General features: G+C 43.2%; 45 protein-coding genes and 5 pseudogenes (2 of these 50 running past the window's edge). 22 read left to right on the top strand and 28 right to left on the bottom strand.

Annotated features, from left to right (window positions below; genetic code table 11):
* Positions 1-1,014: the 3' portion of a 1-deoxy-D-xylulose-5-phosphate synthase gene (gene dxs / locus J5O05_RS13625; RefSeq protein ID WP_208842541.1), read on the top strand. It extends 843 nt beyond the left edge of the window; only the last 1,014 of its 1,857 coding nucleotides appear in the window; the start codon falls outside the window, past its left edge; the stop codon is at positions 1,012-1,014.
* 143 nt (positions 1,015-1,157) lie between these two features.
* On the top strand, positions 1,158-1,469 hold the full coding sequence (locus tag J5O05_RS13620; protein ID WP_208842539.1) for an Mpo1-like protein: 312 nt from the start codon (positions 1,158-1,160) through the stop codon (positions 1,467-1,469).
* A gap of 21 nt (positions 1,470-1,490) precedes the next feature.
* Here J5O05_RS13620 and J5O05_RS13615 read toward each other — a convergent pair whose 3' ends face one another.
* From J5O05_RS13615 to J5O05_RS13550, 14 genes and pseudogenes are all read right to left on the bottom strand, one after another.
* Entirely contained in the window at positions 1,491-4,610 is a 3,120-nt protein-coding gene (locus J5O05_RS13615; RefSeq protein ID WP_208842537.1) for a ligand-binding sensor domain-containing protein, read from the bottom strand.
* Positions 4,611-4,617: 7 nt separating this feature from the next.
* Entirely contained in the window at positions 4,618-5,100 is a 483-nt protein-coding gene (locus J5O05_RS13610; RefSeq protein WP_208842535.1) for a phosphatidylglycerophosphatase A family protein, read from the bottom strand.
* Between the two features lie 11 nt (positions 5,101-5,111).
* The gene (gene thiL / locus J5O05_RS13605; RefSeq protein ID WP_208842533.1) at positions 5,112-6,080 is read right to left on the bottom strand and encodes a thiamine-phosphate kinase; all 969 of its coding nucleotides are present in this window, start codon (positions 6,078-6,080) and stop codon (positions 5,112-5,114) included.
* A gap of 35 nt (positions 6,081-6,115) precedes the next feature.
* Positions 6,116-6,547 carry a transcription antitermination factor NusB gene (nusB, locus tag J5O05_RS13600; protein WP_208842531.1) on the bottom strand — a complete coding sequence of 144 codons (432 nt, stop codon included), beginning with the start codon at positions 6,545-6,547 and terminating at the stop codon, positions 6,116-6,118.
* 19 nt (positions 6,548-6,566) lie between these two features.
* The gene (gene ribH / locus J5O05_RS13595; protein WP_208842529.1) at positions 6,567-7,031 is read right to left on the bottom strand and encodes a 6,7-dimethyl-8-ribityllumazine synthase; all 465 of its coding nucleotides are present in this window, start codon (positions 7,029-7,031) and stop codon (positions 6,567-6,569) included.
* A 143-nt stretch (positions 7,032-7,174) separates the two neighbouring features.
* Positions 7,175-8,300: pseudogene (ribBA, locus tag J5O05_RS13590) on the bottom strand (bifunctional 3,4-dihydroxy-2-butanone-4-phosphate synthase/GTP cyclohydrolase II).
* A 37-nt stretch (positions 8,301-8,337) separates the two neighbouring features.
* Complete coding sequence (locus tag J5O05_RS13585; protein WP_208842528.1) at positions 8,338-8,994, bottom strand: riboflavin synthase; 657 nt, start codon at positions 8,992-8,994, stop codon at positions 8,338-8,340.
* A gap of 2 nt (positions 8,995-8,996) precedes the next feature.
* Positions 8,997-10,080 (bottom strand): annotated as a pseudogene (ribD, locus tag J5O05_RS13580) (bifunctional diaminohydroxyphosphoribosylaminopyrimidine deaminase/5-amino-6-(5-phosphoribosylamino)uracil reductase RibD).
* A gap of 34 nt (positions 10,081-10,114) precedes the next feature.
* Positions 10,115-10,567 (bottom strand): transcriptional regulator NrdR, encoded by a 453-nt coding sequence (gene nrdR / locus J5O05_RS13575; RefSeq protein WP_208842526.1) that lies wholly within the window; start codon positions 10,565-10,567, stop codon positions 10,115-10,117.
* 81 nt (positions 10,568-10,648) lie between these two features.
* Entirely contained in the window at positions 10,649-11,905 is a 1,257-nt protein-coding gene (gene glyA, locus J5O05_RS13570) for a serine hydroxymethyltransferase (RefSeq protein WP_208842524.1), read from the bottom strand.
* 258 nt (positions 11,906-12,163) lie between these two features.
* Positions 12,164-13,453, bottom strand: a complete 1,290-nt coding sequence (thrC, locus tag J5O05_RS13565) for a threonine synthase (RefSeq protein WP_208842522.1) — start codon at positions 13,451-13,453, stop codon at positions 12,164-12,166.
* Positions 13,454-13,597: 144 nt separating this feature from the next.
* Positions 13,598-14,386: pseudogene (thrB, locus tag J5O05_RS13560) on the bottom strand (homoserine kinase); the annotation flags it as partial.
* 18 nt (positions 14,387-14,404) lie between these two features.
* Positions 14,405-16,822: a bifunctional aspartate kinase/homoserine dehydrogenase I gene (gene thrA, locus J5O05_RS13555; RefSeq protein ID WP_208842520.1), complete on the bottom strand. Its 2,418-nt coding sequence runs from the start codon at positions 16,820-16,822 to the stop codon at positions 14,405-14,407.
* Between the two features lie 233 nt (positions 16,823-17,055).
* Complete coding sequence (locus J5O05_RS13550) at positions 17,056-17,421, bottom strand: response regulator (RefSeq protein WP_208842518.1); 366 nt, start codon at positions 17,419-17,421, stop codon at positions 17,056-17,058.
* Between the two features lie 265 nt (positions 17,422-17,686).
* On the opposite strand from J5O05_RS13550, the pseudogene J5O05_RS13545 reads away from it, so the two are divergent.
* Positions 17,687-19,451: pseudogene (locus J5O05_RS13545) on the top strand (sensor histidine kinase).
* Positions 19,452-19,560: 109 nt separating this feature from the next.
* On the opposite strand, the gene J5O05_RS13540 reads toward J5O05_RS13545, so the two are convergent.
* Positions 19,561-20,871, bottom strand: coding sequence for a M20 metallopeptidase family protein (locus tag J5O05_RS13540; protein ID WP_208842516.1), 1,311 nt, complete (start codon positions 20,869-20,871; stop codon positions 19,561-19,563).
* A gap of 120 nt (positions 20,872-20,991) precedes the next feature.
* A complete protein-coding gene (gene dapE, locus J5O05_RS13535; protein ID WP_208842514.1) occupies positions 20,992-22,167 on the bottom strand; it encodes a succinyl-diaminopimelate desuccinylase in 1,176 nt (391 codons plus the stop codon).
* A gap of 248 nt (positions 22,168-22,415) precedes the next feature.
* On the opposite strand from dapE, the gene J5O05_RS13530 reads away from it, so the two are divergent.
* Positions 22,416-23,069, top strand: coding sequence for an OmpW/AlkL family protein (locus J5O05_RS13530; protein WP_208842513.1), 654 nt, complete (start codon positions 22,416-22,418; stop codon positions 23,067-23,069).
* Between the two features lie 112 nt (positions 23,070-23,181).
* Here the strand turns inward: J5O05_RS13530 and J5O05_RS13525 are convergent, their stop codons facing one another.
* Positions 23,182-23,712, bottom strand: coding sequence for a thioesterase family protein (locus J5O05_RS13525; protein WP_208842511.1), 531 nt, complete (start codon positions 23,710-23,712; stop codon positions 23,182-23,184).
* Positions 23,713-23,947: 235 nt separating this feature from the next.
* On the opposite strand from J5O05_RS13525, the gene J5O05_RS13520 reads away from it, so the two are divergent.
* Positions 23,948-24,430 (top strand): hypothetical protein, encoded by a 483-nt coding sequence (locus J5O05_RS13520; RefSeq protein ID WP_208842509.1) that lies wholly within the window; start codon positions 23,948-23,950, stop codon positions 24,428-24,430.
* Between the two features lie 25 nt (positions 24,431-24,455).
* Here J5O05_RS13520 and tyrR read toward each other — a convergent pair whose 3' ends face one another.
* The gene (gene tyrR, locus J5O05_RS13515) at positions 24,456-26,012 is read right to left on the bottom strand and encodes a transcriptional regulator TyrR (protein WP_208842507.1); all 1,557 of its coding nucleotides are present in this window, start codon (positions 26,010-26,012) and stop codon (positions 24,456-24,458) included.
* A 688-nt stretch (positions 26,013-26,700) separates the two neighbouring features.
* Here tyrR and J5O05_RS13510 point away from each other — a divergent pair.
* From J5O05_RS13510 to J5O05_RS13490, 5 genes are all read left to right on the top strand, one after another.
* Positions 26,701-28,134 carry a peptide MFS transporter gene (locus J5O05_RS13510; RefSeq protein WP_208842506.1) on the top strand — a complete coding sequence of 478 codons (1,434 nt, stop codon included), beginning with the start codon at positions 26,701-26,703 and terminating at the stop codon, positions 28,132-28,134.
* A 400-nt stretch (positions 28,135-28,534) separates the two neighbouring features.
* Positions 28,535-29,581 (top strand): 4-hydroxyphenylpyruvate dioxygenase, encoded by a 1,047-nt coding sequence (gene hppD / locus J5O05_RS13505; RefSeq protein ID WP_208842504.1) that lies wholly within the window; start codon positions 28,535-28,537, stop codon positions 29,579-29,581.
* Positions 29,582-29,704: 123 nt separating this feature from the next.
* The gene (fahA, locus tag J5O05_RS13500) at positions 29,705-31,012 is read left to right on the top strand and encodes a fumarylacetoacetase (RefSeq protein WP_208842502.1); all 1,308 of its coding nucleotides are present in this window, start codon (positions 29,705-29,707) and stop codon (positions 31,010-31,012) included.
* A gap of 225 nt (positions 31,013-31,237) precedes the next feature.
* Positions 31,238-32,353, top strand: coding sequence for a M23 family metallopeptidase (locus tag J5O05_RS13495; protein WP_244369629.1), 1,116 nt, complete (start codon positions 31,238-31,240; stop codon positions 32,351-32,353).
* Positions 32,343-32,735, top strand: coding sequence for a bactofilin family protein (locus J5O05_RS13490; RefSeq protein WP_208842500.1), 393 nt, complete (start codon positions 32,343-32,345; stop codon positions 32,733-32,735). The genes J5O05_RS13495 and J5O05_RS13490 overlap by 11 nt, the downstream gene beginning before the upstream one ends.
* A gap of 57 nt (positions 32,736-32,792) precedes the next feature.
* On the opposite strand, the gene J5O05_RS13485 is transcribed toward J5O05_RS13490, so the two are convergent.
* Entirely contained in the window at positions 32,793-33,233 is a 441-nt protein-coding gene (locus tag J5O05_RS13485; RefSeq protein ID WP_208842499.1) for a hotdog fold domain-containing protein, read from the bottom strand.
* Positions 33,234-33,419: 186 nt separating this feature from the next.
* Here J5O05_RS13485 and J5O05_RS13480 point away from each other — a divergent pair, with 186 nt between their 5' ends.
* From J5O05_RS13480 to J5O05_RS13465, 4 genes are all read left to right on the top strand, one after another.
* Positions 33,420-34,604, top strand: coding sequence for a multidrug effflux MFS transporter (locus J5O05_RS13480; protein WP_208842497.1), 1,185 nt, complete (start codon positions 33,420-33,422; stop codon positions 34,602-34,604).
* Between the two features lie 275 nt (positions 34,605-34,879).
* Entirely contained in the window at positions 34,880-36,718 is a 1,839-nt protein-coding gene (locus J5O05_RS13475) for a S8 family serine peptidase (protein WP_208842495.1), read from the top strand.
* 128 nt (positions 36,719-36,846) lie between these two features.
* On the top strand, positions 36,847-37,479 hold the full coding sequence (locus J5O05_RS13470; protein ID WP_208844531.1) for a LysE family translocator: 633 nt from the start codon (positions 36,847-36,849) through the stop codon (positions 37,477-37,479).
* A 5-nt stretch (positions 37,480-37,484) separates the two neighbouring features.
* Positions 37,485-37,946, top strand: a complete 462-nt coding sequence (locus J5O05_RS13465; RefSeq protein WP_208842494.1) for a methylglyoxal synthase — start codon at positions 37,485-37,487, stop codon at positions 37,944-37,946.
* 42 nt (positions 37,947-37,988) lie between these two features.
* On the opposite strand, the gene J5O05_RS13460 is transcribed toward J5O05_RS13465, so the two are convergent.
* Positions 37,989-38,693, bottom strand: coding sequence for a tRNA1(Val) (adenine(37)-N6)-methyltransferase (locus tag J5O05_RS13460; RefSeq protein WP_208842493.1), 705 nt, complete (start codon positions 38,691-38,693; stop codon positions 37,989-37,991).
* A 68-nt stretch (positions 38,694-38,761) separates the two neighbouring features.
* Here J5O05_RS13460 and srmB point away from each other — a divergent pair, with 68 nt between their 5' ends.
* The 5 genes and pseudogenes from srmB to J5O05_RS13435 all read left to right on the top strand — a co-directional run bounded on the left by srmB (position 38,762) and on the right by J5O05_RS13435 (position 46,171).
* Positions 38,762-39,988, top strand: coding sequence for an ATP-dependent RNA helicase SrmB (gene srmB / locus J5O05_RS13455; protein WP_208842491.1), 1,227 nt, complete (start codon positions 38,762-38,764; stop codon positions 39,986-39,988).
* 130 nt (positions 39,989-40,118) lie between these two features.
* Positions 40,119-41,168 carry a glutathione synthase gene (gene gshB, locus J5O05_RS13450; protein ID WP_208842490.1) on the top strand — a complete coding sequence of 350 codons (1,050 nt, stop codon included), beginning with the start codon at positions 40,119-40,121 and terminating at the stop codon, positions 41,166-41,168.
* A pseudogene (locus tag J5O05_RS13445) lies at positions 41,149-43,136 on the top strand (flavohemoglobin expression-modulating QEGLA motif protein). The gene gshB and the pseudogene J5O05_RS13445 overlap by 20 nt, the downstream one beginning before the upstream one ends.
* Positions 43,137-43,585: 449 nt before the next feature.
* The gene (locus J5O05_RS13440; RefSeq protein ID WP_208842488.1) at positions 43,586-45,322 is read left to right on the top strand and encodes an alpha/beta hydrolase family protein; all 1,737 of its coding nucleotides are present in this window, start codon (positions 43,586-43,588) and stop codon (positions 45,320-45,322) included.
* Positions 45,323-45,373: 51 nt separating this feature from the next.
* Positions 45,374-46,171: a hypothetical protein gene (locus tag J5O05_RS13435; protein ID WP_208842486.1), complete on the top strand. Its 798-nt coding sequence runs from the start codon at positions 45,374-45,376 to the stop codon at positions 46,169-46,171.
* A gap of 126 nt (positions 46,172-46,297) precedes the next feature.
* Here J5O05_RS13435 and J5O05_RS13430 read toward each other — a convergent pair whose 3' ends face one another.
* The 3 genes from J5O05_RS13430 to J5O05_RS13420 form a co-directional block, all read right to left on the bottom strand.
* A complete protein-coding gene (locus J5O05_RS13430; RefSeq protein WP_208842485.1) occupies positions 46,298-47,470 on the bottom strand; it encodes an MFS transporter in 1,173 nt (390 codons plus the stop codon).
* A 70-nt stretch (positions 47,471-47,540) separates the two neighbouring features.
* Positions 47,541-48,320, bottom strand: coding sequence for a peroxide stress protein YaaA (gene yaaA / locus J5O05_RS13425; RefSeq protein WP_208842483.1), 780 nt, complete (start codon positions 48,318-48,320; stop codon positions 47,541-47,543).
* Between the two features lie 44 nt (positions 48,321-48,364).
* Positions 48,365-48,598, bottom strand: coding sequence for a hypothetical protein (locus J5O05_RS13420; RefSeq protein ID WP_208842481.1), 234 nt, complete (start codon positions 48,596-48,598; stop codon positions 48,365-48,367).
* On the opposite strand from J5O05_RS13420, the gene tal reads away from it, so the two are divergent.
* Entirely contained in the window at positions 48,597-49,547 is a 951-nt protein-coding gene (gene tal / locus J5O05_RS13415; RefSeq protein ID WP_208842479.1) for a transaldolase, read from the top strand. The two genes, J5O05_RS13420 and tal, sit on opposite strands and share 2 nt — an antisense overlap.
* Before the next feature lie 380 nt (positions 49,548-49,927).
* Positions 49,928-50,116 carry a DUF3545 family protein gene (locus J5O05_RS13410; protein WP_208842477.1) on the top strand — a complete coding sequence of 63 codons (189 nt, stop codon included), beginning with the start codon at positions 49,928-49,930 and terminating at the stop codon, positions 50,114-50,116.
* 290 nt (positions 50,117-50,406) lie between these two features.
* On the opposite strand, the gene J5O05_RS13405 is transcribed toward J5O05_RS13410, so the two are convergent.
* From J5O05_RS13405 to J5O05_RS13385, 5 genes are all read right to left on the bottom strand, one after another.
* Positions 50,407-50,877 (bottom strand): GNAT family N-acetyltransferase, encoded by a 471-nt coding sequence (locus J5O05_RS13405; protein ID WP_244369623.1) that lies wholly within the window; start codon positions 50,875-50,877, stop codon positions 50,407-50,409.
* Positions 50,878-50,977: 100 nt separating this feature from the next.
* Positions 50,978-51,814 (bottom strand): CPBP family intramembrane glutamic endopeptidase, encoded by an 837-nt coding sequence (locus tag J5O05_RS13400; protein WP_208842476.1) that lies wholly within the window; start codon positions 51,812-51,814, stop codon positions 50,978-50,980.
* A gap of 163 nt (positions 51,815-51,977) precedes the next feature.
* Entirely contained in the window at positions 51,978-53,747 is a 1,770-nt protein-coding gene (gene phaC, locus J5O05_RS13395) for a class I poly(R)-hydroxyalkanoic acid synthase (RefSeq protein ID WP_208842474.1), read from the bottom strand.
* Positions 53,748-53,843: 96 nt separating this feature from the next.
* On the bottom strand, positions 53,844-54,188 hold the full coding sequence (locus tag J5O05_RS13390; RefSeq protein ID WP_208842473.1) for a phasin family protein: 345 nt from the start codon (positions 54,186-54,188) through the stop codon (positions 53,844-53,846).
* Between the two features lie 95 nt (positions 54,189-54,283).
* The gene (locus J5O05_RS13385) at positions 54,284-55,033 is read right to left on the bottom strand and encodes an SDR family oxidoreductase (protein ID WP_208842471.1); all 750 of its coding nucleotides are present in this window, start codon (positions 55,031-55,033) and stop codon (positions 54,284-54,286) included.
* Between the two features lie 538 nt (positions 55,034-55,571).
* Between J5O05_RS13385 and J5O05_RS13380 the strand changes: the two genes are divergently transcribed.
* Positions 55,572-57,671: the 5' portion of a serine hydrolase gene (locus J5O05_RS13380; protein WP_208842469.1), read on the top strand. The gene runs 276 nt beyond the window's last position; only the first 2,100 of its 2,376 coding nucleotides appear in the window; it begins with the start codon at positions 55,572-55,574; its stop codon lies off the right edge, out of view.

Below are 57,671 nucleotides of genomic sequence, written 5' to 3'. Positions count from 1 at the left end.
ACGCAAAAAGGTAAAGGCTATAAACCAGCAGAAGCCGATCCTATCGGTTACCACGGCGTTCCTAAATTTGACCCGACGTTAGAAAGCTTGCCTAAATCAAAACCTGGCGCTCCAACCTTTTCTAAAGTTTTCGGTGATTGGCTTTGTGACATGGCCACTGAAGACAAACGTTTAATGGCCATCACACCTGCAATGCGTGAAGGTTCAGGAATGGTTCGTTTCTCAAAAGAGCATCCGTCACAATATTTTGATGTTGCGATTGCTGAGCAACATGCCGTTACATTGGGTGCTGGTTTTGCCTGTGAAGGCTTAAAGCCTGTTGTTGCAATTTACTCGAGTTTCTTACAACGCGCTTACGACCAACTGATCCATGATGTTGCATTACAAAATCTACCTGTATTGTTTGCAATTGACCGCGCCGGAATCGTCGGAGCAGATGGTGAAACGCACCAAGGTGCTTACGACTTGAGTTTCATGCGCTGCATTCCAAATATGGTGATTATGGCGCCTAGCGATACAAATGAATGCAGGCAAATGCTTTACACAGGTTACCACTGTGGCAAACCTGCGGCGGTTCGATACCCACGCGGTAGTGCGGGTACAGCGGAAATCCAGCAATCTATGACGAAGTTGCCAATTGGCAAAGCCAACGTTATTCGTTCAGGTAAAAACGTTGCGATATTAAACTTTGGTACACTTCTAGGCTATGCAAAACCTGTTGCCGATGAACTGGATGCGACATTAGTAGACATGCGTTTTGTTAAGCCTCTCGATACGGAGTTACTCGACGAATTAGTTTTGAGTCATGACCGCTTTATCACATTAGAAGATAACGCTATTACCGGTGGTGCTGGCAGTGCAGTCAGTGAATATTTCGCGTTGAAAGGCTATACGAAACCAGTGAAACACATTGGTATCCCAGATGAGTTTATCAAACACGGAACGCAAGAAGAAATGTACGCGGAGCTTGGTCTTGATTCAGATGGAATTCTAGCCCAAATCAAATCGCTTTAAAAAGGAGCCTTCGGAGCTCTTTTTTATTTTCTACATCTGTATATCCATCCCACTTAGCTAAATCAACGCTTAATTATTGGCTTGCTTCAGTAACATTATTGCCATAGGGTAAAGAATATTCATTCGGTGTGGCAATAATTACAATGCAAAAGAAACAGTTCGAATCGTTTTCCAGCTTTTATCCTTATTACCTTGCAGAACACAGCAACCCAACCTGCAGAAAACTCCATTATATTGGGAGTTCCTGTGTGCTTCTCTTAGTGATATGCGCATTGATATTCAATAATTATTACTTATTGGCATACACCCCTATAGCAGGTTACGGATTCGCTTGGATAGGACATTTCTTTTTTGAAAACAACAAACCCGCCACCTTTAAACATCCTTTATATTCATTTTGGGGCGACTGGGTGATGTATGGCGCGTGGATAAAAAGCCTGATTAAACGAGTTTAAAGAAGTAAAGATGCGTCAATTCTAACGCATCCAAACTTGAACCTCGGCAAGTCCATTGCTTTGCAACGATTGAAGCTGCTCATCAATATTGATCGATTGCTCGAACTCAAAGGCATCCAATTGATTATCAAAGATGATCGTGGCCGCACCGTCTCCTCCTCGACGTTTTACTTGGTGTAGCGCAATATCAGCCAAGTTCACAGAAGATTCCCAGCCAATAACCTGACCACCTAACAATGGCAACGGATAGAACGACCAACCGAGTGAGACAGTCAGTTTAATTTGTTGCCCATTTGGCAAACTAAATTCGTGGTCAGCAATCGCTTTACATAACTCACTAACATATTGTTGGATAGCTGGCCGTTTGAAATCTCGAAGTAAAAGTAAAAACTCATCGCCACTCCAACGCGCGACATAGTCTGAACCCTGAGTTCGCGTATTCAGTAACGTAGCCAATTGTTGTAAGCAACTGTCACCGCCAATCGTCCCAAACGCATCATTGATTTTACTGAACTTATCGATATTTAAGATCATCAATACCAGAGACTTGTCTTGCTGCTGCAGAGAGTGCGCGTTACGTTGATAATGTTCTACATCTTTTGGTAATTGATCAAACAAGAAGCGGCGGCTGCGAAGCCCCGTAAGTTCATCTGTGTGACTCACGAGTTTCAGCTGCGTATTTACTTGATTCAATTTTTCATTCGCTTTCCTAAGCTCTGTCGTACGTTCAGCCACTAAGTTCTCCAAAGCCTGCTGTTTCCTTCGTTCCTGCGTTCTGAAAACCCAGAACACCAAATAAAATAAGAAAATGAATCCGCTCGTGATGAGTAGTCGAAAATACACTGTTTCATCAAAACGACGTGGAACTTTAATCAACAATGTTCTTTGTACCGCATTACGCCAATCTTGTCCTTGACGCTTCACTTCTAAAGTAAAGAGATACTCCCCTGGCGACAGGTTGGTGTAAATTGCTTCTCGTCTGCTTTGAACCTTGCGCCAATCGGTATCCAATCCAGATAAGCGATAACGGAATTCAACGCTATTTGGTGCGTAATAATCAATTGCGGTATAGCGCAGCGTTATATCTCGTTCACTGGTCTTGAGTGTGATAGATTCCCTCAACACATCACTAAATAACGTTCTGTCAGGCGTTTCAATACTCTCCATCTGTACATTAAGATTGTCTTTGCCAAACAACTTCACGTTTTTAGGGATTTCTACAACACCTTGCAAACTTGGATACCAAAAGGCGGTTTGCGTTTCTACGACTGAATCATGACCTATACCAGAGCAACATTGGCTCGGACGTCCATCCAATTGCTTGTCGAATGAACTAATCACTTGCTCAATCTGCAAGTTAACAATTGGACCTGTAAATTGATCTAATGGCATACGGTACAGACCTTTCATCGTACTAACCCAAATACGATTGATGGACTTATCGTAGTGTAATGAAAAAATTGAACCGTATGGCAAACCTTGGGACGCGTCTAGCTGAGTCCACTCGCCATTTTCACTTTTATAAAATAAACCGTCATTTAATGACCCGACCAATGTCGCTACACCATCAATATGCAATACACTGGTCACATATGCGTTGTCTAACGTTGTTTGGCCACCGATTTTTTCGATACCTCTATCGTTATAACGATACGCCCCTTTATTTGTACCGATAAATCCATAGCGAGGATAGTCAATCACATAGGTAATGAATTTGCTGCCAAGAAATGCGTTGTAAGTAAACGGTGTGATCCCTGAGTAGTCGAGTCGATATAACCCTCGCCCTGTGCCTAGCCACAACCCGCCTTTATTGGATGGGCTTATCGAAAAAACGGGATTTTGTCTCAGTTCACGATAGCCAAGTGTTGAAAGTTGTTTATTTTCATACAACATGACGCCCCTATCGGTGCCTAGATACAATCTATCACCAACAAACTCTAAATCGTGGATTGAAGAACGTTTTAGTACCTCTTGTGGAATTTCCTCAACGTAATTCTCATCTTTATCTAAATACCCAAGCCCATTGCTGCCTGCTATCCACAGCCGTCCATCGGGGCCTTGAGTAATCGCCATCACGGCTTGAGCTTCAGCAGCTACCGACGCGTGACGCTCAACTTTTCCGGCATGCGCAAGCCAAAGCCCTTCACTGAAACTCGCAAACCAAACATTGCCATCATGATCTCTGAATATATCTGAAAACCAGATGCTTTGATCGAGTTGAACAGGTTCAACCCACTGCCATTGCCTATCGCTGTCACGATAGAGTAGACGACCATACGTAGAGATCCAAAGACCGCCATCAGGGTCACTGACAAACTTATAAACAGCAGCATTACCACCGACTGGAAATTGATACGGTCTTAGCTCATCGTCGATATCAAGAAAATAAGCCCCTAACTCTGAGGCAAGTAGCAGGTTTCCTTCAATCCAGCTGAGATCATGAATAATCGTTTGCGCCAATCGGTCCGGAAGCGACACTTTAGCACTTAGTTCCAAACGCAATGCATCGGAAGGCGCAGATGTCGAATCACTAAGACGAAGCAAATGGCGCTCATTAACAAGCCAGATGCCTTTTGGCGACCAAGCAATTTTACTTACTGAGCCGACGATTTGATTTATTGAATTGAGTGTTGGAACATCTGAAAGTGCATTGGGATCTTGGCGATTGATCTGAGGTTCTGTGAGTATAAATAAGCCATTAGCCGCAACCCATATGCGCCCTCGCTCATCTTCTAGAATGTCTTTTACTGGTCCGTTAATACGAAAAGGCACCGTTTCGAATGAACGTGGATTTAGCCTCACTAAGCCATTACGCGTACCAATCCAAATAAACCCATTACTATCTAGGAGCAGTTTATTGATGCCGTTGCTTGGTAAGAAATCAACATTTTGCGTGTTGAAATTCGTGAACGTGCTGCCATCAAAACGACTTAAACCAAACTGAGTGCCAATCCAAATATACCCGTCATTGTCTTGTACAAGACTACTTAAAGACTGTGATGGTAGACCATTTTGAATGTTCCATTGCTTAACAACATAGTCGTTGATTGCCGCCTTGACGGGAAACAAAACAAATGAAAGCAAGCAAAGTATAACCTTGCAATATAACCCGACTTGTCGTGTTCGCAATGACACCAGCATAATTCCTTTAAATTGTTAGGTAACCAGTTTTGATCAAAGCTTGTAAACAAATCAATGAAAATATACCAGCCAGAATATCATCTGCCATAATCCCAAAGCCGCCCTGCAACTTTCTATCCAAGGTTCGGATTGGGCCTGGCTTTGCTATATCAAAGAATCTAAAAAGGAGAAAACCCACCAATAATGTAAGCCAATTAATGGGCGCAAACATCATGGTAATATAAAATCCGGCAACTTCATCCCAAACTATTGCGGGATGGTCATGCACGCCTAGATCGTCAGCGGTTTTTCCACATACCCAAAAGCCAACCAAACAGAAAACAACTGCAATTGCTATCTGTAACCAGATAGGCCATCCATTTGATAGGAAGATAAAGGGCAATGCCCCCAAAGTACCGAACGTGCCGGGCGCTTTTGGTGCTAGACCCAAACCATAGCCCAACGCCAAAAACTGATGCGGACGACTTAAAGAATATTTAGACTGCTTCACTCTATTCCTAACTACTCGTTACTAAAATGCTCGTATCCGCGCGCTGGTAAAGCAAACTTTTGCCCTCGTAAAGTCAACTCTAATTGACCATTTCCAGCTAAGATCTGCCCGACACATTTTGCTTCCACGCCATACTGCTTTAACTTATTTGCCAGTGTACTTTTGTTGGTATCAGAGACTGTAAATAACAACTCATAGTCATCGCCGTAACTTAAAACATAAGGCCAACGTTCTTGTTCACTTAACGTTGCCTTCATCGCTTCTGATACCGGCACTTTTTCCACTTGAACCGTTGCATTTACATTCGATTTTCGAAGTATATGCCCAAGATCGGCCACTAAACCATCGGAAACATCAATAGCTGACGTCGCAAGTCCGCGAAGCACTTGCCCTGCTGCAACTCGAGGCGTTGGGAAATAAAAACGTTTTTCGACGTCCTGTTTATTTTCAGGTGTAATGTTAAGCCCTTGTTTTCGCGCTTCAATAGCAAGCCCAGCATCGCCAAGCGGGCCTGTCACAAAAATCCAATCACCAACTTTTGCGCCACTGCGGGTCAAAGCTTTTCCCTTCGGAATTATCCCTTTAGCACAAACCGTTATGGTCAGAGGACCTTGCGTTGTATCTCCGCCAATGACTTGAACGTTGTAGTATTCTGCAATTTCGTGAAGCCCTTCAGTGAACGCTTCAAGCCATTCTAAATCAACACTGGGTAGCGTAAGCGCCAGTGACACCCACGTCGGCTCCGCGCCCATTGCGGCTAAATCACTGAGATTTACAGCTAAAACTCGATGTCCAAGTGCTCTTGGGGGAATGTCTTCAAAGAAATGCACGCCACACACCAATGTATCGGTTGTGATAGCCAATTGACTGTTTTCAGGAACTGAAACCAGTGCGCAGTCATCGCCAATGCCTAAGTCCACATCACGTCGCGTGATACCTCGGCCTTTGAAATAGCGATTAATTAACTCAAATTCCTTCATACACAAAAAAGCCGGCCTACGCCGGCTCTCCTGAATTATTGCTTGGCAGAAAACTCTTTTGAACGAAGTAGTTTTACTGCTTTATCAAGCACACCATTAACGAATTTATGACTGTCTTCAGCACCGAACATTTTTGCCAGTTCAATACCTTCGTTAATAGCCACTTTGTAAGGGACATCTTCACGGAACTTAAGCTCATACGCACTTAAACGAAGGATAGCGCGCTCAACCATGTCTAAGTCATCAAACGGACGTGATAAATGTGGAGATACCGCTTCGTCTAGTTGCTTTTGATTTACCACAACACCACGAGCAATATCTTTAAAGTATTCAACATCGATTTTTGATACGTCGTTTTCGATCAACATTTGCTGTTCGATGTCTGCAATCGGGTTACCACTTAGCTGCCATGAGTACACTGCTTGTAGTGCTAAAACTCGTGCTTTACGTCTCGCTGCTGGTTTCACTTAAATTCCTCTGAGATTCTTAAATAAGATCTAGTACGTTTACCATTTCTAGCGCACTAAGTGCAGCTTCGCCACCCTTATTGCCCATTTTAGTGCCCGCACGTTCAATTGCTTGCTCAATGCTTTCTGTTGTAAGCACACCAAATGCAACTGGAACATCATAATCAAGCGAAACACTCGCTAGACCTTTGTTTGATTCATTCGCAACCAAATCAAAATGAGGTGTACCACCACGAATGATTACACCTAACGCGATAATTGCGTCGTGTTCTTTTTTCATCGCAAGACGCTTAGCTGCCAATGGTAATTCAACTGCACCCGGCACATAAACGACTGTAATATCTTCGTCCTTCACACCACCTACTCGTTTAAGCTCATCAACAGCTCCGTCTAACAAAGCACGACCAATAAAGTCGTTAAAACGAGAGATTACAATGGCAAACTTTTTACCCGGTGCGTATTTATTACCTTCGATGATTTTCATTCGCTGTTCCTAATTATATCTGAGCAATAGCCAAATAGACGCGCATAATAGCACATAAAAGTTAAGTTCGCCTACTGTGTAAAACCGTAGGCGATGATTCTAAATTTTCATTCTAACCTGAACGAAATGAGGTGAGTGGAAACTTACTCGGTGTAACCTTCTGGTGCCACGTATTCCACAACTTCAAGGTGGAAACCTGACAGCGCATGATACTTCTTCGGTAAACTCATTAGACGCATTTTTTGGATGCCCAAATCAGCCAGAATTTGTGAACCGACACCCACCGTGCGTGAAGTACCTTGGAATTTGTTCACTGACACGTGTTCGCCAGCATCTTGCTTAGCAAAATTCTTCACAATTGCTTCTAAGTCAGAGGTACGCTCTTGCTTTGCCAAAATTACCAGTACACCATTATTTTGTGCAATATGTTGCATTGCAGACGTAAGGCCCCAACTACGTTCCCCACCTCGGCTTGACTGCAAAATATCGTTGAACGTACTTTGCAAGTGAACACGCACTAACGTTGGAGTCTCTGCAGATACTTCACCTTTAATGAGTGCGTAATGAAGTTGGTTATCAATGGTGTCTTTATAGGTAACTAAATCGAATTCACCATATTCAGTTGGCAATTTGCAGACAGCCACTTTCTCAATAGTCGTTTCATTTAAGTTACGGTATTCAATTAAGTCCGCTATGGTCCCAATTTTAATGCCGTGTTCTTTTGCAAACACTTCAAGTTCTGGGCGACGAGCCATAGTGCCATCTGGATTAAGAATTTCGACGATAACAGAAGAAGGCTCAAGACCCGCCAAACGCGCTAAATCACAACCTGCTTCTGTGTGACCGGCACGCGTTAATACGCCACCTGGCTGCGCCATGATTGGGAAAATATGACCAGGCTGAACAATATCCTCAGGCACTGCGCCTTTCGCAACCGCAGCTTGTACTGTACGAGGCTCTATCTGCGGCTGAAATGCCTGTTGTTACGCCTTTCGCCGCTTCAATTGACACGGTGAAATTTGTTGAAAACTGCGCTCCGTTTGACTTGACCATTAAAGGTAGATTTAATTGTTTGCAACGCTCTTGAGTCATCGTTAAACAAATCAATCCTCGGCCATAGGTTGCCATGAAATTGATCGCTTCAGGGGTAATATGCTCGGCCGCCATAACCAAATCCCCTTCGTTTTCACGGTCTTCATCATCCATTAAAATGACCATTTTACCGGCTTTAATGTCTTCGATAATTTCTTTTACGCTATTTAATGCCATGTTTTACCTACGCTTTAAGGTCTGCTCAACTCTATAACTAGCGAATAAAGCCAGCCTGTGCAAGCAAACTCGTTGTGAGAGTCGATTCTGATTTAACGGTGTCGTCCTTTCCAAGCAAGCGCTCTAAATAGCGTGCTATTTGGTCGACTTCAAGATTCACTTTGGTACCTACTTTAAAATCCGCAATGGTTGTCTCTTGGGCGGTATGCGGAACAATGGTCAGCTTAAAGCGGTCATCCTCAATGGCATTGACCGTCAAACTAATCCCATCAATCGCGACAGACCCCTTGTAAGGAATGTATTTCATCAAGTGTGACGGTGCTTTTAACCAATACTCGGTCGCTCTCGCATTCGGTATTACTGCTACAATTTGTGCAACGCCATCAATATGCCCTGAAACCAAATGTCCACCTAACCGAGAAATAGGTTGTAACGCTTTTTCTAAATTAACCGTTTGCCCAATTTTATAGTCGCCAAAACGCGTAAGTGATAGCGTTTCATTCGACACATCAGCACGAAAACCATCAGAGAATTTTTCAACCACGGTTAAACACACACCATTGGTCGCAATACTATCGCCCAGATGAACGTCTGCCATATCAAGGTTGCTGCTTTTTACTCGCACAGACAGGTCGCCCTGTTGCAATTTCAACTCGCTTAAATGACCTGTTGCTTCGATGATACCTGTAAACATAATTACCTAGCTTGTCTTGCGTGAATTCGAAGATCAACGCCGATTGATTGAACGTGTGTAAACTCCAACACCATTGCGTCAGATAATTGAGCAAGTGGTTTTGTTGCAAAAAGACCTTTACTGCCTTCGCCTAAAATTTTTGGAGCAAGATAAACAATGTACTCGTCAATGAGGCCTTCTTCATGAAATACACCTGACAACGTTTGTCCTGCTTCCAACCAGACACGATTGACGCCTCGTGTGGCAAGTACGTTCAAAAGCGCAAGGCAATCCACCTTGCCATTTTTTGCTTCTACGACGATTTCTTCCACAAAATGAGGCCACGGTGATACTTTTTCAATAGCTGAAGGAGTCGTTCGCACAAGAATTATCGCTGACTCACAGGAAAATAAGGCAAGTTCAGGTGTAAGCCGATTATTTGAGTCGAAGATCACACGAATGGGTTGTCTGGGTTCTGATTGTAAATCTGGATAAAAATGCTCTCGCACATTTAATTTGGCGTTGTCTGCAAGGACAGTATCAGCACCGCTAATAATGGCGCAGCTTTGTGCACGAAACTGTTGAACGTCTGCTCTCGCGTCCGCTGAAGTGATCCATTTACTTTCACCATTGCTTAACGCTGTTTTGCCATCGAGACTGGCTGCGAGTTTGCAACTCACAAATGGTAAGCCCTGTTCCATGCGTTTAAAAAAGCCTTCATTTAAAGCTCGCGCATCACTTTCCAGTAAGCCGTACGCGGTCTCAATGCCCGCGGCTTCAAGCATTGCTAAGCCTTTACCTGCGACTTGTGGATTCGTATCCACCATGGCTGCAATAACTTTGCTTATCCCTGCGTCAATTAGGCCCTTCGCGCACGGTGGAGTGCGTCCATAATGACTGCAAGGCTCCAATGTCACATAGGCTGTAGCACCAACGGCTTTCTCTTTCGCCATACGAAGTGCGTGCACTTCCGCATGTGGCTCACCAGCACGAATGTGAAAACCTTCGCCAACAACTTCATTATTGTTCACAATGACACACCCAACATTGGGGTTCGGTGTCGTAGTAAATTGCCCTTGCTTGGCGAGTCTCAATAGCTCTTCGCATGTATTGCTCATCTTGTGAAGAAAATGCCGACACGTTAGTGCTCTCCTAACTTCGCAATTTCTTCACCAAATTCTTTGATGTCTTCGAAGGAACGATAAACTGAGGCAAAACGTACATACGCAACTTTATCTAGACGCTTGAGTGCTTCCATTATCAGTTCACCGATAAAATGACTAGACACTTCTCGCTCGCCAGTTGCCCGCAGTTCAGATTTGATTTTATGAATAACTTCTTCAATTTGCTCCGTACTAACAGGCCTTTTTTCCAAGGCTCTATGCAAGCCATTCAAGAGTTTATCTTCATTAAATGGCTCTCTAGAACCATCTTGCTTGATCACTCTCGGCATTACTAATTCTGCGCCTTCAAACGTTGTAAAACGTTCGTGGCATTCAATGCATTCACGTCGACGCCTGACTTGATAGCCTTCTCCAACCAAACGCGAATCAATCACTTTAGTTTCTTTAGCTGTACAAAAAGGACAATGCATATGAAGTAGTTCCTTGAAAAAGAAAAGGCCGCTAAACAGCGGCCTTTATCATAACAAAAATCAACTCAGTTGTTAGCGTAATTACGCGTAAACTGGGAATTTTGCACAAATTGCTTTTACTTTCTCACGTACTGCAAGCTGTACAGATTCGTCAGTGATGTTATCAAGGATATCACAGATCCAACCTGCAAGTTCACTTGCTTCTGCTTCTTTAAAGCCACGACGAGTGATTGCTGGCGAACCAATACGTAGACCTGACGTTACGAACGGTGAACGTGGGTCATTTGGTACTGAGTTTTTGTTTACAGTGATATACGCATTGCCAAGTGCCGCGTCTGCATCTTTACCTGTGATGTCTTTCTTGATTAGGTCAAGAAGGAACAAATGGTTGTCTGTTTTACCAGATACGATGTCATAACCACGAGCTTGCATTACCGCAACCATTGCTTGCGCGTTTTTAACAACTTGCGTTTGGTAAGTCGTGAATTCTGGTTGTAATGCTTCTTTGAACGCAACCGCTTTCGCTGCAATAACGTGACACAGAGGACCACCTTGGCCACCTGGGAATACAGCACTGTTTAGCTTTTTATAGATTTCTTCGTCGCCACATGCAGACAGGATCAGACCACCACGAGGACCAGCTAGTGTTTTGTGCGTTGTTGTTGTTACAACGTGTGCGTGTGGTAGTGGGCTTGGGTAGATACCAGCCGCAACAAGACCGGCTACGTGTGCCATATCAACAAGCAAGTATGCACCTACTTTATCCGCGATTTCACGGAATTTAGCCCAATCAACGATACCAGAGTAAGCAGAAAAACCACCGATGATCATTTTTGGTTTGTGTTCAAGTGCTAGCGCTTCAACTTGCGCATAATCGATTTCACCTGTTTCAGCGTTCAAACCGTATTGGATTGCGTTGTATGATTTACCGGAGAAATTTACGTGCGAACCATGTGTTAAGTGACCACCGTGCGCAAGGCTCATACCTAGAACGGTATCATGTGGTTGAAGTAACGCTTGGAAAACCGCTGCGTTTGCTTGTGAACCTGCGTGTGGTTGAACGTTTGCGTAATCACACTTAAATAATTCACATGCACGGTCAATTGCCAATTGTTCAACAACGTCAACGTGCTCACAACCGCCATAATAACGCTTACCTGGGTAACCTTCAGCGTATTTGTTCGTTAACTGAGAACCCTGAGCTTCTAAAACACGTGGGCTACAGTAGTTTTCAGATGCGATAAGCTCGATGTGCGATTCTTGGCGAGCGGTTTCCGCTTCAATCGCTGCAAACAATTCTGAATCAAAATCAGCGATGTTCATGCTACGTTCTAACATGGGGTCTCCTAGGTACACGTATATTGTGAAAAGCCGTATTGTACGCCTAAATTGACCACTTGCCTACGCAAACGGGGCGTAACTTGAGTGAACATATTTAATCAAGGATTGAATTTATTTCACAGTCTTTTGACAATGATATTTTTTAATTTAAACATTTATAAAAATTATACAAACAACCAATCTAAATAAATATTTTAAATGTAGTAACAAAAAGAGGCCAGTTGGCCTCTCGTATTATCAGTTTACAACTGTGGATTATTGCACCGCGAGCCTTGCGTAAACCGCTGCTTTTAACTCGGCGTAGTCCGCTTTCAACGGTTCAGCCAGACAAGGCTTAGCTAAAGCGTCAGACAAGGCCTTTGGTAGCTCTATGTCAGTGCCAAGGACATCATCAACGGAGTCTTTAAACTTGGCTGGATGTGCTGTCGCAAGGAAAATCGAACTCGCGTTCGCAAGCTCATCTTCAACCATGCCCTTGTAAGCAATTGCTGTGTGAGGTTCAGCTAAATACCCCATTTCATGGAGCGTATGCATCGCTTGTTTCGTTTCTTGCTCAGATACTGAACGTGAAAAAAAGTCATGCTTTGAGAACATTGTTTCTCTTAGCATTTGTTCCACACGTGGCCAGTTATTAGGTTTGCTCACATCCATTGCATTCGACAGTGATTCTTTCGTTGCATTTGGCGACCATGTATTGTCAACCAAATAACGTGGAACCGTATCATTTTGGTTAGTTGTAGCGCTGAGCCTATGAATAGGTAAACCGATAACCGCAGCAATCATAGCGGCACATACATTTCCAAAGTTACCGCTAGGCACAGAAACATGGACACTATTGCGCTTATCTTCTGGCAACTGTGCAACAGCCTCAAAGTAATAGCAAACTTGCGCAAGTAGACGGCTTATATTGATCGAATTCGCCGAGTTTAAGCCAAGCTTCTGCTTCAACTCCTCATCCAAAAACGCCTCTTTTACTAACGTTTGGCAATCATCAAAACTACCATCGACTGCGTAGCAGTGAATATTCTCACCCAATGTCGTGAACAGCTTTTGTTGTGCGAGAGAAATTTTGCCCTCAGGGTATAAGATCACCACATCGACATTTGGCTTTTTATAAAATGCATGGGCAACAGCAGCCCCTGTATCACCACTGGTTGCCGTTAAAATAGTGACTCGCTCGCCTTCACTAAATAGGCTTACACATTCCGCCATAAAACGGCCACCAAAATCTTTAAACGCCAACGTTGGACCATGAAATAGCTCTAAACAATAGGTATTTTTTGCAACATTAACCAAAGGCGCTGGAAAATTAAACGCACGTGCCACCATGTCGCTCAGCACATCCTTTGACAGCTCATCACCAATCAAATGACTCAGAATTTTTGCACTTCGTTCCGCAAAAGGCAGGTCGAGCAACGCGGATACTTGGCTAAGAGGAGCTAATGTTTGCGGGAAAAACACACCTTGCTCTCGCCCTAAACCGATTTTAACAGCTTCAACAAACGAAACCTGTTGAGAAGCATCTTTTAAATTAAATAAGTTCATGATTCTTTTATCCTTGTTACAACTCACGAGTGCCAAAATGATCGAGCTTACATATGTGGCTAAAGCCCTGCTCGTTGAGATAATTTTCTTGTAGCCATTGCTGACACTGCTCTGCCGCTTGGTGACTTTTACAAATTGCAAAAAGTGTTGAGTCGCACCAGAAATACTGACTAACTCAGCACCGATGCTCGGCAATGCTGCTTTGGCCTCAGCAAACCCTGCAATCAATTCAGCTCGGTAAGGTTCAGCTACTGGGTCTTCCATAAGCTCAAGTGCTTCGTCAAAACGGCCTGCTTGCATTAAAAGTACAAAAGCACTCAAACGCTGGGCAAAACACACTGCATCATGAGTCGACTGCTCTTTTGGTAATACCGCACGAGCTTTTGCTGTGTTCAATGCAAAACCTGGATAAGCAACAACGTAATACCAATCTTCAGGGGTTTGGACACTCATAGCTCGATTAGGCACGAGTTCAGCCGTCAGTTGAAGACCTCCTAAATAACAAGGCGTAATGTTGTCGTAGTGACGACCACCTGACACTTTGCCTTCGAAATCAGCCATTAATTCAATTAACTCAATTTGGCTTAGTGCCGTTTTGGCGAAGGCATCAAGGGCGGCAAACGTTGCAACGACTGAACACGCACTTGATCTCAAACCAGATCCAATTGGAAGACGCTTTTCAAGCGTCAAAGCAACTGGGGGCATTGTTGGAGCGACAAATTCACGAAAATGTTGTAAACATTGAAACGCTAAATTCTCTTGTGCATTTGACGGCAAAAATGACGCGTAGGCGCCTGTGCATTCAAACACATCCTGTGGCGCGTCCTGCACATGAACGACATCACCAAGCAAACTGCCATCAATTGGGGCAAGTGCCGCCCCTAAAGAATCAAAACCAACGCAGAAATTACCGATTGATGCTGGTGCATACATACTAACCATGACTCACTCCTATCGAGACAATGTTTTGAGAATATCAGCAAATACGCCAGCTGAAGTCACTTCAGCTCCAGCACCGTATCCACGAATCACAAATGGACGAGGCTGATAATACTGACTTAATATGGCAAGCGCATTTTCACCGTCTCGAATCGCATTGAGGGCATGCTGTTTATCAACAGCTTCAATTCCTACTCGACATCGCCCGTTCTCAATTGTACCAACGTAACGCAGTACCTTACCTTCTGCTGCCGCGCTTTGTACTCTATCCGCGAATTGCGCATTCAATTCTGGTAACTTTTCCATGAATACGTCGACGCTTGAGCCTTCTTCAAAGTGGCTTGGTACGACAGGTTCAACATCGATATCCGACAACTCAAGCTCAAGCCCTGATTCTCGAGCTATGATTAGTAGTTTACGAGCAACATCTGTTCCGGATAAATCATCACGCGGATCAGGCTCAGTAAATCCAAGCGATTTCGCCTTTTCTGTGGCTTCAGAAAGCGATAACCCGTCTTCAATCGCACCAAACATGTACGACAAACTGCCCGATAAAATGCCGTTGAATGACAGCAGTTCGTCACCCGCGCCAAACAATAGTTGAAGGTTATCAAGTACAGGTAGCCCTGCACCAACATTTGTCTCATACAAGAATTTACGACGCGTCGATAACGCAGCAGCCTTTAACTCTTGGTAATACGCAAAGCTGCCCGTGTTCGCCTTTTTATTCGCAGCAACGACGTGGAAGCCTGCACGTAAAAATTCGGCGTATTGTGAAGCCAACTGTTGAGAGGAACTGCAATCCACAATGACAGGATTGATTAGGTGGTTTGCTCTGACGAATTGTTCAACTCGCGTTAAACTGAATGGCTCTGCGACCTTACTTAATTCCGATTGCCAGCTCTCAAACGGCACACCATCAGAATTCAGGTAACATTGTTTCGAATTTGCCACACCATATAAATTCAATTTAATGTTGCGCGCCTCCAACCATGCTTGCTGCTTTTCTAGCTGCTTTACGAGTTCCTGACCAACTAAGCCGACACCAAGTAAAAACACGTCGATGGAAGGGACATGCGTAAAGAAGTTTTCATGGCAAACTTTCACCGCATCGTTGCAAAGTACGCCATCAATGACCGCAGAAATGGCGCTTTCCGTTGAATCTTGCGCAATCGCAACAATGTTCACTTGTGCTTGCGCCAGCGATGCGAAGAATTTCGCCGCCAACCCTTTGTGGGCTTTCATGTTATCCCCCACCAAAGTCACGATGGCGAGTTCGCGTTGAACTTGAATTGGCTCAATTAACCCCGCTTGTGATTCAAGCGAGAATGCCTGCTCAAGTGCATTTAACGCCAGTGCTAAATCACTTTCGTGAACACAAAAGCTAATACTAAACTCACAAGAAGATTGTGTAATGAGTACGATTGAAACATTGTCATTCGCAAGTGCACTAAAGACCCGTGACGCCATGCCCACTTTACCTTTCATACCTGGGCCTGATACCGTCAACATAGCGAGCTTTTCTAAACTCGATATCGCTTTAACCGTCTCATCACCTTGGCGCTCATGGCTAATCATGGAGCCAGGTACGTCAGGATTATGTGTGTTCTTGATTTCACACGGTACGCCGACTTTTGCACACGGCAAAATCGTTTTCGGGTGTAAGACTTTCGCACCAAAATACGAAAGTTCCATCGCTTCCTTGTAGGATAGCCAATTAATTTTACTGGCCTTTTTAATAAAACGAGGGTCTGCATTATAAACACCGTCAACGTCTGTCCAAATTTGACACACTTCGGCTTCTAAACAAGCAGCGGCAATCGCTGCAGAATAGTCAGACCCATTTCGGCCAAGTACAGACAACTCGCCCTGCGCGTTACTACCAGTAAAGCCAGGCATAATGTAATACGGAAAGTTGTTTTGCTGCAGTTGTTGACGGAATGCGTCTTTACTCGCAACCAAATCAACTTCGGCCTCCAAATAATTGCCTTCAGTACGAATACAATCGGTCGCTTCCAAGTAGTAGGCATTGTCTGCGCCTAGCATTGCTTGCATCAGTGCAACACTCACTCGCTCACCAAAACTAATGACATACGCTCGTACTTGGTCTGGACAATGCTTGAGTAATTTAACACCAGCCAATTTATCCGCGAGTTCACTAAAATTTGGCCAGTGGTCAACCTTACTGAATGCAGCTTCAACTTCTGAACGCAGCCCTTCAGAACGCTGAATAAGTGCATCCCAACGTTCACTGTAATCCGAGCCTTCCGCAGCTAAGTCGGCAAGTCCGACAAGATGATCTGTCATCCCCCCAGGCGCAGATAGCACAACCAGCGAATCAGGCCCTGCATAAGACAATATTAATTCTTTTACCTTTGATAAACAGGCGAAATCCGCAAGGGATGAACCACCAAACTTTAAAACTCGCATAATTTATGTTCCTCATTCCAAAAACGAAAAAAGGCCTGTGTTCGTAGTGAACACAGGCCTTTTTTGAATACGCAACGACCTATGCCACTATCCAGTTAGGATGGTGGTGGTAATAATAATGGTCGTAGTATTCAATAATTCTTTTTTCATAACGCATTTAGACTGCCGTAAAAACAGCCAAACTGTCAAGGTTATTTTCGGGAATAGATTATGTGATTTTTTCAAGTTGCTATTTAGCGAATGCCAAATTTATGCAAAACAGACAACAATGAGTCTGGCTTAACCGGCTTCTCTATAAAGTCGAGCGCACCAAGTGAGGCTACTTTTGCTTTCATTTCAGATTGAATATCCGCAGATATGACAACCACAAAACTTTCAATTTTCTGCTCTTTGATCCCTTCAAGCACCCCTATTCCATCCACCACAGGCATCGTTAGGTCTAAACAAACCAAATCTATCTGCTTTGACTGCAATAGCGCCAATGCTTCAGCACCATGCTGCGCTTCGACAATGTCAACATCCAGTGAAGCTTGCAAACACCGTTTTACTTGTTTACGTGCGACCGTTGAATCGTCACAAACTAGGACAGAGTAACTCATCGTGTTTTCAAATATCCAAAAATAGCATCGAGCTCTTGACTGATAAGCTGTTATTGCTAAAAAGTTTAGTACTCAATAGCAACCTCGTTAGCAACTTATACCACAAGAACGAAAAATAAGTTAAGTGATATAACAGTCTAAATTGTAAAAGAGGTAAAGATATTGAGATAAATCCATTATATTTATTTATTTTTAATCGGTTATTGGCTAAGTTTATAAGCAGACAAAAAGCTGTGAACTTAATTTGAGGAGCACGGGTTCATTCATGCTACAAAAAAGCCTATCAAAAAAGCTACTTACAAACGTGCTTTCGGTTTACTTCTTATTAACATTTGTCGTTACGTGCGGTCAAGTGGTTGCGGAGTATGTTAATACTAAAGACTATATTCGCAACGAATTGACCATGCTGCAAAAAACCTTCAGCCGAAGCCTAACTCGCGCTATATGGGAACTAAACACTAAGCAGACCGTAACCACAGCCGAAGGTTTACTTGCAATCCCGATGATTGAGGGGATTATCGTTCGCGATGACAGTGGCGAAATTATTTCGCAACTAGGTCGTTCTCTGGATATTCATGAGTTATACAGTCAACAATTAGTTCAGGAAGAAGCAATAATCGAAGACACACCGTCCGGTCTATTTGGTTATACTTTTCCACTTATTTTCGAATTTTCAGGACGCGCTACCCAAGTTGGTGACGTAACGCTTTTCTCAAGCCGCGAGGTCGTGTTCAGCCGAATCATGATCTCTATCTACTTCTTGATTGGTAACGCGATGATCAAAACAACCTTTTTGATCATTCTCTTTTTACTCGCATTCAGAAAGCTACTTACCGAACCATTGTCTCAGTTAACAGAGCAAATTGAAGAATTCGAGCTTGATGATGCGGATGGCCATCGCATTGAATTGGACACCACTGAGCGTAACGAACTGAAAGTGATGGAAGAAGCGTTCAACAAACTCATCGATAAAGTAGCTGAATACCGAAAAAAACTAGATCAAACGCAAAAAGAGCTCATCATCAGTAACGAAAAACTAGATCAGCACAACTTGCAGCTAGAACAAGAAGTTGCGCGTAAAACATCAAACTTGAGCCAAGCAATGATGGATTTGCAGCAACAAAAATACGAGCTTGAAAAACAAAAACTTACTTTGACCGAAGAAGTCGATAGGCGTAGACAAACTGAGCAAGAGTTACTTACCAAGCAAAAAGAGCTTGAACGGTATCTCGATGAGACTCAATTTGGCCCAAGAGCGCTTGGTGGGATCAGAGAAAATGGCTGCCTTAGGTGGGTTAGTTGCGGGTATTACCCACGACATCAATACCCCCGTTGGGATTGGCGTTACTGCCACCTCCTTCTTGCAAGAACGTCTTGAGCAAATAGAAATTGCGTACAAAGAAAAAACGCTTTCACCCAAAGCATTGGAAGAGTTTATAAACGATGCGAAGCAAAGCACCAGTTTACTTACAACAAACTTAGACCGAGCCAGTGAGCTGGTCGCCAGCTTTAAACAAATCGCGGTTGACCAAGCAAGTGAAGCGGTCAGAACGATTAACTTTAAAGAATACTTAGGCGAAGTTATTAAGTCTTTACACCCTAAACTCAAAAAGACCAAGCACAACATCAATGTGAGTTGCCCTGATGATTTGATACTCAATCTTCCTGCGGGCGCGATTAGTCAAATATTCACAAACTTGATCATGAATTCTCTTATTCACGGTTTTGAGGAAATGAATATTGGTACGATTGATATTGCGATCACTGAAGACAACGATGACGTGAAAATTGTGTACAAAGACAATGGTAAAGGCGTAAGTAAAGCCCAGCTTGAAAAGCTCTTTGACCCGTTTTTTACGACTAAACGCGACCAAGGTGGAAGCGGTTTAGGAACTCACATTACACTTAACTTAGTAAAACAAACCTTAAATGGTGAGATTGAGGTTGAGAGCGAAGAAGGCAAAGGCTTGACCTACTATATTCGCTTTCCAAAAGACATGCAGCAACCACCGTTAGAGATGTTTAGTTAAAACTAGAACCGATATAAACAAAAAAGGAAGCCTCGGCTTCCTTTTTTGTTTTCCTATCACGATTAAGCCGTGATATCGCATGCCTAATCGCGCTAGGTTGTATTGAACATTACTGCTGATTAAATAGATCCAAAGCACTTTGCGTCATTGCCGTTACACCCGTTTTAATCGTCAATGGGTAATCAGGGGCAAATTTACTTGAATGTAATGACGGTAATGTCTTTCCTGCAGCTACACTTTGCGTGTAAAACGTTGGCTCGACAGCTCCTAACCAGAAGATGGTTATTGGCACGTGCTCATCAGTACGTCCATACAAGCCAAAATCTTCGCCTGCCATAACAGGTTCTGATTTTTCAACATTACTTTGGCCGATTGCCGTTTCAATACTTGCTTTAACTTTAACGGCAAGTTCAGGTTCGTTGTACGTTGATGGAATTCGCTCTTCTTCGTGTACATAGACACTCGGCATCAGCTCATCAGGTAAACCTGCGCTTAAGGCAATGCCTTTCGCCATCCGCTTTATTGTAGCAACTTGCTGATCTCTAACTTCAGGATCGTAAGAACGTAGTGTTAATTGTAACTTCACTTCATCCGAAATGACGTTATGCTTTGAACCGCCGTGAATAGACCCGACAGTGATAACTGAGGGCTTCAATGGCGAAATTTCGCGACTGGTGATCGTTTGTAATGCGAGCACTAAGCGAGAGGCAATTACGACAGGATCGATTGTCGTATGAGGATAAGCGCCATGCCCGCCCTTACCTTTAACCGTGATATCAACCGAGTCGACATTCGCTAATGCGTAACCAGGGGCAACTGCGACTTTACCAGCAGGTAAATTGGCGCTAACGTGTAAACCTAAAACATAGTCCGGCTTGGCATATTTGCTGAAAAGTCCCTCTTTTAACATTGCCTTTGCACCACCGCCGACTTCTTCTGCTGGCTGCGCGACCAACATAAGTGTCCCTTTCCAAAGCGACTTATTGTTCATTAACTGCTTTGCCGTGCCCACTAAACTGGTCATATGGATATCGTGCCCACAACCGTGCATCACACCAACCGTTTGATTGCTCGCATTGACTGTCGTTACTTTCGATGCGTAAGGCTTTCCTGTTTCCTCAGTAATTGGTAACCCATCAGTATCCGCCCGGATCATGATGGTTGGTCCCTCACCATTTTGAAAAAGAGCAACAACGCCGTGGCCACCGACACCTTCGGTCACATTCATACCAAGCGCTTTAAATTCATCAGCAAGACGTTTGGATGATTGCACTTCATGATATGAAAGTTCAGGGTTTTGATGTAAATGAAGATAAAGTTGCTCGAGACTAGGTAGTTGTTTGTCTAGTTGTGCGGATAAAGTAGCCGCTGAAGTTTGGCTTGCAACCAATAAAGCCAAACTTGTCATTGTCCATTTCATAATTATCCCGTTCTTGTCGTTATTTACCTCTCAAGCTATCACATGCGAAGCTGATTTGGTAACTCCATCGGACGAAGTAATCTCGGGTTTGAATCTCGCTAGATGAAAGCCAAAGACCTATTAAGAACAGCTAAAATAGTCTTGTACTATTTCGAAATAGATCAACTCGATGGTATCGAGATCCGTTAGAGGCAGATGTTCATTCACTTGGTGTATCGTATGATTGCGTACACCCACTTCGATAACTTGGGTATGTGAATTAGAAAAAAATCGGCCATCTGAAGTCCCACCCGCAGTGCTTAATTGCGGGTACTGACCTGTACACTTAAAAATGGCATGTTCTATAAGACCTAAAAAGCATCCTGCGCCTTGCTCACCCGTATAATAAGACTCACACGGCCGCTCCCAAGCCAACTCAAATGCGTGTGACCAAGCGGATAAACAACGCTCTATGCATGCAATTACTTCTTCACTGTTATACCCATGACTGTAACGAATATTGAAGGTTATCTCACATTTGGCTGGCACAAGATTATCAACGACGTTCGGAATATTAATCCCTGTGACCTGCAATGTTGTTGCCGATCCTGGTTGATCATTTTCCCACGTGAGTGACGACAAGGCGTTAACAATTTGACCAGCTAAGTGCGCTGCATTAATCGTATTTTGTGGATAAGCAACATGTCCCGCTTTACCTCTCACTTGAATCCGCGCGGATATCGCTCCACGACGACCGTTTTTAATCGCATCGCCTACGCGTAGCTCACTCGTCGGCTCCCCCACTAAACACGCATCCAGTGTAATATTATTTTCCGCTAGATATTGTGCTAAATATTTGGAGCCGAACTCTGCTTCACCTTCTTCATCCGAGGTAATAAGCCAATAGAAAGACCCTCGAAGCGGACTTAGTTCATGCAAATTAACTAACTTTTGGCATGCAGAGAGCATGGCAGCAATGCCACCTTTCATGTCGCACGCACCACGTCCATAAACCGCACCTTCAATGATGTCAGCTGAAAATGGCGCAGCTTTCCAAGCACTCCCTGCAGCTGGGACAACATCAACGTGACCTGCAAAAGCAAATACGGGACCTGGTAAAAAATGACGAACGGCTATGAGGTTATCAACTCCATTTAATGGCAAGCGAATTATCTCAAAACCCATCAATCCTAATTCAGAAGATAACCAATCTAACAGTCCTGCGTCGTTAGGCGTAATTGAAGGTGCTTGAATCAACGTTTTTAGTGCGCTTAGAGCATATGACGGTTGGTTTAAAACGTGAGTTTGAAGTGCCATGATTCCGTAGCCAAAGTTCGTTTTCCACGTCCATTTAAGCAACCTTTTGTGATGAATACATGGCAATTTCATGGCAAAGAGATGTCACCTAGAAACAAATGGGTGCAAAAAGTTAATCTAAATCAAACTTTCAGAAAGATCTGAAACTACCTTCTAAAAATCTTGATCTAGAACAGGTTTTCCAAAAATGGAGAGAGTAATAATAAGCCCAACAAAGAGATTCGCCTTAAAAGGCCCAGGAGATGAAAATGAAAAAACAACTTAGCGCAGCACTACTTACTTCACTTTTGGTAGCAGCTCCTTTTGCAAACGCAAATCTAAGCGTGAACGTAGGTGCAATCAACGTTAATCCTACTAACTCTTCGTCGCCAATCGACCAAAACAATGCGTTAGGTTTGAGTGCTGACAGCAACACGCAGCTAGGTATTACATTCGACTATGCGTATACAGACAACATCGTGTTTGAACTTGTTGCAGCAACACCATTTTCTCATACAGTAAACGGTGAAGGCGGCTTGAAAGGTGCAGAAATTGCAGACGTTAAACACCTGCCACCAACACTTTTAGCACAATACCACTTCTTTACAAAAGATTCTGCGTTCCGTCCATTCGTAGGTCTTGGTTTGAACTACACGGTTTTCTTTGATGAACAACCAAGTGCTGCGCTTAAAGCGACTCTAGGCACAAATGATGTAAAACTTGATTTAGATTCTTCATTTGGTTTGGCGCTTCAAGTTGGTTTCAACTACAAGCTAAACGAAACTTGGGGTCTACACGCGATGGTTTCTAAAATGGATATCAATACAGACGCTACAGTATACGCAAATGGCGCTAAAGCTCTTACTTCAGACGTTGAGCTTGACCCAATCGTTGCAATGTTTGGTGTGAAGTACAACTTCTAAGAATTCGGGCTGGGATCATCAGCCCAAACACTATCATTTCATGATATTGACTTTCTCAATCCCAAGGCCACGTTTGTGGCCTTTATCCTTGCAGGTTAAGTAAAGAAGCTAGTTATTGGTTTGACGATTTTTTCTCTTCCAACATCGCTTTCCAATGCATCACTTCTTTTGGCAAAATCGGGGCTACTCCATCAAACCCAGCCACCTCAAGCATTTCTTCAACTGGCACGACGCCTTGTTTACGTCTAAACACACCCCGAATATATGCGATGGCATGCAAACCTCGATGAGAGTGAAATTTTTGTTCAATATAAAAATACTTGTGGTCCCAACCTACAAGACGTGTTGTTACCGTAAATTTTTGCAGTGGTTTGATATCTCGAATGTAAGTGATAGCAGTCGCATTGACGATAGGAAACCAGCGCTTCTGATAAATCGCACCGAATAAACCCACGCGCTCAGTTAACCACGTACGTGCCAGATCCATAAACGCCAGATAACGAGAATTCGTCAGATGCATATTGATGTCACAATCACTTGGCAGCGCACGAAATTCTGTATCAATCGGTGTGAGCAGCGTGTCGTACTGGCGATTTTGTCTAATTCGCCAAAGTAAAAGAATGAGTCGGAAATATAAATTCATAACTAATGGTCTAACCAGTGTGCAAAAATTCAGTCTATCACAATCATTTTTAAAACAGATAGATGCGAATAGAATTATTAATACTGAAAATGAACAAGGTGAACAGTCACTTGTCACCATTCAGTTTTCGCTTTGGAAACAATGACAACGTTGTCCCTAATTTCAGACGGAAGGTTGCGAAAAACGGTGGACTACACTAACCTCTTAAATGGTTGTAACTATAAGAATATTATCTATGAAGAAATTTTTTATTGGGGCGTTCCTTTTTTTTGTCAGCCTCCCCTCGTTTGCTGAATTCGAACTGCCTGGTAAAGGTGTTATTCGTTACTCTACAGGTGTTGAAAAGCCCTTTAATTTTGGTTTTGCTTGGTCTCCAGTCGAAGACAAATTTACGATTGGCAGCAAAGCGTACAACATGGATCTACCCGAAAGCTATTCCGTGGCAATCACTTTAAGTAAGGATGATTCACAGGTTTGGGTGCAAGAATTTGCGCAAAGCTTTATTGAAGGGTTTGATTGGGAAATTGGCGACCACAAAATCATTCTTCGAAAGGCGACCTTTGCTCAACCAGTAAAAGGTAATTATGTGCTGTCTCTTGACGGGGTGGATTACTTTTTAATGAAAAACAACATTAGCATTACATTCAATTTTGAACATCGCGGATTAACCAGCGTGCATCTTGAAGGTGTAACGAAAGACATGGGCACCAAACGTTAGTGTGATGCCCCAACGATTTAACTTGCTACACTTTCACCGTTTTACGATTAATACCGTATTCGCGTAGCTTATTAGCCACCGCAGTGTGGCTCAATCCCAAGCGTTTCGCGAGTTGTCTAGAGCTCGGGTAAGCAGGATATAACTTTCTTAAAAGCGTCGCTTCAAACCGCTTCACGACATCTTCCAAACTACCTTCAAAATCGGTATCAAGGTAACCCAAATCACCAGTAAAGGTTGGCAATTGCATGTGGTCTATGCGAAGTTCTTTGCCATCAAGTAATGAAACAGCTCTATAAACTGCATTTTCTAACTGACGGACGTTGCCAGGCCACGGATACTGCTCTAAAAATTCCAAACAGCTGTCTGCTAATTTAGGCGCTTCTTGCCCCGTTTGATGTGCATACTTCTGAATAAAGTGTTCTGCTAATGGCCCAATATCCGCTTTACGTTCTCTAAGTGGAGCAATGTCAAGTGTTAAAACATTGATACGGTAGTACAAATCCTCACGGAACGTCCCCTCTTGCACCATCGCAGGCAAATCTTTTTGAGTTGTCGCAATAATGCGCACATTTACCTTAACTTCGCTCTCGCCACCTACTTTTCTGAACGTACCATCTTGTAAGAAACGTAGAAGCTTAGTTTGTAGCTGAGCAGACATTTCACCCACTTCATCTAAAAAGACCGTGCCGCCATCAGCTTGCTCAAGTACACCGCGCTTAGACGGTGAATGCTCATCTTTTCCAGCGTATCCAAATAACTCCGACTCTGCCGCTTCATCAGGTAACGAGGCGCAGGATAACGCAATAAACGGTTTGATTGAGCGGTTCGAGGCAAAGTGACACGCTCGGGCAAGCAGTTCCTTACCGGTCCCAGTTTCGCCCGTTATCAAAATGGGCGCTTCTAACTGTGCCATCTTGCGAGCTTCGCGAACTACTTTTCGCATTGCCGTGCTATTACTGTGGATTGTCGCAAAACTTTCCTGACCATAGCGGCGAAATGCGCTTACCTGTTGACCTAAACGACTCTGTGATTTGATATTAATTACAGCACCAGCGAGAACGTCCCCTTCGGCGCCTTGAGGCACTGAGATGGGCAAAATATCTGCAATATAGTCTTCACCCGCGACTTCAACACGCGTGGTTTGGCCTAACACCTCTTTCCCTTCTAACCAACGGGCAAAATTGAAGCCTTTAAGCAACGTGTTTATCGACGCACCTAAAATCTCTGACTCCCGCATATTCAAGTCTTTTGCCGCAGCATCATTACAATGTCTTACATTGCCTTTCGAATCGATGGATATAATGCCATCCGGTAGTGCACTTAATAATGTATTTAGTTCGTTATGCTCTCGCTCAGAAGGCAAATAGGCGGTAGTGCGAACATCTTCCACGCCATCGATTAAGCGAATCTCTGGCATGATTTTTTTAAACTGTTCGAACTCAATAGGCGGGAAACTGACGTACATTCGACAGTTCACCGAGTCAACTTCAATACCTTTCAAGTCAACACGATATTTAACCAGTATATTCAAGATCTCTTGGGCAATACCAATACGATCCGCGCAGTGGATCTCGAGACGCATTTGTTCCTCAAACAGGGTTAGGTCAATTGATTGGATCATACTCTAAGAATAGTCGGTCGCCTAGTGGATTGTAAACATTTTTGAACACCTCCGACGTTTAAACCGCCCTCTTTTACTCTATTCAAAATGCATAAAAAATATGAATATAGCTATTTAAATTCATAAACTTAAACAAAGAAAGCCCACGTATTTTTCGGGTTCTATGGGTATTATTTAGCAAAATACCTGAAAAGACTTAGGGTATTTAAAGGTTCAACACAAGCAAGATTCAAACAAAGCATTTGAACTAGTACATTGAATCAAATCGATTTGTTGGCTTATTCAATTCTTCTTTACGGTTATTTTCATGTCAGAGTTACTTTTTAAACGAAAAAACAGACATACCTGTTCATTCTCAGTAAATAGCGAGTGATTGAGGGAAGGTCTTCAACATTTCAATGATTTGGCAAATTCATCGGAACAATCCGTCGAATATCCAAGTACGACGATTTAACAAAAAAGCCAGTTGAACAACGGGCTTTTCAATGGAAGTGCAGTCCTAAAGGCTTCCACAGAGCCACGCTACTGGGTATACTGATGTGCTTTTAAGATAATTAAAGGTCCGCTTAGAGACCAAATTCAACTGGCCACCCGTTCACGACGACAAATATAACAATGGCCTGATGACAAAATTAGTTAGGAAGAGTTTATGAGTTCAGTACCTAAGACAGGTGATTTTTTAGGACACCCTAAAGGATTGTTCCTGCTGTTCGGCACAGAGATGTGGGAACGCTTCGGTTATTATGGCATGCGTGCCATTTTAGTTTTATATCTTGTTGCCTTAACACAAGATGGTGGTTTTGGTTGGACAAATGCAGATGCATTAAGCCTTTATGGTACGTTCACTATGGCCGTTTACGTAACGCCGCTACTAGGTGGTTGGTTGGCTGATAACGTACTTGGCCAACGTAAAGCAATTATCATCGGTGGTTTTTTAATGGCTGCAGGCCACTTTATTATGGGTATTCCTCATAGTATGGTTGCAGGTCACGAAGAAAACGTCTTCTATTTAGGTCTTGCACTTCTTTGTTGTGGTAACGGTTTATTCAAGCCAAACATTTCGACAATGGTTGGTGACTTGTATGCAGATGGCGACAAGCGTCGTGACGGTGCATTTACTATTTTCTATATGGGTATCAACTTAGGTGGTGCACTAGGTCCACTTGTAGCTGGATACATTGCTTCGGTTGCAGGCTGGCAGGCTGGTTTCATTACCGCAGGTGTTGGTATGATCATCTCTGTTATTCTGCAAATGACGCTAAGTCAAAAATACTTAGGTGATATTGGGCGCGTCCCGGCAGCTAAGCTTTCACAAGCGATGTCGGCAAGCAACACTAAAGAGCCACTCAGTAAAGAAGAAAAAGACCGCATCAAAGTAATCTTTACGATGAGCGTGTTCAGTATCATTTTCTGGATGGGTTTTGAGCAAGCTGGCGGCTTGATGAACATATTCGCCAATGATTACACCAACCGTATGCTAATGGGCTTTGAAGTACCGGCGTCGTGGTTCCAATCACTTAACTCTATTTTCATTATCGTGTTCGCGCCAATCGTTGCCATGATTTGGTTGAAGCTAGACAAACGTGAACCTAATTCACCAGTAAAATTCGCTATCGCCCTTATCTTCTTAGCACTTGGTTTCTTAACGATGATGATGGCGCTTATCACTGAAGGTGGCAGCGGCGACTCAATGCAAATTAGCATGATGTGGCTTGTATTATTCTACCTATTCCATACGCTTGGTGAGCTTTGCTTATCACCAATTGGCTTATCAATGGTAAGTAAATTGGCTCCACTGCGCCTTGCTTCAATGTTAATGGGTATTTGGTTCCTATGTACTGCCGTTGCAAACAAAATTGCTGGTGTTGTAGGTTCATTTATCGGTGAAGGTGAAGCCGCTGTAGAAAATGCAATGGGTATCTTCATTGGCTTAGGTGCAACAGCATTGCTGTCTGCTGCAATCATGTATTTCCTAAGCGACAAACTCGTTTCTTGGATGCATGGTGCAGAAGGCACACATGAACCAGCGACACAAGAACACGTGTTAACTGAAGAATTGGAAATCTCTGCAGCAAAGCAGTAATCCATCCGTTCAGATACAGAGGGCGCACTTAGCGCCCTTTTGTATATAAATATTTACAGTTTATGGCATTTCTCTCTTTTTACTGTGTGCCAACACCCCGTCACAAAAATAGTCCCTTCTTTAACCAATATTAAATTAAATAATTAAAATCAGTCACTTAACATCAAAACTCTTTGATTTATTTTTCCGATTCGACGTGTAATGAACGTCAATATCCCCCCAAAATTAATTAAAATTAAAATTGGCGCATTTCAGCGGAAATAAATGGTTTCTTGTGCAACTAAATTTACATTTCCAACAATCCCATTTATGGCCGAGATCTTCCTCTTTGAAACGATTTGCAAGATGATCAGTCCACAATATAAAACGTATCGCAGCCGTTAATTGCGGGAGAAAGACAATGAGTGAAGTAAACAATCCATTAGGCCTTGTAGGCATCGAATTTACAGAATACGCGACTCCTGATGCAGATTACATGCACCAAGTGTTCAGTGACTTTGGTTTCTCAAAACTAAAGAAGTTTAAAGACAAAGACATAAGCTACTACAACCAACACGATATTCATTTTCTTCTAAATAACGAACGTGCTGGTTTTTCTGCTGAGTTTGCAAAAAGCCACGGCCCTGCAATTTGTTCAATGGGCTGGCGTGTGGTTGATGCTCAAAAAGCGTTTGACCTTGCTGTAGAGCGCGGAGCTAAACCGGCAACCGAATCTGCAAACAAAGATCTCCCTTACCCTGCAATCTACGGTATTGGTGACAGCCTAATTTATTTCATTGATGTTTTTGGCGACAAAGGTTCTATTTACGAGCAAGACTTTGTTGATTTGGATGAGCCAACAATTGTTGAAGATAAAGGTTTCCTTCGCGTAGACCACCTAACGAACAACGTTTACAAAGGTACAATGGAAACATGGGCAAACTTCTACAAAGAAGTGTTCGGCTTTACTGAAGTTCGTTATTTTGACATTAAAGGTCAAAAAACAGCTCTGCTTTCTTATGCATTGAAGTCACCGTGTGGCACGTTCAGCATTCCGATTAATGAAGGTAAAGATAATAACAATAACCAAATTGATGAATACTTGAATGAATACAATGGTCCAGGTGTTCAGCATCTTGCATTCTTAACAAACGACTTAGTGGGTTCATTGGATAAACTAGATAAATCGTGTATCCAAACGCTCGATATCGTTGATCACTACTACGACACAATTTTCGACCGTGTACCATGGGTTAAAGAAGATCGTGAGAAAATCAGACAACACCAAATCTTGGTAGATAGCCAAAGTGAAAACTGTTACTTACTGCAAATCTTCACTAAAAACCTATTTGGCCCAATCTTTATCGAGATGATCCAACGTGTTGATGACGGTGGGTTTGGCGAAGGTAACTTCCAAGCGCTATTCGAATCTATCGAACGTGACCAAGAACGTCGCGGCGTGATCTAAGCTCGAAAGTGCAAACAAAAGCAGCTAAAGTATTAGCTGCTTTTCGTGTTTATATAATTCAATACCTTAAATAAAAATGTGAGCTTTCCCCTCCGGTTTAAGGTTGTAACTCTAGGAATGACAATGTCTTTTATCAACGAAACACATGACGTTGCCCTGAAAAGTTGGGTCGAGTCGGCAAATACTGGCAAAAGTGATTTCCCTATTCAAAATCTGCCGTTCGCAATCTTCCGCCGTAAAGGCAGTGCTGAAGCATTCCGTGGTGGTGTCGCGATTGGTGACCAAGTTGTCGATCTTGCCGCGGTCGCTACATTATTCAGCGGTGATGCGGCAACGGCAGCGAAAGCGGCAAGTGAACCGACGCTAAACCACTTTATGAGCTTGGGTCAATCATTCTGGTCAGCACTACGTTTAGCGCTGTCTAAGGCTCTGCGCGAAGGCGCGAGCGAAAAAGCCGCAATTGAAGCGACCCTTATCGCTCAGGAAGACGTTGAATATGATTTACCATGTCACATTGGCGACTACACCGATTTTTATACGTCTATCTATCACGCTACCGCTGTAGGTAAATTGTTCCGTCCTGACAATCCATTACTACCAAACTACAAATGGGTACCTATTGGCTATCATGGTCGTTCATCATCGATTGGGGTTTCTGGTCAAACGTTCCCTCGTCCTAAAGGACAAACTAAAGCACCTGATGCTGAGGCACCGAGTTTTGGTCCGTGTAAACGTTTAGATTATGAACTTGAAGTAGGTATTTACCTAGGTAAAGGTAATGCTCTAGGTGACAGCATTGCACTTGATGATACAGATAGCCATGTATTTGGTTTCTGCTTGTTCAATGACTGGTCTGCACGTGATTTACAAGCTTGGGAATACCAACCACTCGGTCCATTCCTTGCGAAAAACTTTGCTTCAACGGTTTCTCCTTGGGTCGTTACGAACGAAGCTTTAGCGCCTTACCGTACGACTTGGTTACGCGATGAAAACGATCCGCAGCCTATGCCATATCTCGAATCAGAGAAAAATCGTGAAGTTGGCTCTTACGACATCATTATGGATGTGGCGATTGAAACGGCTAAAATGCGAGCAGAAAGCGCAGCTCCAAGCGTGGTGTCACAATCAAGCTTTAAACACTCATACTGGACTGTGGCGCAAATGGTTGCGCATCACACGGTAAACGGCTGTAACTTCCAAGCCGGTGACATGATTGGCTCGGGTACACAATCGGGTCCTTTACACGAAGAAGCCGGTTCGCTATTAGAACTTACTCGCGGCGGCAAAGAGTCAATCACGCTAAACAACGGCGAATCTCGCACATTTTTAGAAGATGGCGATAAAGTGATCATGCGTGGTTGGTGTGAAAAAGCCGGTTTCGTCCGTATCGGTTTCGGAAGCGTTGAATCGACAGTTTTACCTGCTAAATAACATTGATTTTTTATTCAAGCAAAACAACGGGGTGTTCTAAAAACGCCCCGTTTTTCGTTTTTTTGCTGGCGTTTTGGGCAAAACTTGATAAATTATGCCGATCTTTGAACTAATATTGACTAGATGACAGCACGTATCACGCACATTTTTTCGCGTATATTCCAACCAAAACAAATACTCATACGTCGTTCGGGCCACGTTTCAACTTGGCACGTGAGCCGCGCTATGCAGTGGTTTATGCTGTTTCTATTCTTGGCTACAACCGTTTGGACGACCATATCGACTCGAGGTTTTTTTGATAAAACCGCAGTAATCGAATCAATTACCGCTGAAGGTCACTCGAATACGTCTAAATGGCTTGAAGAGAAACAAAAGCTCGAGGCAACCATCGCTGAACAACAAGCTCAGCTAACCAACCTGCAGCAAAAACAAACATTATTACAAGAAGTCGTCGATTCTCTGCCAAGTAGTCTTACCCAGACTTCAACTGAGTCAGTCGCAACGTTAGACACGAGTCCCGAGTTAACAACAGAGCATGCTGCAGAAGAAGCGGCTTTGACACAAGAAGAATTACTTAATTTGCCCGATGTGCATCCTGCAGAGGCACAAGAACCTGTTCAATTGTCTGTTCCAGATGCACCTCAAGAAGAAAAACAACTAGATGAATCGCTTAGCCTTCCACCCTTTGCGATGCAAGTTGATACGCTCGATGAACAACTGCAACAATTCCGTGACAGACTCGCAATGCAAATCGAATCGAGACAAGAAAACATTAAAACGAGCTTATCTGAAGCTGGCGTGTTGAGTGCTACGCAAAGCACTGAAGCACAAGGTGGTCCGCTTCATCAAGTTGAAGACGACACACTGCCCGTCGATTACCTTCAATTGGCAGACGAATTAGTTAAATTAAATGAACTGGAGCAAGTCGTTGCAAAGCTCCCAAGTTCCCTCCCTGCTGAAAATTATTACATTTCGAGCAATTACGGCCTTAGAAAAGATCCAATGACCGGACAACGTGCTTTTCACAAAGGCGTAGACTTAGCTGGTTGGCACAAAACTCGTATTTTTGCACCAGCGGATGGCACTGTAGTTCGAGCAGGACGCAATGGCGGTTATGGTAACTTTATCGAGCTGCAACATGCTAACGGTGTCAAGACTCGTTTTGGTCACTTACATACGATAAAAGTGGAAAAAGGCCAACAAGTCACAAAGCAAGATGTCATCGCTTTGATGGGAAGTACTGGACGTAGCACTAGTACGCATTTACATTATGAAGTATTGCATAATGATAAACATATCAATCCCATTAAACTGACGAAGGCGTTAAGCAGTGTTCAATAAAAAGAAAGAGTCCAACACGTTTTCCTATCTAGCCCAAGGCTTCGAGTTAAAAGGCGAAGTTCAATGTGACGGCGAACTTCAGCTAGATGGCTCAATAATAGGACAAATACACGTTACCCAGCTTGTTGTTGGAGAGTTCGGCCGTGTTAAAGGCAATATTCACGCCCAAAGCGTTATCGTGCAAGGCTCTGTAGAAGGGACCATCAATGCGGACAAAGTAACAATCGAAAAGACCGCAAATGTCAAAGGTGATGTCATTCATGATACGCTGAGTATGGAAGCCGGCGCGATTGTAGAGGGCAACCTTACCCATAAACATCAAGCAGCCAGCGTTACTTCTATCGCCGTTCCCTCGCAAAAGAGTGCCGACGCTCAACAGTAATCCACCGACACCCATTGCAAAGGGCAACGAAGTACCAAGTTGACATGAAAAAAGCGCTTAATGCGCTTTTTTTGCTGTAATGTAGATTGTTACATCTGCATGAAAAACCAAATTGCCACCATTATCAAAGATTTCGACTGGAACAATTAAGTCTTGCTTGTCTTGCCACACTGCAGGAACGTGTATTTCAGCGATGGCACTGAGGTCACTTGTCGCTTTTTGTAGGTATTGCACATTCATCCCTCTTGGGATCCAACGGTGGGTTTTATTTGGTATCGTCGCATCCACCATCACACCCGCACACAGTTCAGCGAGATTACATTGTGCAATGGCGTGGACCGTCCCGATGTGATTTAGCACCGCACGACGTTTTGGCATAATCGCTTTACATGAACCAGGCTTTAACTCTTTGATGTAAGGTTTAATGGTGGAGAAATAAGGGGCTTTCAGGCACACAGCTTTCGAGAAAAGCCAGTTACCAAAGGGCAACATCATCATTCTTTTGTACGTTTTTAACAGTGCTGAGTCTCATGCTACTTCTCCAAAAATTTGCTCAAACAGCATACACATCTGACCAGTTCAAGTAAACCTCTATGAATACGAATGAACAATGACCATACGGTACTTAAGTCCTGTTCATTTGCGTTCAAAAAGCTAGAATAGTCACTCTAATTTGGAGTGCTTATGACAACTATCGCCCGTCCCGCTTTTCACATTTGGCTAATTCTGATTTTTCTCGTTATTTTTTGCCCGTTGGCAATAGACTTATATTTGCCTGCGTTTGTCGCTATGTCGGATGACTTAGCGGTGAGTGAAGCCAAAATCCAACAAACCGTCTCAATTTTTATGTTAAGTGTCGGACTAGGTCAGCTTATTGCAGGTCCTTTGGCCGACAGACTAGGTCGTAAACCGATTGCGCTAATAGGTATTACACTTTACGGCTTAGGTGGGTTGCTGGCGACCTACGCAAATGATTGGCCAATCATGATGGCTGCACGTGTAATCCAAGGCTTTGGTGCATGTGCAACGTTCGTCGCTTGTTTTTCGATTGTCCGAGATAGTTTTGACGGGAAAAAAAGTGGTGCAATCATCACCTATTTGAATGGCATTGTGTGCTTTATTCCTGCTCTTGCACCTATATTTGGTGCTTATCTTACCCAGCAATTCGGATGGCGAGCCAACTTTTTATTTTTGTCTTTGTTTGCCGCGCTAGGCTTAATCCTTGTCAGTATTCTCTTCAAAGAAACTAAACCAAGCGATACCGTTTATGAAGGCCATATTTTAGATTTTCGTCGTTTTATGCCTTTTGTGCGCCACAAACAGTTCATGTTTAATGCAGCGATTACAATGATTGGTATGTCAGGCATTTTGGTTTTTGTCACCACCGTACCCGGATGGATCATGATACATCTCGGTAAAGACATGAATGAGTTTACATTCTGGTTTACGGTAAATGCCGTCATCAGCATTGTGGCAAGCTTCATCGCGCCAAAGTGGATAAAAAACCACAGTCGTCATGCTCTCATCACCGGTCTTACGCTGTTTGTGATTTCGGCTGTTGGTCTTTTACTCGCAAAAGACATTGCGTCCCCAATAGCAATCATGCTCCCTATCTTCGTTGCATCAGTTGGTTTTTCATTAAGCCTAGGGGCCGCAGCCGGCAACGCCCTATCACCCTTTGCTAAACAAGCTGGTACTGCTTCGGCGTTAATTGGTGTCATGCAAATGAGTGGTGCTGGATTTTTAGCGTTTTTAAGTCAACCACTAGGTTTGGCAGCCCCAGAGCGAATTGCACTTCATCTACTAGCCTTGTTACCATTTTGCCTTGCTTTATTATCTAACAAAAGACAACAATACCACCCAATCTAATCAGATCCGACCTCTTGCATAATTGAACCCAAATAAGGTTCAATTATGCAATGAAATCTCAATACCATTACCGTTCCCCAATTAAAACCAGCGAAACGTATAGACTTCCAGTAATATAAAATCTTTATACCAATAGAATAAATCGCTCTCAAACATACCGGATTTTTCAACAAAATCTATTTACATTGTTTCAAAATTCGGTCATCTTAACTTGCGTTAACTGGTTATTTACACCTAACCAACATCACGCAACAGGTTGTTAAGAGATAATAAGAATGAAATTGAACAAATACACATCAGCATTACTTCTTGCGGGCGTTTGTTTTGCAGGTCAGGCAGTGGCAGACAACGATCGTTACATTATTCAGGTAGATAACAATTCCAAGGGCATCATTAAAGCACTTGCTAAGCAAGCGGGTGCAGAGTTACACGTTGATGGTGACGGTTTCTTTGCAGCGACTTTTTCCGGTAAAGATTTAGAACACGTAAAAGGTCTAATGAACAACCCTCATGTAAAAGCAATTGAAGTAGATTACAAACGTACGGCAATGGGTCTTTATAACGACGACCTTGGTGATCCAATGACTAAACAGATCACGCCGTACGCAGTGTATCAATCACAGGCGAACCAAGTAACGTTCAACCCGAATGCAGGTATGAAAGTGTGTATCATTGATTCAGGCCTAGATGCTTCTAACCCTGATTTCATCTGGGGCAATATTACAGGTGACAATGATTCAGGCACAGGCAACTGGAATGAAAATGGCGGCCCACACGGTACACACGTAGCAGGTACAATTGGTGCTGCGGACAATAACTTTGGTGTGATTGGTATGGCACCAGGTGTGAATATGCACATTATCAAAGTGTTCAACGCGGAAGGTTGGGGCTATTCATCAGATCTGGCTCATGCAGCAAATCTATGTTCTGCAGCGGGTGCAAACATCATTAGCATGAGCCTAGGTGGCGGCGGTTCAAATACGACTGAGTCAAACGCCTTTGCAAGCTTTACCGTCGCGGGTGGCCTTGTTGTTGCAGCGGCAGGTAACGATGGAAACGACGTACGCTCATACCCTGCAGGTTACCCATCTGTAATGATGATCGGTGCAAACGACAATAACGACCAAATTGCAGATTTCTCTCAATACCCTAGCTGTTTGTCTGGCCGTGGTAAGCAAGCAAAAGAAGATGAAACGATCTGTGTTGAAGTAACAGCGGGCGGTGTAGATACTTTGTCAACGTATCCTGCAGGCATGGCTACAACCGCAAGTATGACGGTTGATGGTGCAGCATTTGCTTCTTCATCAATGGAAAATGCGGGTAATGCATCAGGTTCTCTATACTTTATGGGAACAGCGGAAGCGACGGACAATGCAGCGAATGGCAAAGTGTGTTTGATTGACCGCGGCACTATTTCATTCCACGACAAAGTAGCAAACTGTGAAGCGTCAGGCGGCATTGGCGCAATTATCGTTAATAATGAAGCGGGCATGCTTTACGGTACGCTTGGCGACACGAATACAACGACAATCCCTGCAGTTGGCGCTGCGTTTGAGGATAGAACGGCTCTTATGTCGGCATCAAGTGCAACGATTAATATTGGTACTGCCGACTATGGTTTCATGAGCGGTACCTCTATGGCGACACCGGCCGTATCTGGTATGGCTGCACTTGTTTGGTCTAACTTCCCAGAGTGTACAGGCACTGAAATTCGTAATGCACTTAAGGCAACAGCGCGTGATTCAGGTGCGGCTGGTAAAGACGTTCATTTCGGATACGGTATTGTGCAAGCTGCCGATGCAGTAACTTATTTAACGGCAAACGGTTGTGCTGGCGGCGACAATGGCGGTGACAACGGTGGCGGTGATTCGTCAATCACGTTGTCCGCAAGCGGTTATAAGAGTCGCGGAAACAAATATGTCGATTTGAACTGGCAAAATGCGGGCACATCAAGTGTAGATATTTATCGTGACGGTAACAAAATTGTCACAACAGCCAACGATAATAGCTACACAGATACCATCAGCGGTAAAGGCGGCGGTAGCTTCGCTTACCAAGTTTGTGAACAAGGCTCAACCACAGCGTGTTCAACTACTCAAACTGTGGTGTTCTAACTCCCAACCAGTTATATTGCGGACCTAAGTGGTCCGCTTTTTATTTTTTACACTCGTATTGCATTTCAAATTTATATCTATCTCGTTAGACTAGAGCCTTCCAAAATAATAAAAAACACCCTGTCATGATCTTAAATCCTGAATTCGTTCTGTCTTTTTTGTTGGCAAGCTTCGTCATTGCAGTCGCGCCAGGCCCTTCTAATGCATTTTTAATGGCACAAACGTTTACGCATGGAAGACGTGCCGGAATGCAAAGTGCGCTTGGATTCGCTTTAGGCGGAGTCGTACACACTATTTTTGCTGTAGTGGGACTTTCAGCAATTTTGAAAGCGTCCCCGACGGCTTACGCTACCGTGCAATATTTAGGTGCTGCGTACTTGTGCTACTTGGGGGTGACGACACTCTGGGAAACCTTTAAGCCACAAATTGACAGTGAGAACAAACCTCATGTTTCAACAAAACAGGCGAAAAATGTCACATTTCAAGCCATGATGACGGAAGTCCTTAACCCAAAAGTTGCCTTGTTCTTTATTGCGTTTATACCGCAGTTTGTTGATACTTCACTTGAAACCTCGACAACAATGCAATTAGCGCTGTTTGGTTTGATGTACCCGATCTTCGCCTTTCCTATAGACTGTATGTACGTATATGGTGGCGATAAAATTGCGAACTATTTTCGCACTCATCCAGCCGCACCAAGATGGATAGACCGTATTTCGGGGATCATTTTTATAGCTTTGGCAATTAATTTATTGTGGTGATGGACATGGATACAAAAATTCAGCCGCTTCCGGCGACAAAACACATAGCATTGGTTGCTCATGATGGCAAAAAAGCGGCACTTCGCGCATGGTGTAACCAGCACCGTGCGGTATTAAGCCAACATGTGTTATACGCGACAGGCACCACAGGCCATATCATTGAACGGGACACCGCTCTGCCTGTCACTAAATTGTTAAGTGGTCCTATGGGCGGCGATCAGCAACTTGGCGCCAAAATCGCGGAACATGATATTCACATGCTGATCTTCTTCTGGGACCCTCTCGCTTCTCAGCCCCACGACCCTGACGTTAAAGCGCTTTTACGCTTGGCTGCAGTTTGGAACATTCCTGTCGCCTGTAATGAAGCGACAGCGGACATGCTGTTATCCAGTGACTTAATGCAATGTGAAATTGACCGTCATCTACCCGATTACGATAAATACTTAGCAACGCGGATGGACAAATAGTTGGATGCCATCGTAACAAACATGACGATGGCATCGCGCTGTTTAGTCAGGCATTTTTAAATAGAATGGTTTACATAACGCTTCAAAGTCGGCGCTATACGCGCCTCCTTCTTGTTTTATGTCCAATTCCTCTTGCATCATCACTCCAGAAATCCAAGCAAACTCGAGCAAACTTCTTGAGGGCATTTTGGTTGGCGTTGTTTTAACTAGGCAATGGCGACGAAGCGATAAACCGGCCTCAGCAGCAACACTGATAAAAATCTGCGCTTCATTGCAAGGCAAAACCACCGCGAATCGCGATAAACTATGGCTGTGTGCGACAAATGCCTCTACTAATTCTGAAAAACTCAGAGTATCAGTATGGCGCGCCGTATTACGCGATAACGTTGGACTTTTGAGAGAATCATTAAAATAAGGAGGATTACTTATCACTAAGTCAAACGGCTCGGCAACCATCACATTTTGCACCGCACCGGGAATTAAATGAAGGTCACTCCACGGACAACGTTGAAAATTCGCTTCAGCATCGATTAGGGCATTTTCATCAATTTCCACCGCATTAATAATGGCCTTGGGTTGACGTTGCTTACACATCAGTGCCAGTAATCCCGTACCTGTACCGATATCCAAAATCCGTTTGACGTTGTTAAGATCGACCCATGCTCCGAGTAAAACCCCATCTGTAGAGACTTTCATCGCAGCATGCGCTTGTTGAATGCTAAATTGTTTGAATTGAAAGGTAGACATTAAACGCCTTTTACTCCTCTAGTATCCCGCGTATAATTACACCTATTGTCCTTTATTTTTGATGCAATATGCAATTTAGTGATTTCGACTTAGACGCCAAACTTCTGGCAGCGATTAATAAAATGGGGTTTAAGAATGCCACCAGCATTCAGCAATTAGCTATCCCTGAAGCCTTGATTGGTCGCGATATTTTAGCATCAGCACCGACAGGTACTGGTAAAACAGCGGCTTTTTTAATCCCTGCCATTCAATACTTACTGGATTTTCCTCGTAAAGATCCAGGGTTTGCGCGTGTCCTAATCATGACACCTACGCGTGAATTGGCTTATCAAATTTTTGAACAGTGCCAACTTCTTGCTGCTAATACACACCTAAAAATCGGAGTTGTAACCGGTGGTATCAACTACGGCAGCCACAAAGAAATCTTTGAAAAGAACAACGATATTCTAATTGCGACGCCTGGTCGTTTGATGGAATACCTAGAAACAGAAAACTTCCACGCTGAGAATGTGGAATTACTGGTTCTTGATGAAGCAGACCGCATGCTCGACATGGGCTTTCGTAAAGAAATGCTACGCATTTGTGATGAAGCGAAAAACCGTCGTCAATGCTTCTTGTTCTCTGCAACACTTGAAGGGGATAGCGTTGAGTTATTTGCTGAACGCATCTTAAATGATCCAGCGCTCCTTGAAGCGGAACCATCGCGTAAAGAAAAAGCAAAAATTCATCAGTGGATCCACTTAGCTGATGATTACGAACATAAATTAGCAGTCTTGTCACACATGCTTAAACAAGAAGACGTGACTAAAGCGATTGTGTTTGTGAAAACACGTGAACGCTTAGAGAAGCTAGTTGGTGAACTTTCTTCTCGCGAAATCCGCGTCACGTGGCTTCGTGGTGAAATGCCGCAAGACAAACGTATGAAAGCCATGGAAGCATTCCATAGTGGCCGCACAAGTATACTCGTAGCTACCGATGTTGCAGCTCGAGGTATCGACGTGGCTGACATCAGCCATGTTATTAACTTTGACATGCCGCGCACAGCAGACGTATACGTTCACCGTATTGGTCGTACCGGTCGCGCTGGTAAAAAAGGCACTGCGATTTCACTGGTTGAAGCACATGATATGGCTGTGCTTGGTAAAGTAGAACGTTATACAGACCAGAAACTCAAACGTCGCAGTATTGAAGGTTTAGAAGCGAAACACAAAGAAGCCACGCTGCCGAAAAAGAAAAAAGATCCTGCAAAAATTAAAGCGAAGAAAAAAGCACGCAAAAAAGCAGCTAAGAAATAATAAAGAAGCCCCGTTAGGGGCTTTTTTATTACAACTTTTTATCGTGAAGATAAAAAATCCGCGTGGGTAATCTCGTTTAAATAAGGCTATAGTCCAGCGAATAATTGCCAGCTTGATTAAGGCGTTAGACGTGAAAATTTGCTTTATTATGTACCCTTGGGAAAGGGTTGAACCAGAAACTGACAGTACCATTCGACTTATTCATGAATCGGTTTCTCGCGGCCACACCGTCGCTATCACCACCATCAATAACCTGACCATTCGCGATAGTATTGCAATGGGTTTTTGTGATGTGTTTGTCAACACAGCCAAAATACCAGACAACATGGTCAGCTTTTACAACAAAGCGGAATTTAAACGCGTACAGCTGCCTCTTGCAGGTTTCGACGCAATATTTATGCGCGCAAACCCACCACTTGACCCACTGGCGATGAATTTCCTTGATTCCGTGCGTGCCGATACCTTTATTCTTAATGATATTGACGGCCTTCGTATTGCGAACAATAAAATCTATACCGCCTCTTTTGAAGGCACGGCGAAAGAATTTATTCCTGCGACACACGTGTCTAAAAACAAAGAATACTTAGAGCGCATTTTTGATGAATCACCAGGCGACAAAATGATTTTAAAGCCGCTTGATGGATTTGGTGGCCGAGGTGTAATCGTTGTTGAAAAGCGGGCGAAGCAAAGTTTCCGCTCGCTGCTTGAATTTTACATTGGCGGTGATGAGCATGGCCGAGGCAGTAACTACGTCATTTTACAAGAATACGTAGAAGGTGCAGATGAAGGCGATGTGCGTATTTTGATGCTTAATGGTGAACCCATAGGCGCAATGAAACGCATTCCAGCCAAAGACGAAGTCCGCGCCAACGTGCATGCAGGCGGAAAGGTGGTTAAACACAAGCTTACTGAACAAGAAAAAGCACTGTGTAAACACATCGGTCCGAAGTTAGTCCGTGATGGACTTTACTTCGTGGGAATCGACGTTATTGGTGGCAAACTGATTGAAGTCAATGTACTGAGTCCGGGGGGTATTTCTCGTATCAACCGTTTAAACAGAACGAAGCTTCAAGTTCAAGTAGTTGATTTTATTGAAAGCGTTGTACAGGCTAAAGAAGTTATTACACGCCGTAAAAACCAATTCAGACAAACGATAGAAGATGCCCATGCACATCACTGAACAGCAAATTGACGACGCACTAGCCTCACAAAGCCCGATTGAAGGCTTTGTGAGTGAGGGCGGATTCTACCTATCTATACGCGAATACGTCCCTTACGTCGCCACTGCAGTTCATGCGGGTCATCGTGTGCGAGAGGAGCTCACCCCCTACTACGCGATTAATGAAGAGTCTCGCTTTAAAGAAGAAGATCCCTACACCGACGCTTTTATTGAATCATTGCCGATTACGCTCATAGCCAAAGATTCTCGCTATGAATATGACTTAAACCGAGCGCCCGAAAATGCGATTTACGATATCGCGTGGGAACAACAAGTCTGGCTTTCACCACTTCCCGAAGACATGAAACAACGCTCTCTTGAAAAACATGCTTGCTATTATCGCGTTCTAGGAAAATTACTTTCCAAACTTGAGGCAATTTTCGATGCCGCTTTACTCTTTGATGTGCACAGTTACAACTGGCAAATCCGACACCATCACTACGCACCGGTAGTCAACCTTGGAACAGTGCAAGTAGATACGTTACGTTGGCGTCCGATTATTGATGGTTTTAAAAAAGCGATTACTGCGAAGCCTATTGCCAACATTAATGTTGATTGTGCAGAAAATACGGTGTTTCAGGGACTCGGCTACCAAGCTTCGTTCGTGCTCAGTAATTTTGAGAATACACTTGTGCTCCCTATCGAGCTGAAAAAAGTGTTTATGGATGAGCATACCGATGAGCTTTATCCATTAGTGTTTGAGAAACTTCAGCGCAACATGCACGTTTCCATCACGAAGACCGCACGCTTGTTCTCTCAACTATGCACAAAAAAGGTTAAACGCCCTCGGAAAGCACAGGTGCCCGGCCTAGATCCTAAACTCGTACAATTAGACAGTCAGCTTTATAAGTTGGCACGTAATCTTGATACGTTGCATTATGTGAACCCAACGAATATTGCCCAAGAAAAGAAACGCTTTTTTTCACGCCGAGATTACGAACCACAGTTTCAATATCGCCCTTTGAAGATAGATCCATACGAGTTCAAAGAACGTTTGTATCGTCTGCCCGTCAGTCATTTAACGGATCCGATTGTCAAAGATTTGTATCGCAAGGTCATAGACAACTACGCCACAAAAATTGAGCTAATTACGCAAATTGGACGAGACCAGTTTCTATATAATTCGCTTCGCTATTATGGTGAGCCAAGTACAACCGACATCGCCAATGCACACTTCATTTTGCATGCGTTAGAAACCGAGTCTCAGCCAGAAAAAAACATTGATGCCAAAGCTGCGTTAATCCATTTTCAGCGCGCGATAGAGCAAATGCAGATCCCGTGCAAAGTGAGCTTGTCTTCGAAAATAGTCTCCAAAGCGATGGTCGACAATGGCAAGAAATTGCTTCTAATCAATAACTCAGCGCAATTTTCGACGCTAGACATTGAAGCCTTGATAGAACATGAAATTGGGGTGCACTTGGTAACGACGCTGAACGCCGATCAACAAGCGTTGAAAGTTTTACATTTGGGCCTACCTGGTAACACCTACACCCAAGAAGGCTTGGCAATTTATCGCGAATTGATGTCAGGCAACATGAACTTAACCCGTCTAAAAGTGTTGGCGCGCGCGTTATTGCGGTGGACAAAATGCTCAAAGGTGAACGTTTTAATGACGTATTCCAGTATTTGGATAGCTCTACCTTTATTTCCACCAGCGAAGCGTTTGCACTAACCACTCGAGTATTCCGAGGGGGTGGCTTTACGAAAGACTTCCTCTATCTAAGAGGGTTTAGAGACATTGTTAAGCTTTCAAAAACACGCAAGCTCGACAACTTGTATCTTGGTAAAACGGGCAAAAGTTTACTCGACTCGCTCGATACCTTAGTTGAACAAGGTGTTTTCTCTAAGCCTAAGTATTTACCAACAAAGACTATCGATATTCAGACGAAAAACCCTGTATTGAGCTATTTGATTGATTCTATCAAATAACTTTATTTGCCCTTTTCATCTCAAAATGCCTAATTTTCTTTAGGCATTTTATACATTTTTTTACATTTCAACCTGCTTTGTCCCCAATAAAGTTTGTGCCAACTGAAGCTGCCTGTTAATTTACGCAATGCGCTTTTTGTGGTCGTTCAGTTACTTACAAATACTCAGAATAATATCTTTATTAAAAAAGAAGGAATCTCCATTGAAAACTAGGATTTCAATACTCTTTTCTGCCCTTTGTTTTACACAAAGTGCATTCAGCGAAACACCTAACGAACAGGTTTTAGACGTACTTAGTCAATCCGTTACATTGCGACAAGCTAGCATTGCTCCTGATGGAAAGCATCTTGCTTTTGGGGTCAATAGTGAAGGTGAATCATCAATTGCAGTGTTAGAGCTACCTTCATTTCGGCCTATAAACAACATGAAAATGGAACTCATCATTTCAAATGGGCGATTTTTTTTGGGCAAACAATACGCGCCTAATCTCTCAAGTGAGGGACAAGCTAACCAGCAGAGAACGACCAGTTGATACGGGTAATCTCTATGCTTTTGATTTCGATGGTCGCAATGGCAAAATGATTTTTGGTGGTCACGCTTCTCAACCGTCCGCCGCAAGTCACATTAAGAAAGCACCAACAATACTGGGACTTGCCAATTTTCTTGATCCCCTACCACAAGATGAAAACCAAATTCTACTGAGAGTGCTTCCAGCAACGCTAAATGCAAAGGGAAGCTCAGCAAAAATTGACGGTTCAGAACTCGCTAAAATTGCCAGAATTGACGTAAATAATGGTGTAATTCGTAGTTACGGTTACCAAGCTCCTATTGCTCATGCACAGTATGTCCTCAACGAGGATAAAAAACCGATTCTCGTTTCAGGAATGGCTGAAGATTTAAGTGTTCAAACATACCTGTTTAACAGTGATGAAAAGGAATGGAAGAAACTTGAGTTGCCGGGCAACTTTGAAGCATTTCAAGCAACAGAAAACGACAAGTTTGTCGTTGGATTAGCTGGAATTGGAGAAGAAAAAAGAGGTATCTACAAGCTAAATTTAAAAACATTACAGTTGGAAAAAGTGTTTTCGGATGAAAAATATGATGTCATAAAGTTGTATTCGAGCATCGATAAAAAGACCGTAATAGGTGCGCAAATTGCGTCACCTCTACCGACTTACATTTTGTTAGATAAAACTCACCCCGATGCACAAATACTCAAATCTGCCATCAATACGTTCCCTAACGAACAAGTCTCATTGTTCAATAAAACCAAAGATGGTAGTCAGGCGCTAATTTGGGCTGGTTCAGACAAATCGGATGGTTCTCTTTATTTGTTTGATATTAAAAATCAAAAAATCCGCTATTTGTATAGTTTCCGAGAAGCTGAAAAACAACTTCCGTTAACCGATACAACGCCGATTTCGTTTACTACCTCTGACGGGATTAATCTTGAGGGGTTCTACACTCAAGCGCTAGAAACTAAAAAAGGTAAAACGAATAAATTAGTCGTCCTTGTTCACGGTGGTCCGTTTGGCGCTCGTGACACGTTCTTATTTGATCCGGAAGTACACTTACTTGCGCAACATGGTTACAACGTGTTACGCGTAAATTTCCGCGGTTCAGGTGGTCGAGGTGAGGCGTTTGAAGCGCTGGGTTATCAAAAGTGGGGAACGGACATTCAGCGCGACATTTATGAAGGGGTGCAATGGGCAATTAAGGAAAAAGGCATTGCTGCAAAAAAAGTATGTATCATGGGCACCAGCTTCGGTGGTTATTCCGCCGTGATGAATCCAATTCGCTACCCAGATACTTATCAATGTGCGATTGCAAATGCCGGTGTCTATGACCTATCGATGCTATATGAGGAAGGTGATGTTCCTAGAATATACTCAGGCAAATCCTTTTTGCATACAACGTTAGGCACAGACCAAGCAATGTTAGCTGAAAATTCGCCAAGCAAATTAGTCGATAAATTGTCAGTGCCACTGCTACTTGCACATGGTCGTAGAGACAGTCGCGCACCATTAGAACATTTCGAAGTGCTAACCGATGCGCTTAATAAGGAGAAAAAACCTTATACTGTGTTCTTAGGTGAAAAAGAAGGTCATGGATTTTATAGTGAAACGGTTCGTAAAGATTACTTTAAAACTGTACTCGCGTTTTTAAATCAACACCTAGACGACTAACCACGCTTAGTGCCTTTTCAGCGCGAAAAGGCACGTCTTTTGGAGAACTCGATGCGCGTCATGCTTTCATTTTTAATGTTGTGCTTAACGAGTTGTGGTGGAGGCACAAGCCAATCGGCGTTACAACCTGCTCTGCCAGTAAAAACACCTATATTTAGCGAACCTAACGGTGACTTTCCACTTCAAAATAACCAAGGTAAGCCGCCGTACTCTATCGTCTTTTTTGGTAATAGTCACAGTACCAACATTCCGACTTATCTCTCTTTACTTTTTAAGGCAAATAATTCACTACCTGATGTCACTATCCAACGAGCACCTAGCATCGCATTTTTGTCAGAACGACTGTATGAGCAAGAATCAATTGATTTACTCTATTCAAGACGATGGACGCACGCCATATTTCAAGCTCAAAAATATTCTCAAAGTGGCTCAACGACCTATCCGACCACGGCGGCCGAACTTTGGATTAAGCGCGCGAGAAGCCTTCAAGCTACACCCGTACTTTATCCAGAACATCCACAACAAGGAAACACAGATGAGGGACAACAACTGCAATCTCTTCATATTGGCATTGCTTCACGCTCTCCTGCTTGCATCGCACCTGTTGGGTTAGTATGGGATGAATTTCAAATTCAGTATCCCAATATTGTATTACATGAAACGGATGGTAATCACGCGAACATTGCAGGACACATATTAACCTCATTGGTTTTTTATCACGTGATCACGGGACTTGATACGAAGGGTCTACCTGCAATAACCGAATTACCTATTGATAACGGTGTATTTGTAAAAATGAAAAATGTGGTGGACTTTATTGTTGCTCACCAACCACTTTGCTACTCGTAATTGGAGCGAAACACATTCAATATATGGATGACTCTGACTGGCGTTTACTCAACAATCACACCAGCTATTGCTGAGTGAACGCGATAAGAGGATATATCGGCATTATTACCTCATTTTTGCACTCGCTCAGCTCGCCTCTACCTGTTTGCTTTTACTCACGCGCAAACGAGTGAGAATGCCAAAAGCAATTAGCATTAACACAGCAAACACCATCCAGTTCATCGCCTGCCAACCCAGAGAACTTTCGAGCCAACCTGCAAAAAGCGAAGAAAACGTGACCATTGAATACACACAAAATTCATTTGTTGCCTGTGCTTTCGCGCGCTCAGCAGGGAGATAGGTTTCACTCACCATTTGCGTTGCACTAATAAACATGAAGTTCCAACCAACCCCCAAAAGCATCAGCGCAAACAAGAAATGGAGATGTGTCACACCAAATAAATTAACGATGCAACACGCAATAATCAGTAGAATGCCACCGTACATAACAGGCAACTGTCCAATGCGCTGAATGAGCTTACCCGTAAAAAACGACGGAACGAACATCCCTAGGACATGCCACTCAATCACCAGAGCCGACTCTGCCAAATCAAAACCGTGGCGATGCATAGCAAGCGGTGTTGCCGTCATCAATAAGTTCATCGTGGAGTAGCTGACCATTGCCACCAGCACCGCAATGATGAATTTTGGTTGAGTCACTATTACCCGCCACGCTCTCGTTGGTGCTTGTTTCTCTTTGTGTTTTACTTCATTAAACGTGACAAATTGCAATAGAGTTAACGCCACTATGTACAATCCACTTAAGGCAATAAACACATTGGCGTAGTTAACGTGCGGATAATGATGATTAACCCAAACCGCCATATTTGGTCCAAGGATAGCAGCGATGACACCACTGGCCATCACGGCCGACAACGCTGTAGATGCATTATCACTAGCCTCTATCGCAGCAAACCGATAGAGCGTCGCAAAACCAATACCAATCCCGATTAGCCACGTCGCAGCACTAAATAGCCAAAACTCATCTATTTGCAGTGAATAGAACCCAAGTATGGTCCCGCAAAGGCCCATACTATTACCAATGCTAAAGCCAACCTTACGCCCTACTCTCGCCATAATCCACGATGCAGGAATCGTCGCCAGCAGCAAACCGAACATTTGCATTGCGACTGGGAATGTCGTAAACGACTCAGATGGACTTAGCCTTTGCCCAACCAACGCGGAGATCGTGACAAGTAGAATATTTCCGGTGGTAATAAGTCCTTGGCAACATGCCAAAAGAAACACATTTTTATTCATCGTATCGCCTAGAAAAAAGAAAAGCGCTATCGCGCTTTCCACTTCATTGTATCTCTACAGGCACAAAGTATTATGCTTGCTCATGCCTCAAAAAGACCGGCTCGTTGGCCTTTTTCGTTTCAGCTTCACTGAAATAATAACCCGCTACATTAAACTGTTTTAATTGCTCTGGCTGGGTGATTTGTTTCTCCATGATGTACCTTGCCATCATACCGCGCGCTTTTTTCGCATAGAAACTGATCACCTTAAATTGGCCATTTTTCTCATCTTTAAAAATTGGCGTGATCACCGTTGCCTTTAACGCCTTCTTATCCACCGCTTTGAAATACTCGTTTGACGCAAGGTTTACGAGAACCGATGATTTCGATTCCGCCAACGTCTCATTCAATTTATCAGCAATCACACTCCCCCAAAAAGCATACAACGATTTTCCTTTTGGGTTGCTAAGCGAAGTCCCCATTTCTAATCGATATGGCTGCATTAAATCCATTGGCTTCAACGCGCCATAAAGGCCTGAAAGAATCCGTAAGTGATTTTGCGCATAATCCATCGTTTCTATTGATGCACTGTAAGCGTCAAATCCGGTATAGGTGTCTCCATTAAACGCATAAATCGCTTGTTTTGCATTGTCTGTCGTAAAGGGTAAGGACCAAGAAGCAAAGCGAGCAACGTTAAGCGCAGAGAGTTTATCACTGAGTTTCATCAACTTTGCCAAATCTTGGACACTCAAATCGCGACAAACTGAAATAAGCTCTTCGCTGTATGACAGTAATTCTGGTTGAGAATACGCCGAAATTGGCGCTGTCGTTTCGTAATCGAGGTTTTTAGCTGGTGAAATAACGGTGATCATGACTACCCTATTGACTTCAAAATTAATTAGTGTCAATTTCAACATTAAATGAAACGAAAATCACGTTTTGTTTCCCGCCTTATAATAACAATACCTTTCATGCGGATAATGTCTTTTTCATCAGAGTCATTAGATACAATTGAGCACAAACGAGTCACACGTCTTGCTAATTGTTCTGCATAGGACATTTGACCTATGTCAGCCCAGTCACGGTATTGCAACATAAGGCACATAAGCTCATCAAAACTTTGACGTCGAATAGGAATGAGGAACGCCATGACATCAGCATTAGACAGGCTAAAAGCACATTCATCCATCGTTGCCGATACCGGTGACATTGAGGCTATCCGCAAACTTCAACCTGAAGATGCGACCACTAACCCTTCTTTACTTTTAAAAGCAGCTGAAATGCCTGCCTATGCCGCGTATTTGGATAAAGCGTGGACTTATGCAAAAAGCGAAGAATCGGATGCAATTAAGCAGCTTGAACTGGCGTGTGATTATTTTGCCGTATTACTTGGTAAAGAAATCGCAGACATCGTTCCTGGATACATTTCGACAGAAGTTGATGCGCGTTTGAGTTTCAATACAGAGGCCACGATTGCAAAAGCCAAACAGCTTCTTGCCCTTTACAAGCTCGAAGGCGTGAGCAAAGACAAAATCCTGATAAAAATTGCGTCAACTTGGGAAGGCATTAAAGCAGCTGAAGCTCTTGAAAAAGAAGGTGTTAAATGTAATTTAACCTTGTTATTCAGCGAAGCCCAAGCACGCGCATGTGCTGACGCCAACGTCTTCTTAATTTCGCCATTTGTTGGTCGTATTCTTGATTGGCATGTAAAAAATGGTTTAGCTAAACCTACAGATCCGCTTCAAGATCCAGGTGTACAATCTGTTCGTAGCATTTATGAATTCTACAAACACCACGGTTATAAAACAGTGGTGATGGGTGCAAGCTTCCGCAATACAGGCGAAATCGTTGCATTAACAGGCTGCGATAAACTGACCATTAGCCCGCAACTATTAGAAGAACTGGCAGAGATGCCTGCTGACGACAGCTTCTTACTAGAAACTATCGAAGCAACGGAAGCAAAACCAGCTCCATTAACAGAAGCTGAGTTCCGCTGGTTACATAACCAAGATGCAATGGCGACAGAAAAACTTGCAGAAGGGATCCGTGCTTTTGCTGAAGCGCAGGAAACACTTGAAGCACGTTTCAAAGCACTTTAATTGACAGAATTACTATCCTTCAAAACGCCACTTATGTGGCGTTTTTTTGTGCCCGATTTTAAATATTTTTCCCTTTAATACGTGAAATAACTTCAATCCATACCACTGTTTTTCTTTATATTTTGGTTCATATTCTCCTTTTCAAACATTCAGCTAAAAGTGCCAACCCCTCGATATTCAAGGCTTCTACGCTCATGCTTCCGTTTAAAAAGTTTTGTTGATTTTCATCAAAGCATCACGTTGTTTTAACGTAATTGAAATATTTGTGTTTTATTTTTGAGCGGTCTGTGATATACCAACCTTACCCAAATGCGTGTGGAAAAAGCGTAACGGGTTGCGTGGGTGTGCGCAATGAGGTCAATCATCAATAGGAGAAATTCATGGATAGCCTAGACGATTTATTTGAGTTACTCGAGGGTTCGGGAACGGCTAAACGTACCTCTCAAAAAAATAAAAAAAGAAGATGGCGTGAGATTGAAGCACTGAAGGATAGACAAAGACTTCGAAAGGAACTGGAAGATCTCGATATTTTTGCAGACAATATCGACCTTGAAAGTATAGATTTTTAGTAAAAGAGGTCTCACTGAACACAGTGGACTCTTTTGCTTTAATCGACTTTGTACCTGAATAACACCGTAAACAGCTAATGTTTTACGTGTTATTCGGTATCTCAGCCTTTTATTTTTTGCCTGCATAAGCAAGTAAGGTTTAATCCTTTCCTTGTTGCTAGGGATACTTTCGCGTTTGCCGCGGTGCCGAAATAAACAGGAGATGGAATGTCTACGCAGAGCCGCAACTTTGCCTATGCGTTACGTTGTCTTAGTAATGATGTTTTTTGAACATCAACGCGATAATATTGTCAGTAAGCCTTATCAAGGATCATAGGAATGTCGACCATCCCGTTTCTATTCCGTATGCCATCAATTCGCTTAAATCCAAAGCGTAAGTACACATTCTCAGCGTTCAATGCGGAATTAACCGTAAAGCGACCACAATTTCCATTTCTCAACGCCGCCTCTTTAACTTTATCCCACAGTTTACGCGACAAACCTTTACCTTGATTTTCATCGTCCACAAACAAATGGAACAGATGTGAATAATCTCGCATACCCGCAACGCCAACTACTTTCTCAGCACAATCAAGTGCAACGACATACAAATATCCTTCGGATAGATATTGCTCGATACGCTCGGTCGACATGGATCCAAGCAACATATCACGAACTGCAGGATCGCATGTTGGACAGACATATTTGTCTGTCATTGCAACAACCAAATCACTGATAGCCTTTGCATCCTCTATATCGGCATGTCGAATATTGATGTTCATTCGGTCTCACTTATCTTGCTATAGCTCGATTACATCTTATTTTGAATTTAAATCAATGGTGGATTTTCAAACCCTCGCTGAGTATTTTGTCGTTGATGCACTACAACACAATGCTCTTGCTCAAGTTATCATTAAAGGTGCGTTTGTTTAATAGGATCAAAATCACCGTAAATAAACCAAAGATTGCGAGCGCGGAACCAAATTCCCCAATAACATAATCCGTTTTTCCTGTATTTAATGTCATCGGGTTAAAAACATGCTGAATATATAGATTATGGCTACTGTGAAGCAACAAACCAGTCCACAAACTCCCCGACTTGACTCTAAACCAGGTATAGATGAAATTTACACCTAAGGTCATGAGCGAAAAACATATTAATTGATAGACCAAGTCTACATCGGTGCCGTAAAGCCCTAATACAATAATCGGGTAGTGCCATAGTGACCAAAGAATGCCTACCATTAGTGATGTTTGAAAGGGACTGCAATATTGCAGCAAGGTAGGTGTTAAATACCCTCGCCAACCGATTTCTTCACCTATTGCCGAATGTGCAGCATAAAGTGTCCCTTGCAGGAGAAATCCAAGCATCGCCATTGTGGGAAAACTCGTAATATAGGCGGATTCGAAGCCTCCATAAGAACCAAATGGACTCAGCCAAACAACCCCGTAAATCAGTAAGCAGTATAAAATGGGTGTAAAGTAGCTCATAAGGAGATAACGCACGTTACCAAGCGACCAACCAAATCCACTTATCTTTTTACGAAATAGAAATGCTGTGATGATACCCGCGATCCCCGGCCCCCAAGCAAACCCGAGTAGCCACGCTGAATCTTCCGATGTGACCCACAAATAAGTAAATATTGAACTTATCAAAAAAGTGAATAAAACAAAAACGCACATTTCTAACGTCAATTGCTTCAAAATGTTTACCCACATGAAGATATACCAGATGGAGTATACGCCGTAATTAGCGACTTTCTAATAGGCAATGGTACTCGACAGCTATTTGCATCAATCCAAGAGAAAAGACTAAGAAACAATAGATTAAAGGGAGTGGTGGAAATAGAGCGCGAAGCCAAGCGCCTCGCACCCTATAGTGCTAGAGCTTTTGCTTCACATATTCCCCAGGTGCATCGTAAATACCTGGGTTATCCTCTGTTTTTGCGGGTCTCGCAGGGACTTCATCACCTTGATATTGATGCAACCATTTGCACCAATGAGGCCACCAAGAACCACTCTCATGTTGAGCTTTGTCCAACCAAGCTTGTGCTTCACCTGATACGTCAGGCCCAAACCAGTAGCCGTATTTCCCCTTGCTTGGCGGATTAATTACACCAGCAATGTGGCCAGACTCACCAAGAACAAACGTTGTCTGAGCACCTGTCGCCTGGATCCCTTTAAACGTGGCTTGCCAAAGAGCGATGTGATCGTCTCGTGTTGAAAGCATATATACGGGCTGCTTAACCTTGCTCAAATCGATTTTCGTGCCACGTATACTCACTCCCTTCGCTTCGACCAAGCGATTGTTGAGATACAATTCACGAAGCATAAAATTGTGGCATGTCGCAGTTAAATTTGTGCTGTCCCCATTCCAATAAAGCAAATCTAAATCCATAGGCGCTTTGCCTTTGAGGTAGTTGTTAACGTAGTAGTTCCAATACAAACTATTTTCACGCAACATACTAAATGACACACCAAGCAAATGCCCATGCATCACACCATTTTGCAGGTTATAGGTTTCAAGTGCCGAGATGGTCGGTTCGTTGATGAACACACCTATTTCACCCGGTTGTGAAAAGTCGAGTAAAGTCGTTAATAGCGTTGCACTTTTGATACGAGGCTTCATGCGCTTCGCAGCAAAATAGGCCATTGCAGTCGTGACTAGCGTTCCCGCGATGCAATATCCCACTGCATTAACTTCACTTTCCCCCGTTTGCTTCTCGATTGCCTCAATCGCCGAAATCACGCCATCCACGACGTAGTCTTCAAATCCGACTTCCGCCATGCTGGGATCTGGGTTTTTCCAAGACACCATGAACACTGTGTGGCCTTGATCAACGGCGTGTTTTACGAATGAATTCTCCGCGCGTAAATCCAAGATGTAGTATTTATTAACGTAAGGTGGCACCACCAGCATCGGCGTTGCATGCACTTGCTCTGTGGTCGGGTAATATTGGATAAGCTCGAAGAGATGATTTTGAAACACCACGCGTCCAGCTGTCGTTGCGATGTCTTTTCCAAGCTCAAAAGCATCGTCATTAGTCATGCTAATCCGTAGCATGTCCCCACCACGCGCCAAATCTTTTTTAAACAGTTCAAAGCCTTGAATAAGATTCTGACCATTTGATTTAACCGTTAAATCTATTAGCTCTGGGTTGGTACTAATGAAATTGGACGGTGCCACGGAGTTCACAGATTGTCTGGCAAAAAACTCTAAACGTTCTTTTAATTTTGAATCAAGCCCAGGTGTTTCACGGATAGATTCCAACAGAGATTGCCCAAACAATAAATAACTTTGTTTGATGTAGTTAAACCATGGATTTTCTTGCCAAGCCTCTGAACTGAAACGTTTATCTCCAACTTCAGGCGCAACAATATCACTTGCTTGCTCGCCAAGCATTTGGCCCCATGTGTTTTGCATAACTTTAAGCTGTTTTTGCCACCAGTCGAATTGTTTTTCATACATCACTTCGGGCTGTTTCGATACCTCATTTAGCCAAGTGGCAAAATCTTTGGCATTTTGTTCATTCAGGGCTTGTTGGAGTGGATTACCTTTTACCATTTGCTTCGAGAACAAGTTGTAAAACTCCTGCCCATACTGCCACCAATCTGCAACGATTTTGTCTAGTTCTGGGTTTTTAGTTTCCATGACTCACATCCTAATGGGACGAACCTTTGAAAAAGGTTAAGGGTAGAAATTGCAATATACGAAAGATGTCCAAATGGGACTCTTTGTTTTAAGAGATTAAACTTGTGCTGTTTTAAGCGTTTCTTTGCTTAATGCTTCAAGGTTGTCTTTGAACTCTTGACCAAGTTGCTGCAGTTTTTGACCGTCAGCAATCATTTTCTGGCTCAACGTATTCAAGGCATTTAATTGGCTCGCATTAAAATCAACAAACGTTTTCACATCTGAAATTTCAGCCGCTGTTTTAAGTTGTGCCAGCGTTGTTTCAGTGTACGATTGCGCGACGTCAAGCTGCAGTTGAGCTAGTTGCTCAATGTTTTTTGCCACAAGTTGGTTAAACTTGAACATTGGTGAAAAATACTTTTCGCTTTGCTCTTGAAATGTCTTCATTAAATCGTTGTACATGGTCTTCTTCCTTATCTAAACAAGTCTTAAATTCGAACTTATTCCCAAATACCACTGAGCACACTTCACTCGTTTGAGAATCCGTCTCTCTATCGTTATTGCATATACAGACCACCATTGAGCGCTAAAGTCTCGCCGGTGATATAACTCGCTTTATCTGATGCTAAATAAGCAACTGCCTGAGCCACTTCTAAAGGCGTTGCCAATCGCTGCATGGGGACTTGTGCTTTGATACTTTCAAGCACGTCTTCTCGCATCGCCGCAACCATTGGGGTCTCGGTGTAACCTGGAGCTACGACGTTTACCGTTACGTTTGCTCGAGCACCTTCATAAGCGAGCGCTTTACTAAAACCAATCATGCCCGCTTTTGCAGCGGAATAGTTTGCCTGACCAAATTGGCCTTTCTGACCATTCACGCTGGAGATATTGATAATTCGCCCGAATTTACGCGCACACATTTGCGCAAACAGCGGCTGAGTCATATTAAACAATGAATTCAGATTGGTATTGATCACTTCATTCCATTGTGATGCCGACATTTTCTTAAAAGTCGAATCACGAGTGATCCCCGCATTATTCACCAAAATATCGACATGACCATAGCTATCAATCACATCACTTAACGCATTTTCGCAAGCGATTTGATCGGTAACATCGATGAAAAGAGGTTTCACTTTGGTTGGATTAATCTGATGCTCATTAAGCCAAGCATCAAAATCGGCTGAGGTCCGTTTCGCACTCGCGACAGCAAGCACAAAACACTGTTCTTCGATAAGTTCTTTTACGATAGCGGTACCGATGCCACCAAAAGCACCTGTAACGATTGCGATCTTTAGGTTTTCCATAACTTACGTCCAAGCAAATAAGCAACTGAACAACCGCACATCTCAGTCGCGACACCCGTTAACTACCCTTACAACGGAGGTTAAAAACTGTCACTATTCTTTAGTGGGAATATGACAACTTCATCTCACAAACATGTAATTTTGAAGACATCTGCCCACCAAAAAAGGCTTCAATTCAGAGTGTAGAAGATTAGAGTAATAACTCAAATTTATATTCTTCACTCGTTGCTATTTTGACCGAATCCCAATTTGAAAAATTGATTTAGCGCAGGGTCTATTCAAGTCCCTTTTTCGAATCCAGCCAAACAATAAGAGTGAATGCGTTTGTTGGGTTACACTTTTTTACGATTCCAAACGCTCACTGACATATTTGTAACGCTTTTCGACAGTAAACCACGCGTAGCTTTCCTAAATTATACCCACTGGCTAATCCAGACTATTGGGGTTGCAAAAAACCAAGCTCAATTTTTCAGCAAACAGACATCTGTTACAGCCCAATTAGCGCCAGACCATTAATTTTCGACAAGGATACTCGACTATGTTTCGCCAAACCGTTCAGCTTTCTGCGATAGCAATTTTTGCCAGTCTCGCGCTTAGTGCGTGTGATTCCTCCTACGACGACATTAAAATTCCAACTTTTCCTCAATTAACTACAAAAGGTGTTTGGGAACGAGTTGGCTATGGAGAATTACTCGAAGTCACCGACAGCGCTCTAACCTACTACCAATTTAACCAGTTTGGTTGTACCAAACTGCTTGAAACGACCGAGCAAATCGCATTAGACCAACTCAGGCTCAAAATCACCCCTAACTCTTTGACGAAACTTGCTATTCAAGAGCAAGACCTGATAGAACCCTATTATCTGCAACGCATAAATACCCTGCCTACAAGTTGCACAACCTCGATATCCGTAGACAGCCCGGTCAGTCAAACGTATGTTTTTGACTATATTTGGAATCTCTTTAACGACTATTACGCTTACTTCGACACCCGTGAAGTCAATTGGCAAACTCAATACGACACTTATCGACCTCTCGTCAACGACAACATGACCGACGAAGCCCTATTCCAAGTGTTAAGTGAACTGGTTGCTCCACTACAAGATGCTCACGTCAACATTATCAATGAATCAAAGGCGCTGTATTTCAATCGCCCGAAAGACAATCCGTTTTCCCGTACGGTACGAGGGATGATGTTTGCGTCGCTACGAGACGGTGAAGTGCTTGACCCAAGTGAAATCGAATCAGAGCTGAATCAACTTTACGCTCAGATAAGCACATCCTACATGACGCCAAGCTCGGCCAAGCGCTTCCCATCAGATCCGCAAGACGAACCTACGGTTCTATGGGGCATTACACCCGACAATGTGGGCATCATTACTATAAACAACATGATGTCTTACGCATCCGACACAATGAGTGAAGAAGCGACGTTAGCCGCGGCAAACTCATTATTCGATACCATCATGGCCCAGCTCGCTCAAACCAAGGGAATTATTGTTGATGTAAGAAATAATCAAGGTGGGTATGACAGCGTATCGCTTGCTATTGCACAACGATTTAACCAAACGGATCATGCAGTGTTTTACAAGCAAGCCAAAACAAAAACGGGCACTGGTGACCTGTTGGAACGTAAGTTAAATGGTCGAAGTGATGCATACACAAATCCCGTGTATTTATTAACGAGCGAAGTAACCGTGAGTGCCGGTGAGATATTTGTTATAGCGATGCGCTCACTTCCTCAGGTAACGCAAGTAGGTAAAGAAACCTCAGGCGCGTTATCAGACCTAAAATTCTTTGATATACCCAATGATTGGTCTATTACCCTGTCAAACGAAGTCTATTGGACTTCGGATAATCAATACTTTGAAAAAACCGGCATTCCACCCGCTGTATCGATCCCTGCTTTTTCCGTCGATGATTTAAAAATGGGTCGCTTCCAGACCTATGATTATGCGCTAAAGGCCTTAGGTAGAACGTCAGATAAAACATTATCCGAAGCCGAATTTGAGCAAAAAATCTCGCAGCTTAGCAATCAAGCCAACATTAAAAATATGTCTATATCCGTCATAAAAGATAACGAAATCGTGTATGAAAAAGGCTTTGGTATGAATGCTCGAACAGGCGAAGCAACCTCACCCCAATCCGAATTCTATTTAGGGTCTGTCAGTAAAACGCTATTAGGCGCAACTATTGCTGCAGCACTTGAAAACCAACCAGAGTTTTTGGATTCCGCTTTACAACCCGTATTACCTTTTGTGATAGATGCGGCTCAATTTGCACAAGATAATCCGCTCACTTTGCGACAATTAATTACTCACACGTCTGGGATTTTAGATTCGGAACAAACCTATCTGTGCAGTTACTTTACCTATGAAAACAGTCAAAGTTTAGCGTCGCTCTTAGCGCCTGAAATGGGCTGTCCTGAAACGGTTTCGCAGGACGAACAACTGTTTTTCTCCCAGTATCTATCGGCACAAGGCGAGCTACATTCACATGAGAATTTCATTACTCAATACGGTTTAAAGAATAACCAAGCTTATGTTTATTCTAACATTGCCTCGGCACTCGCAGGACTTGTGCTTGAACAAAAAACCGGCCAATCACTATCACAACTTAGCACCCAATTGGTGTTTAAT

The sequence above is a fragment of the Pseudoalteromonas xiamenensis genome (assembly GCF_017638925.1).
Classification (GTDB): domain Bacteria; phylum Pseudomonadota; class Gammaproteobacteria; order Enterobacterales; family Alteromonadaceae; genus Pseudoalteromonas; species Pseudoalteromonas xiamenensis.
The sequence above is the reverse complement of the archived record's forward strand: the minus strand, read 5'-3'. Positions and strand labels throughout refer to the sequence as shown.

What these genes read in the sequence shown, in the direction of transcription:
- J5O05_RS13620 (WP_208842539.1), top strand. Translation starts at nt 1,158, where the DNA reads ATGCAAAAGAAACAGTTCGAATCGTTTTCCAGCTTTTATCCTTATTAC.
- J5O05_RS13615 (WP_208842537.1), bottom strand. Translation starts at nt 4,610, where the DNA reads ATGCTGGTGTCATTGCGAACACGACAAGTCGGGTTATATTGCAAGGTT.
- thiL (WP_208842533.1), bottom strand. Translation starts at nt 6,080, where the DNA reads ATGAAGGAATTTGAGTTAATTAATCGCTATTTCAAAGGCCGAGGTATC.
- ribH (WP_208842529.1), bottom strand. Translation starts at nt 7,031, where the DNA reads ATGAAAATCATCGAAGGTAATAAATACGCACCGGGTAAAAAGTTTGCC.
- J5O05_RS13585 (WP_208842528.1), bottom strand. Translation starts at nt 8,994, where the DNA reads ATGTTTACAGGTATCATCGAAGCAACAGGTCATTTAAGCGAGTTGAAA.
- nrdR (WP_208842526.1), bottom strand. Translation starts at nt 10,567, where the DNA reads ATGCATTGTCCTTTTTGTACAGCTAAAGAAACTAAAGTGATTGATTCG.
- glyA (WP_208842524.1), bottom strand. Translation starts at nt 11,905, where the DNA reads ATGTTAGAACGTAGCATGAACATCGCTGATTTTGATTCAGAATTGTTT.
- thrC (WP_208842522.1), bottom strand. Translation starts at nt 13,453, where the DNA reads ATGAACTTATTTAATTTAAAAGATGCTTCTCAACAGGTTTCGTTTGTT.
- thrA (WP_208842520.1), bottom strand. Translation starts at nt 16,822, where the DNA reads ATGCGAGTTTTAAAGTTTGGTGGTTCATCCCTTGCGGATTTCGCCTGT.
- J5O05_RS13550 (WP_208842518.1), bottom strand. Translation starts at nt 17,421, where the DNA reads ATGAGTTACTCTGTCCTAGTTTGTGACGATTCAACGGTCGCACGTAAA.
- J5O05_RS13540 (WP_208842516.1), bottom strand. Translation starts at nt 20,871, where the DNA reads ATGAAATGGACAATGACAAGTTTGGCTTTATTGGTTGCAAGCCAAACT.
- dapE (WP_208842514.1), bottom strand. Translation starts at nt 22,167, where the DNA reads ATGGCACTTCAAACTCACGTTTTAAACCAACCGTCATATGCTCTAAGC.
- J5O05_RS13530 (WP_208842513.1), top strand. Translation starts at nt 22,416, where the DNA reads ATGAAAAAACAACTTAGCGCAGCACTACTTACTTCACTTTTGGTAGCA.
- J5O05_RS13525 (WP_208842511.1), bottom strand. Translation starts at nt 23,712, where the DNA reads ATGAATTTATATTTCCGACTCATTCTTTTACTTTGGCGAATTAGACAA.
- J5O05_RS13520 (WP_208842509.1), top strand. Translation starts at nt 23,948, where the DNA reads ATGAAGAAATTTTTTATTGGGGCGTTCCTTTTTTTTGTCAGCCTCCCC.
- tyrR (WP_208842507.1), bottom strand. Translation starts at nt 26,012, where the DNA reads ATGCGTCTCGAGATCCACTGCGCGGATCGTATTGGTATTGCCCAAGAG.
- J5O05_RS13510 (WP_208842506.1), top strand. Translation starts at nt 26,701, where the DNA reads ATGAGTTCAGTACCTAAGACAGGTGATTTTTTAGGACACCCTAAAGGA.
- hppD (WP_208842504.1), top strand. Translation starts at nt 28,535, where the DNA reads ATGAGTGAAGTAAACAATCCATTAGGCCTTGTAGGCATCGAATTTACA.
- fahA (WP_208842502.1), top strand. Translation starts at nt 29,705, where the DNA reads ATGTCTTTTATCAACGAAACACATGACGTTGCCCTGAAAAGTTGGGTC.
- J5O05_RS13495 (WP_244369629.1), top strand. Translation starts at nt 31,238, where the DNA reads ATGCAGTGGTTTATGCTGTTTCTATTCTTGGCTACAACCGTTTGGACG.
- J5O05_RS13485 (WP_208842499.1), bottom strand. Translation starts at nt 33,233, where the DNA reads ATGATGATGTTGCCCTTTGGTAACTGGCTTTTCTCGAAAGCTGTGTGC.
- J5O05_RS13480 (WP_208842497.1), top strand. Translation starts at nt 33,420, where the DNA reads ATGACAACTATCGCCCGTCCCGCTTTTCACATTTGGCTAATTCTGATT.
- J5O05_RS13475 (WP_208842495.1), top strand. Translation starts at nt 34,880, where the DNA reads ATGAAATTGAACAAATACACATCAGCATTACTTCTTGCGGGCGTTTGT.
- J5O05_RS13465 (WP_208842494.1), top strand. Translation starts at nt 37,485, where the DNA reads ATGGATACAAAAATTCAGCCGCTTCCGGCGACAAAACACATAGCATTG.
- J5O05_RS13460 (WP_208842493.1), bottom strand. Translation starts at nt 38,693, where the DNA reads ATGTCTACCTTTCAATTCAAACAATTTAGCATTCAACAAGCGCATGCT.
- srmB (WP_208842491.1), top strand. Translation starts at nt 38,762, where the DNA reads ATGCAATTTAGTGATTTCGACTTAGACGCCAAACTTCTGGCAGCGATT.
- J5O05_RS13440 (WP_208842488.1), top strand. Translation starts at nt 43,586, where the DNA reads ATGGGCGATTTTTTTTGGGCAAACAATACGCGCCTAATCTCTCAAGTG.
- J5O05_RS13435 (WP_208842486.1), top strand. Translation starts at nt 45,374, where the DNA reads ATGCGCGTCATGCTTTCATTTTTAATGTTGTGCTTAACGAGTTGTGGT.
- J5O05_RS13430 (WP_208842485.1), bottom strand. Translation starts at nt 47,470, where the DNA reads ATGAATAAAAATGTGTTTCTTTTGGCATGTTGCCAAGGACTTATTACC.
- yaaA (WP_208842483.1), bottom strand. Translation starts at nt 48,320, where the DNA reads ATGATCACCGTTATTTCACCAGCTAAAAACCTCGATTACGAAACGACA.
- tal (WP_208842479.1), top strand. Translation starts at nt 48,597, where the DNA reads ATGACATCAGCATTAGACAGGCTAAAAGCACATTCATCCATCGTTGCC.
- J5O05_RS13420 (WP_208842481.1), bottom strand. Translation starts at nt 48,598, where the DNA reads ATGGCGTTCCTCATTCCTATTCGACGTCAAAGTTTTGATGAGCTTATG.
- J5O05_RS13410 (WP_208842477.1), top strand. Translation starts at nt 49,928, where the DNA reads ATGGATAGCCTAGACGATTTATTTGAGTTACTCGAGGGTTCGGGAACG.
- J5O05_RS13405 (WP_244369623.1), bottom strand. Translation starts at nt 50,877, where the DNA reads ATGAACATCAATATTCGACATGCCGATATAGAGGATGCAAAGGCTATC.
- J5O05_RS13400 (WP_208842476.1), bottom strand. Translation starts at nt 51,814, where the DNA reads ATGTGGGTAAACATTTTGAAGCAATTGACGTTAGAAATGTGCGTTTTT.
- phaC (WP_208842474.1), bottom strand. Translation starts at nt 53,747, where the DNA reads ATGGAAACTAAAAACCCAGAACTAGACAAAATCGTTGCAGATTGGTGG.
- J5O05_RS13390 (WP_208842473.1), bottom strand. Translation starts at nt 54,188, where the DNA reads ATGTACAACGATTTAATGAAGACATTTCAAGAGCAAAGCGAAAAGTAT.
- J5O05_RS13385 (WP_208842471.1), bottom strand. Translation starts at nt 55,033, where the DNA reads ATGGAAAACCTAAAGATCGCAATCGTTACAGGTGCTTTTGGTGGCATC.